The sequence below is a fragment of the Bradyrhizobium sp. 14AA genome (assembly GCF_054185205.1).
Genome location: NZ_JAVAYM010000006.1, coordinates 225065 through 281660 on the forward strand (window position 1 = coordinate 225065; position 56596 = coordinate 281660).

At 65.1% G+C, this 56596-nt stretch carries 50 protein-coding genes (2 of these 50 cut by a window edge); 32 read left to right on the forward strand and 18 right to left on the reverse strand.

Going from position 1 to position 56596, the window contains the following annotated elements; all coding sequences use genetic code 11:
- The 9 genes from RAD15_RS14295 to RAD15_RS14335 form a co-directional block, all read left to right on the forward strand.
- Positions 1–538, forward strand: the 3' portion of a protein-coding gene (locus RAD15_RS14295) for a protein TolA (protein WP_458178408.1). Its footprint begins 419 nt before the window's first position; only the last 538 of its 957 coding nucleotides appear in the window; the start codon falls outside the window, past its left edge; the stop codon is at positions 536–538.
- 41 nt (positions 539–579) lie between these two features.
- A complete protein-coding gene (tolB, locus tag RAD15_RS14300; protein ID WP_458178583.1) occupies positions 580–1929 on the forward strand; it encodes a Tol-Pal system beta propeller repeat protein TolB in 1350 nt (449 codons plus the stop codon).
- A 236-nt stretch (positions 1930–2165) separates the two neighbouring features.
- Positions 2166–4496: a putative bifunctional diguanylate cyclase/phosphodiesterase gene (locus RAD15_RS14305; RefSeq protein WP_458178410.1), complete on the forward strand. Its 2331-nt coding sequence runs from the start codon at positions 2166–2168 to the stop codon at positions 4494–4496.
- 178 nt (positions 4497–4674) lie between these two features.
- Positions 4675–5415, forward strand: a complete 741-nt coding sequence (locus tag RAD15_RS14310; protein ID WP_458178412.1) for an N-acyl amino acid synthase FeeM domain-containing protein — start codon at positions 4675–4677, stop codon at positions 5413–5415.
- Between the two features lie 297 nt (positions 5416–5712).
- On the forward strand, positions 5713–6201 hold the full coding sequence (gene pal, locus RAD15_RS14315; RefSeq protein ID WP_007596304.1) for a peptidoglycan-associated lipoprotein Pal: 489 nt from the start codon (positions 5713–5715) through the stop codon (positions 6199–6201).
- A gap of 190 nt (positions 6202–6391) precedes the next feature.
- Positions 6392–7441, forward strand: coding sequence for a tol-pal system protein YbgF (gene ybgF, locus RAD15_RS14320; RefSeq protein ID WP_458178414.1), 1050 nt, complete (start codon positions 6392–6394; stop codon positions 7439–7441).
- Between the two features lie 73 nt (positions 7442–7514).
- Positions 7515–8573, forward strand: coding sequence for a tRNA lysidine(34) synthetase TilS (tilS, locus tag RAD15_RS14325; protein WP_458178416.1), 1059 nt, complete (start codon positions 7515–7517; stop codon positions 8571–8573).
- Positions 8574–8883: 310 nt separating this feature from the next.
- Positions 8884–10809 carry an ATP-dependent zinc metalloprotease FtsH gene (gene ftsH, locus RAD15_RS14330; protein ID WP_458178418.1) on the forward strand — a complete coding sequence of 642 codons (1926 nt, stop codon included), beginning with the start codon at positions 8884–8886 and terminating at the stop codon, positions 10807–10809.
- Positions 10810–10821: 12 nt separating this feature from the next.
- Positions 10822–11241 (forward strand): DUF3052 domain-containing protein, encoded by a 420-nt coding sequence (locus RAD15_RS14335; RefSeq protein ID WP_458178420.1) that lies wholly within the window; start codon positions 10822–10824, stop codon positions 11239–11241.
- A gap of 229 nt (positions 11242–11470) precedes the next feature.
- On the opposite strand, the gene RAD15_RS14340 is transcribed toward RAD15_RS14335, so the two are convergent.
- Positions 11471–12328 (reverse strand): alpha/beta fold hydrolase, encoded by an 858-nt coding sequence (locus RAD15_RS14340; protein WP_458178422.1) that lies wholly within the window; start codon positions 12326–12328, stop codon positions 11471–11473.
- A 183-nt stretch (positions 12329–12511) separates the two neighbouring features.
- Here RAD15_RS14340 and RAD15_RS14345 point away from each other — a divergent pair, with 183 nt between their 5' ends.
- On the forward strand, positions 12512–13714 hold the full coding sequence (locus tag RAD15_RS14345) for an ABC transporter substrate-binding protein (RefSeq protein ID WP_458178424.1): 1203 nt from the start codon (positions 12512–12514) through the stop codon (positions 13712–13714).
- On the opposite strand, the gene RAD15_RS14350 is transcribed toward RAD15_RS14345, so the two are convergent.
- The 3 genes from RAD15_RS14350 to RAD15_RS14360 all read right to left on the reverse strand — a co-directional run bounded on the left by RAD15_RS14350 (position 13665) and on the right by RAD15_RS14360 (position 16887).
- On the reverse strand, positions 13665–14576 hold the full coding sequence (locus RAD15_RS14350; protein ID WP_458178426.1) for a DMT family transporter: 912 nt from the start codon (positions 14574–14576) through the stop codon (positions 13665–13667). The genes RAD15_RS14345 and RAD15_RS14350 overlap by 50 nt on opposite strands.
- A gap of 71 nt (positions 14577–14647) precedes the next feature.
- Positions 14648–15262 carry a TetR/AcrR family transcriptional regulator gene (locus RAD15_RS14355; protein ID WP_458178585.1) on the reverse strand — a complete coding sequence of 205 codons (615 nt, stop codon included), beginning with the start codon at positions 15260–15262 and terminating at the stop codon, positions 14648–14650.
- Between the two features lie 140 nt (positions 15263–15402).
- A complete protein-coding gene (locus tag RAD15_RS14360; protein ID WP_458178428.1) occupies positions 15403–16887 on the reverse strand; it encodes a hypothetical protein in 1485 nt (494 codons plus the stop codon).
- Between the two features lie 273 nt (positions 16888–17160).
- Between RAD15_RS14360 and RAD15_RS14365 the strand changes: the two genes are divergently transcribed.
- Complete coding sequence (locus RAD15_RS14365) at positions 17161–17325, forward strand: Flp family type IVb pilin (RefSeq protein ID WP_027545569.1); 165 nt, start codon at positions 17161–17163, stop codon at positions 17323–17325.
- A 258-nt stretch (positions 17326–17583) separates the two neighbouring features.
- Here the strand turns inward: RAD15_RS14365 and RAD15_RS14370 are convergent, their stop codons facing one another.
- Positions 17584–19077, reverse strand: a complete 1494-nt coding sequence (locus RAD15_RS14370) for a hypothetical protein (protein WP_458178431.1) — start codon at positions 19075–19077, stop codon at positions 17584–17586.
- Between the two features lie 291 nt (positions 19078–19368).
- Between RAD15_RS14370 and RAD15_RS14375 the strand changes: the two genes are divergently transcribed.
- Positions 19369–20049, forward strand: coding sequence for a helix-turn-helix domain-containing protein (locus RAD15_RS14375; protein ID WP_458178433.1), 681 nt, complete (start codon positions 19369–19371; stop codon positions 20047–20049).
- A 151-nt stretch (positions 20050–20200) separates the two neighbouring features.
- Here RAD15_RS14375 and pyk read toward each other — a convergent pair whose 3' ends face one another.
- Positions 20201–21637 carry a pyruvate kinase gene (gene pyk / locus RAD15_RS14380; protein WP_458178435.1) on the reverse strand — a complete coding sequence of 479 codons (1437 nt, stop codon included), beginning with the start codon at positions 21635–21637 and terminating at the stop codon, positions 20201–20203.
- A complete protein-coding gene (locus tag RAD15_RS14385) occupies positions 21634–22215 on the reverse strand; it encodes a DUF1036 domain-containing protein (RefSeq protein WP_458178437.1) in 582 nt (193 codons plus the stop codon). The genes pyk and RAD15_RS14385 overlap by 4 nt, the downstream gene beginning before the upstream one ends.
- A gap of 179 nt (positions 22216–22394) precedes the next feature.
- Here RAD15_RS14385 and RAD15_RS14390 point away from each other — a divergent pair, with 179 nt between their 5' ends.
- From RAD15_RS14390 to RAD15_RS14405, 4 genes are all read left to right on the forward strand, one after another.
- Positions 22395–22700: a DUF1244 domain-containing protein gene (locus tag RAD15_RS14390; protein ID WP_458178439.1), complete on the forward strand. Its 306-nt coding sequence runs from the start codon at positions 22395–22397 to the stop codon at positions 22698–22700.
- Between the two features lie 197 nt (positions 22701–22897).
- Positions 22898–23170 (forward strand): DUF2312 domain-containing protein, encoded by a 273-nt coding sequence (locus RAD15_RS14395; protein ID WP_097659825.1) that lies wholly within the window; start codon positions 22898–22900, stop codon positions 23168–23170.
- Between the two features lie 114 nt (positions 23171–23284).
- On the forward strand, positions 23285–25039 hold the full coding sequence (locus tag RAD15_RS14400) for an adenylate/guanylate cyclase domain-containing protein (RefSeq protein WP_458178441.1): 1755 nt from the start codon (positions 23285–23287) through the stop codon (positions 25037–25039).
- A gap of 46 nt (positions 25040–25085) precedes the next feature.
- Positions 25086–25511: a DUF1801 domain-containing protein gene (locus tag RAD15_RS14405; protein ID WP_458178587.1), complete on the forward strand. Its 426-nt coding sequence runs from the start codon at positions 25086–25088 to the stop codon at positions 25509–25511.
- A gap of 131 nt (positions 25512–25642) precedes the next feature.
- Here the strand turns inward: RAD15_RS14405 and RAD15_RS14410 are convergent, their stop codons facing one another.
- The 3 genes from RAD15_RS14410 to RAD15_RS14420 all read right to left on the reverse strand — a co-directional run bounded on the left by RAD15_RS14410 (position 25643) and on the right by RAD15_RS14420 (position 31582).
- Positions 25643–27259 (reverse strand): DUF882 domain-containing protein, encoded by a 1617-nt coding sequence (locus RAD15_RS14410; protein WP_458178443.1) that lies wholly within the window; start codon positions 27257–27259, stop codon positions 25643–25645.
- Positions 27260–27542: 283 nt separating this feature from the next.
- Positions 27543–29738 (reverse strand): L,D-transpeptidase family protein, encoded by a 2196-nt coding sequence (locus RAD15_RS14415; RefSeq protein WP_458178445.1) that lies wholly within the window; start codon positions 29736–29738, stop codon positions 27543–27545.
- 347 nt (positions 29739–30085) lie between these two features.
- Positions 30086–31582: a sigma-54-dependent transcriptional regulator gene (locus RAD15_RS14420; RefSeq protein WP_458178447.1), complete on the reverse strand. Its 1497-nt coding sequence runs from the start codon at positions 31580–31582 to the stop codon at positions 30086–30088.
- 127 nt (positions 31583–31709) lie between these two features.
- Between RAD15_RS14420 and RAD15_RS14425 the strand changes: the two genes are divergently transcribed.
- The 11 genes from RAD15_RS14425 (at position 31710) to RAD15_RS14475 (ending at position 45121) form a co-directional block, all read left to right on the forward strand.
- Positions 31710–33677 (forward strand): M3 family oligoendopeptidase, encoded by a 1968-nt coding sequence (locus RAD15_RS14425; protein ID WP_458178449.1) that lies wholly within the window; start codon positions 31710–31712, stop codon positions 33675–33677.
- 192 nt (positions 33678–33869) lie between these two features.
- Complete coding sequence (locus tag RAD15_RS14430) at positions 33870–36839, forward strand: cell division protein (protein ID WP_458178451.1); 2970 nt, start codon at positions 33870–33872, stop codon at positions 36837–36839.
- A 141-nt stretch (positions 36840–36980) separates the two neighbouring features.
- Positions 36981–37133, forward strand: a complete 153-nt coding sequence (locus RAD15_RS14435) for an aa3-type cytochrome c oxidase subunit IV (RefSeq protein WP_018317799.1) — start codon at positions 36981–36983, stop codon at positions 37131–37133.
- A 143-nt stretch (positions 37134–37276) separates the two neighbouring features.
- On the forward strand, positions 37277–38404 hold the full coding sequence (locus RAD15_RS14440) for a Re/Si-specific NAD(P)(+) transhydrogenase subunit alpha (RefSeq protein WP_458178453.1): 1128 nt from the start codon (positions 37277–37279) through the stop codon (positions 38402–38404).
- An 11-nt stretch (positions 38405–38415) separates the two neighbouring features.
- Positions 38416–38733 carry a proton-translocating transhydrogenase family protein gene (locus tag RAD15_RS14445; RefSeq protein WP_018317801.1) on the forward strand — a complete coding sequence of 106 codons (318 nt, stop codon included), beginning with the start codon at positions 38416–38418 and terminating at the stop codon, positions 38731–38733.
- Between the two features lie 39 nt (positions 38734–38772).
- Positions 38773–40170 (forward strand): NAD(P)(+) transhydrogenase (Re/Si-specific) subunit beta, encoded by a 1398-nt coding sequence (locus RAD15_RS14450; RefSeq protein WP_211389879.1) that lies wholly within the window; start codon positions 38773–38775, stop codon positions 40168–40170.
- 210 nt (positions 40171–40380) lie between these two features.
- Positions 40381–41181, forward strand: a complete 801-nt coding sequence (locus tag RAD15_RS14455; protein ID WP_458178456.1) for an alpha/beta hydrolase — start codon at positions 40381–40383, stop codon at positions 41179–41181.
- The gene (locus RAD15_RS14460) at positions 41135–42613 is read left to right on the forward strand and encodes a sodium:proton antiporter (RefSeq protein WP_458178458.1); all 1479 of its coding nucleotides are present in this window, start codon (positions 41135–41137) and stop codon (positions 42611–42613) included. The genes RAD15_RS14455 and RAD15_RS14460 overlap by 47 nt, the downstream gene beginning before the upstream one ends.
- Before the next feature lie 50 nt (positions 42614–42663).
- Positions 42664–43761 carry a calcium:proton antiporter gene (locus RAD15_RS14465; protein ID WP_458178460.1) on the forward strand — a complete coding sequence of 366 codons (1098 nt, stop codon included), beginning with the start codon at positions 42664–42666 and terminating at the stop codon, positions 43759–43761.
- A gap of 28 nt (positions 43762–43789) precedes the next feature.
- On the forward strand, positions 43790–44074 hold the full coding sequence (locus RAD15_RS14470; protein ID WP_458178462.1) for a cupin domain-containing protein: 285 nt from the start codon (positions 43790–43792) through the stop codon (positions 44072–44074).
- A 93-nt stretch (positions 44075–44167) separates the two neighbouring features.
- Positions 44168–45121, forward strand: a complete 954-nt coding sequence (locus RAD15_RS14475) for a hypothetical protein (protein WP_458178464.1) — start codon at positions 44168–44170, stop codon at positions 45119–45121.
- 19 nt (positions 45122–45140) lie between these two features.
- Here RAD15_RS14475 and RAD15_RS14480 read toward each other — a convergent pair whose 3' ends face one another.
- Positions 45141–45791, reverse strand: a complete 651-nt coding sequence (locus RAD15_RS14480; protein ID WP_458178466.1) for a tetratricopeptide repeat protein — start codon at positions 45789–45791, stop codon at positions 45141–45143.
- A gap of 225 nt (positions 45792–46016) precedes the next feature.
- Positions 46017–46316 (reverse strand): 30S ribosomal protein S21, encoded by a 300-nt coding sequence (gene rpsU / locus RAD15_RS14485; RefSeq protein WP_028140289.1) that lies wholly within the window; start codon positions 46314–46316, stop codon positions 46017–46019.
- A 262-nt stretch (positions 46317–46578) separates the two neighbouring features.
- Here rpsU and aqpZ point away from each other — a divergent pair, with 262 nt between their 5' ends.
- Positions 46579–47301, forward strand: a complete 723-nt coding sequence (aqpZ, locus tag RAD15_RS14490; RefSeq protein ID WP_458178468.1) for an aquaporin Z — start codon at positions 46579–46581, stop codon at positions 47299–47301.
- A gap of 45 nt (positions 47302–47346) precedes the next feature.
- Here the strand turns inward: aqpZ and RAD15_RS14495 are convergent, their stop codons facing one another.
- Together RAD15_RS14495 and purE are read right to left on the reverse strand one after the other, a co-directional pair.
- Positions 47347–48453 (reverse strand): 5-(carboxyamino)imidazole ribonucleotide synthase, encoded by a 1107-nt coding sequence (locus RAD15_RS14495; RefSeq protein ID WP_458178470.1) that lies wholly within the window; start codon positions 48451–48453, stop codon positions 47347–47349.
- On the reverse strand, positions 48450–48938 hold the full coding sequence (gene purE / locus RAD15_RS14500) for a 5-(carboxyamino)imidazole ribonucleotide mutase (protein WP_458178472.1): 489 nt from the start codon (positions 48936–48938) through the stop codon (positions 48450–48452). Before purE ends, RAD15_RS14495 begins: the two co-directional genes overlap by 4 nt.
- A 141-nt stretch (positions 48939–49079) precedes the next feature.
- Between purE and RAD15_RS14505 the strand changes: the two genes are divergently transcribed.
- Complete coding sequence (locus RAD15_RS14505; protein WP_458178474.1) at positions 49080–49793, forward strand: GGDEF domain-containing protein; 714 nt, start codon at positions 49080–49082, stop codon at positions 49791–49793.
- A gap of 62 nt (positions 49794–49855) precedes the next feature.
- Here the strand turns inward: RAD15_RS14505 and RAD15_RS14510 are convergent, their stop codons facing one another.
- From RAD15_RS14510 to RAD15_RS14520, 3 genes are all read right to left on the reverse strand, one after another.
- Positions 49856–50107 carry a hypothetical protein gene (locus RAD15_RS14510; protein WP_426613607.1) on the reverse strand — a complete coding sequence of 84 codons (252 nt, stop codon included), beginning with the start codon at positions 50105–50107 and terminating at the stop codon, positions 49856–49858.
- A gap of 21 nt (positions 50108–50128) precedes the next feature.
- Positions 50129–50350, reverse strand: a complete 222-nt coding sequence (locus RAD15_RS14515; RefSeq protein ID WP_458178476.1) for a hypothetical protein — start codon at positions 50348–50350, stop codon at positions 50129–50131.
- A gap of 134 nt (positions 50351–50484) precedes the next feature.
- Positions 50485–50691 (reverse strand): YdcH family protein, encoded by a 207-nt coding sequence (locus RAD15_RS14520; RefSeq protein ID WP_008546179.1) that lies wholly within the window; start codon positions 50689–50691, stop codon positions 50485–50487.
- Positions 50692–51022: 331 nt separating this feature from the next.
- Between RAD15_RS14520 and RAD15_RS14525 the strand changes: the two genes are divergently transcribed.
- Positions 51023–51202, forward strand: coding sequence for a YdcH family protein (locus RAD15_RS14525; RefSeq protein WP_458178478.1), 180 nt, complete (start codon positions 51023–51025; stop codon positions 51200–51202).
- A 174-nt stretch (positions 51203–51376) separates the two neighbouring features.
- On the opposite strand, the gene RAD15_RS14530 is transcribed toward RAD15_RS14525, so the two are convergent.
- Complete coding sequence (locus RAD15_RS14530; protein ID WP_458178480.1) at positions 51377–52480, reverse strand: NAD(P)/FAD-dependent oxidoreductase; 1104 nt, start codon at positions 52478–52480, stop codon at positions 51377–51379.
- A gap of 202 nt (positions 52481–52682) precedes the next feature.
- Here RAD15_RS14530 and RAD15_RS14535 point away from each other — a divergent pair, with 202 nt between their 5' ends.
- Entirely contained in the window at positions 52683–55370 is a 2688-nt protein-coding gene (locus RAD15_RS14535; protein ID WP_458178482.1) for a sensor domain-containing protein, read from the forward strand.
- Between the two features lie 36 nt (positions 55371–55406).
- Positions 55407–56596 carry the 5' portion of a glycerol-3-phosphate dehydrogenase gene (locus RAD15_RS14540; protein WP_458178484.1) on the forward strand. It continues 271 nt past the right edge of the window, so the window shows 1190 of its 1461 coding nt (coding positions 1–1190); its start codon is at positions 55407–55409; its stop codon lies off the right edge, out of view.

Here is a 56596-nt window from a genome sequence, read left to right on the forward strand (position 1 = left end):
GATCGCCGAGCTCCAGAAGAAGTTGGACACCAAGAAGCCGCCGCCGAAGCCCGTGGAGCAGAAGGTCGCCGCAGTGCAGCCACAGCAGCAGCCGAAACCCAAGGAGCGCAGCTTCGATCCCGCGCAGATCCAGCGCGACCTCGACAAGCGCGCAGCAACCCGGCACGAGCAGACCGGCTCGGCGCTGAATGCGTCGGCCTCGCTGGGAGCGGCGACCGGGACTGCCGCAAACAACGTTGCGACCTGGCGCGGTGCGTTCCAGGGCGCCGTCAAGCGCTGCTTCACGCCCACCTATAACGGGCAGGACGCAGACCAGTACGAAGCCGACATCGACATTCCCATGAAGATCGACGGATCCCTCGCATCCGAGCCCATCGTCGTCGCGGTGAGGGGGCCGTCGCGCTCGATCGCCCAGGCGGTGGCCGAGAGCGCCAAGCGCGCCATCGTGCAGTGCCAGGTCTATTCGTTCATGCCGAAGCCGCAGTACGAGAGCTGGAAGCTCATTCCGATGACTTTCGGCCTGAAAGATATGTTGTGACATCCGAACAAAAGAATTTTGCAATGAATGACGTCCGATCGATGAACCGCCGCCGCTTCATGACCCTGACCGGATCGACGCTCGCGATGCTCGGCAGCGGGCGTGCTTTTGGCCAGGCCCAGCAGGGGCGCCTTCGCATCGATCCAACCGAATTCCAGCCGATCCCGATCGCGATCACCGGTTTCGTGCCGGGCTCGCCATCCGACGGCGACGTCGGCAACGGTGTCACGCAGGTCATCACCAACAATCTCAAGCGCTCGGGTCTGTTCGCGCCGATCGACCAGGCCGCGTTCATCGAGCGCATCAGCAACATCGATGTCGCGCCGCAATTCCAGAACTGGAAGACCCTCAATGCGCAGGCCCTCGTCACCGGCCGCATGACGCGGCAGCCGGACGGAAGGCTCAAGGCCGAATTCCGCCTGTGGGACGTCGTCTCCGGACAGCAGCTCGCCGGACAGCAATATTTCACCTCGCCGGAATATTGGCGCCGCATCGCCCACATCATCTCCGACCAGATCTACGAGCGGATGACCGGTGAGAAGGGCTATTTCGACAGCCGCGTCGTGTTCGTCGACGAGAGCGGGCCGAAGGAGCGCCGCGTCAAGCGGCTCGCGATGATGGACCAGGACGGCGCCAATGTGCGCTATCTGACCCGCGGCTCCGACCTCGTGCTGACGCCACGCTTCTCGCCGAGCTCGCAAGAGATCACCTACATGGAGTTCGGCCAGGGCGATCCGAAGGTCTATCTCTTCAACATCGAGACCGGCCAGCGCGAGATCGTCGGCAACTTCCCCGGCATGACCTTTGCGCCGCGCTTCTCGCCGGACGGCCAGCGCGTCATCATGAGCCTGCAGCAGGGCGGCAACTCCAACCTGTTCGCGATGGACCTGCGCTCGCGCTCGACCACGCGCCTCACCGACACGCCGGCGATCGACACCTCGCCGTCCTATTCGCCCGACGGCACCCGCATCTGCTTCGAATCCGATCGCGGCGGCCGGTCGCAGATCTACGTGATGGCCGCGAGCGGGGGAGCGGCGCAGCGCATCTCCTTCTCCAAGGACGACACCAACGCCAGCTATTCGACGCCGGTGTGGTCGCCGAAGGGCGACTACATCGCGTTTACGAGGCAGGGCGGCGGGCAGTTCTCGATCGGCGTCATGAAGCCGGACGGCAGCGGCGAGCGGCTGCTCACCTCCGGCTTCCACAATGAAGGTCCGACCTTCTCGCCGAACGGCCGCGTGCTGATGTTCTTCCGCGATCCCGGCGGCAGTGGCGGACCGTCGCTGTACAGCGTCGACATCTCCGGCCGCAACGAGCTCAAGGTGCCGACGCCGGGCTTCGCCTCCGACCCGGCATGGTCGCCGCTATTGTCCTCGACTGCGGGCCAATAAATCGCGCGTTCAGAGCTGCGATGTTTCCGAAAAAAAGCGCCGATTTTTTCGGGTTCGCTGCGCAAAGCAAGCTTTCCTTCACCTTGTGCCCGGCAAGCCTTGCCTAGTTGCTTGATATTTCAGCGGAAATGGGTTCGCTATTGCCGAAAAACAACCCGACTTTAACGATGTTCCCTCAGAAAGGCTTCATCAGGGCTGGGTAAAAGTACGCGATAAACAGGACGCGTAATTAGCCAATGCAGCTGGCCGACCAGAAGCAGAGTGATCGAGACGAGCTGGAGCCGATACTCTACGCCGCTCTCATCAATTCTATGGTGCAGAATTTCTGGGCGATCTTCCTCGGCTCGGCCTCCGCAGCCGTGGCCGCGGTCATGACTGCGCTGAAGACCGGCGACGTCCTGCTTTGGCCCATCGCGTTTCTGATCATCGCCGTCGGCACCGCGCGCGCGTTTCAGATGCGGCCCTACGAAAGCAGGGTGCCGGGTCTGACGTTCAAGGAGGCCAAGCATCTGGAGCCACGCTACTGGCTCGGTGCGCTGGTCTATGCCGCCATCATCGGCCTGTGGTGCTTCGTCGTCATCTTCAACAATGACGACGCGGTCGCGAACATGCTCTGCGTTTCCGTCACGGTCGGCTACACCGCCGGCGGCGCCGCCCGCAATTACGGCCAGCCGAGGGTGGTGCAGTGGCACGTCGCGCTCGCCTGCGGTCCGATGTCGCTCGCTCTGCTGCTGCACGGCGGCTTCTACTATATCGGGCTCGCCATCCTGCTTGGACTGTTCTTCATCGCCCTGAAGAACATCAACCTCAGCCTGCACGCGATCTTCGTCAAGGCGCTGACCTCGAGCTTCCGCGAATCCGCGCTGGCGAGCCAGTTCGACACGGCGCTCAACAACATGCCGCATGGCCTGTGCATGTTCCGCTCCGACGGGCGCCTCGCGGTGATGAACCATCGCTTCGGCGACCTGATGGCGCTGCCCGACGACCTGGTCAAACGCGGCGCTTCCGCCGCCGACATCGTATCGGCCTGCATCGCCGCGGGCTCCATCTCGGCGGAGAGCGGCGACGAGATCCTGTCCGAGATCGCGAAGGCGAGAATCTGCGAGATCGTCACCGCCGATCCGGACCCCGTGCGCGCCCGCGCGCTGGCCTGGACGTTCCAGCCGATGACCGGCGGCGGCACGGTGCTGCTGCTGGAAGACATCACCGAACGCACCAACGCGGAAGCCCGCATCAGCCATCTTGCCCGTTACGACGAGCTCACGGCGCTGCCCAACCGCGTCAGCTTCCGCGACGAGATCGAACGGCTGCTCGCGATCTCGCAGAATTCGGAGCGCCTCTCCGCGCTGCTGTTCATCGACCTCGACCAGTTCAAGCAGGTCAACGACACGCTCGGCCATCCCTGCGGCGACCAGCTGCTGTGCGCGGTCGCCAACCGCCTGCGCGAGATGCTGCGGCCCGAGGATTTCGTCGCCCGCTTCGGCGGCGACGAGTTCGTCGTGTTCCAGCAGAACCTCAACGCGCCCGAAGACGCCGCGAGCCTTGCCCGCCGCATCGTCGAGCGGCTGAGCGAGCGCTACCGCATCGACAATCATCTGGTCGAGATCGGCGCCAGCGTCGGCATCGCGCTGACTTCGCCGGACGGCACCAGCGCCGATACGCTGCTCAAGAACGCCGACATGGCGCTGTACCGTGCCAAGGCCGACGGCCGCGGCACCTTCTGCTTCTTCCGCGACGAGATGGCGGCGACCGTCGAGGCCCGCCGCATTCTCGAGCTCGACCTGCGCAAGGCGCTGGCCAACGAGGAGTTCGAGCTGTTCTACCAGCCGCTGGTCAACCTGAAGTCGGGCAAGATCACCACCTGCGAGGCGCTGCTGCGCTGGAACCATCCGGTGCGCGGCACGGTCTCGCCGGTCGACATCATCCCGGTTGCCGAAGACATGGGCCTGATCGTCGATCTCGGCCGCTGGATCCTGCGCCGCGCCTGCATGGAGTGCATGAAGTGGCCGGACGGCGTCAGCGTCGCCGTCAACTTCTCGCCGCAGCAATTCCACCAGCGCGACGTCCTCAGCGAAATCCGCTATGCGCTGGAGGTCTCGGGCCTGCCGGCGCATCGGCTCGAGATCGAGATCACCGAGTCCTCGCTGCTGCGTAACACCCAGCTCACCCACGACATCCTGTCGCAACTGCATGCGCTCGGCGTGCGCATCTCGCTCGACGATTTCGGCACCGGCTATTCGAGCCTCAGCTACCTCCATAATTTCCCGATGCAGAAGGTGAAGATCGACCGCTCCTTCCTCGAGGGCATCGACACCGATCGGCCGCTGACGCTGCTGCGTGGCGTGGCGCGACTGTCCGCCGACCTCGGCATGGCGGTCGTGGTCGAGGGCATCGAGACCAACGAGCAGCTCGAGCTGATCAGCGCCGACGGCACCGTCTCCGAGGCGCAAGGCTATCTGTTCAGCCGTCCGGTGCCCGCCGTGCGGATGCGCCAGCTCCTCAACGCCTCGCACGGACGGCGCGGCGAGAGCCTGCTCCAGGTCGTCGCCTCGCGCTCCTTCGGCTGAGTCCGCATCCCCGAATTTCCCGTTGTTTCAGTCGGTTGCAGGGCACCGTAGTGCTACGGTAGGTTAACCCTAACCCTTCGATTGCTTTGCTTCGTTGTTAAGAAGCTGTTAATAATTCATCACGCGTGGAAGTTGTCCTGCGCGCATATCGTGAGCGGTGGTGGGTAAGGGAGTTTGGATGCAGTCCTCAGCCAGAGCGATCATTTCGGCTGTTGGACGGGGTGCCGAGCTCCTGACCGACGTCGACTATCATCTTGCCGAAACGGCCGCGGAGAAGGAGGAGATCTACAACCTCCGCTACCGCGCCTATCTGCGCGAGGGCGCCGTCAAGGAATCTCCGGAGGCACGCGTCACCGACCGGTATGACGAATTGCCGAATGCGTGGACCTTCGGCGTCTATCTCCACGGCGAGCTCTGCAGCTCGGTGCGCATCAGCGTGCTGACCTCCGAATGGCGCGAGTCGACGTCGGCCGATGTCTTCCCCGAAATCCTGCTGCCGCGGCTCGATCGCGGCGAGGTCATGATCGACCCGACCCGCTTCGTCGCCGATCCCGACCAGGTCAAGCGGGTTCCGGAATTGCCGTATCTGACGACGCGCCTCGCCTACATGGCCTGCGAGCATTTCAATGCCGATCTCGGCCTGGCGATCGTGCGTCCGGAGCACCAGGCGTTCTACCGGCGGGTGTTCCTGCACCAGACCATCGCCGAGCCTCGCCTGGTTCCGGGGCTGACCAAGCCGTTCGGGCTGATGGCGGCGGACTTCCCGACCTTCCGCAAGAAGGTGTTCGAGCGCTATCCGATCATGCGGTCCACCGCCTTCGAGCGGCGGATGCTGTTCGGGCGCGGCGGCCAGCGCGAGGTCCCGCAGCGGCCCGTTACGCAGCGGCCGGTGCTCGTGGCGGATGCCGTTCACGCCTGATTCCTGCACGCCTGATTCCTGAACCGGGCCGTTGCGCGGCCTCAGCGGGCGCGCGCTCGCCTCACATCGCCCCCGGGCCCAAAATTCCAGCAGGATCCAGCGTATTTGCCGGCCGGCGCGGCTTGCCTTCACCCTCGCGCCACATTTACAACCCATTAACCATGACGGTTGCTTTTCGCTGGTTGGGGGCATTTGACCGGCTGTAGCAAGGTTCCGTCAAGGTTGACGGAACGTTCGCTTAACCAACCCCCTGTAGACCGGACAGCAGTGGACTAACGTGAGCGTGGAGGCTCCGGAATGAAACATCCTATGCGTATCCTCCAGGGATTGAAGCTGGCCGCGGTGCTTGCCGTCGCGCTGTCGATGGGCGCCTGCGCCAACAAGAATGCTGCGACGGATGCGATGGCCAACGCGGCAACGCCTGGCAGCCAGCAGGACTTCGTCGTCAACGTGGGCGACCGCGTGTTCTTCGAAAGCGACCAGACCGATCTGACCCCGCAGGCGATCGTGACCCTGGAGAAGCAGGCGCAGTGGCTCCAGAGCTATCCGCGCTACTCGTTCACGGTCGAAGGTCATGCCGACGAGCGCGGCACCCGCGAATACAACATCGCGCTCGGCGCTCGCAGAGCCCAGTCGGTGCGCTCGTTCCTCGCCTCGCGCGGCATCGATCCGAACCGCATGCGCACCATCTCCTACGGCAAGGAGCGCCCGGTGGCCGTCTGTAACGACATCTCGTGCTGGTCGCAGAACCGCCGCGCCGTCACCGTGCTGAACGCGAGCTCCTGACGCGGTCAGGCGCCGTTCATCTTCAGAATCCGATTATGCCGGCGCCCCCTTCGGGCGCCGGTTTCGTTTCAGCAATCCGTGACTGAAAACCCCTTGGTAGCAGTCACCGTTTTGGCGTACTCCCTTCCTCATTGTGTGCCCGCGGCGAATGGTCCGCCGCGCGCCACGTCGCTTTTGTCGTCAGGGCAAGATGTCATCGAAATTCAAGGCAATTACCGGCACCGTGGCGATCGCCGCGCTGCTGTCTTTGTGCTCGCCTGCCTTCGCGCAGCAGTCGGACGATGATCCGGAAATGCGGATCGAGCGGCTGGAGAACCAGCTGCGCCAGCTCACCGGCCAGAACGAGGAGCTGCAATACCGCAACCGCCAGCTCGAAGAGCGCCTCCGCGCGCTCGAGGGCGGCGCGCAAGGAGCGCCAGGGCAGGGGCAGCCCAACGTCGCGGCGATGCCGCCGGCCCAGGCCGCGCCGGCCTACCGCCAGCAGCAGCCGCAACAGCAGCAGGTCCAGCCGAATTACGAGCAGCCGCAGATCGCCTCTCCCGCGCCGATCGTTCAGGAGCAGCCGGCAGCGGGCGCGCCCGGCTCGCGCCGTCGTGGCGATGCGTTTGACCCGAACCAGAATCCGAATGCGCCGGGATCGCCGCGCGCGCTCGGTGGCGGCCAGCAGCCGATGCCGGCAGGTGCGGGCAATGCGCCCGGCGGCCGCGCAGCCGGCGAGCCGCTCGATCTCGCCAACACCAGCCCTCGCTATCAGCCGCAGGCCGCGCCCCCGGCGGCGCAGCCCGGCTATCCGCCGGCCCAGCAGGGCTACCCGGCGCCATCAGGCGGCACCGGCCTGACCACGCTGCCGCCCTCGGCGACGCCGCGCGACGAGTTCGACCTCGGCATCGGCTACATGCAGCGCAAGGACTACGCGCTGGCCGAGCAGACCATGAAGAACTTTGCGCAGAAATATCCGAGCGACCCGCTGCTCGGCGACGCCCAATACTGGCTCGGCGAGAGCTATTTCCAGCGCCAGCAATACCGCGACTCCGCGGAAGCCTTCCTCGCCGTCACCACCAAATACGACAAGTCGGCCAAGGCGCCGGATGCGCTGCTGCGGCTCGGCCAGTCGCTGGCCGCGCTGAAGGAGAAGGAGGCCGCCTGCGCCGCCTTCGGCGAGATCGGCCGCAAATATCCGCGCGCCTCCGCCGGCGTCAAAGCCGCCGTCGACCGCGAGCAGAAGCGGGTGAAGTGCTGATCCGCAGCATTCATCCCTGACAAGGCTGATGGTGCTGAGCTAAAAACGATGCGCGGCATTGCTGGGCAGCGTCATGTCAGACGACGACAATTCTCCGATTTCGGCGCGCGCGGCGAAGCAGCTCTTCGCCGGGCTGAAAAGCGCGCCGGCGCTGGTGCTCGCGGTCTCCGGCGGACCCGACTCGGTCGCGCTGATGTGGCTTGCGGCGCGCTGGCAGCGCGGCCTCGCACGCGGCCCGCGTCTCACCGTCGTCACCGTCGATCACGGCCTGCGTCCGGAAGCGGCGCGCGAGGCGCGCGCGGTCAAGCGGCTGGCGACCGAGCTTGGCCTGCCGCACCGGACCCTGCGCTGGCGCGGTGCCAAGCCGAAGACGGGACTGCCTGCCGCGGCGCGCGAAGCCCGCTACCGGCTGCTCGCGGAGGCCGCGCGCAAGGCCGGCGCAAGCCATGTGTTGACCGCCCATACCCGCGACGACCAGGCCGAGACCCTCCTGATGCGCCTGCTCCGTGGCAGCGGACTTGCCGGGCTGTCGGCGATGGGCCGCCTCACGATGCGCGACGGCATCGTGCTGGCGCGTCCGCTGCTCGATGTCCCGAAGTCGCAGCTGATCGCGACCTTGAAGCGGGCGAAGATCGGCTTTGCCGACGATCCCACCAACCGCGATACCGCCTTCACCCGGCCGCGACTGCGCGCGCTGCTGCCGCGGCTCGCGGCCGAGGGCGGCGATGCCCGCACGCTGGTGCGGCTCGCAGGCAGGCTGGCGCGCGCCAATGCCGCGGTCGAGGTGCTGGCGGACGGCGCCGAGCGCTTCCTCCGTTTGCGGGATCGCGGCGATGCGCCGCAGGCGGGCGTTCGAAGCTTCGAAGCCGCGGCGTTCGCCGGCCTGCCGGAGGAGATCCGGCTGCGGCTCCTGCTGCGGGCCGTCAACGCGCTCGGGCATGAAGGGCCTGCGGAACTCGGCAAGGTCGAGACCCTGATGGCCGTGCTCGATCAGGCCCTCGCCGCAGGGCCGGGCGCAGCCGCAAATGGCCGGCCGGTGCTGAGGCAGACCCTTGCGGGAGCCTTGATCAGCCTTGCCGGCGGGCGTATCCACATTGCGCCGGCGCCGGCTCGCCGGCGCAAGGGCGGATAGGTCCGGATCAGTCCGAGAGGCCCGGACGAGGGCGGATCATGACACCGGCCATTTTGGCCCCCGCGCCGTCAGGACACCTTAACCAGGCAGGAAAAACCCCGGTCAGGTCGCCATTATTTCAGCGGGAATCGCTCTAAGATGGGCTAAATAGTCCCATCTCGTTCCCTTGGCAGCGGGCGAGGCGGCACCTAAATTGTATGCGTCTAACCGAGAGGATTCCTTGGGGATTTTCTCTAGCTTGCCCAAGTAACGCCCGAAGGTAACTCCTGAAGGACCAGGCCGCGATCCGCGCGACCACGAAGGAAGATCGATGAACGCCAATCTGCGCAATTTCGCCCTCTGGGTCATCATTGTCTTGCTGCTGTTGGCGTTGTTCACGCTCTTCCAGAATCCCGGTCAGCGCGCCTCCTCGCAGGACATCGCCTTTTCCCAGCTCCTGAGCGAAGTTGACCGCGGCAATGTGCGCGACGTCGTGATCCAGGGGCCGGATATCCACGGCACCTTCACCAACGGCTCCAGCTTCCAGACCTATGCGCCGAGCGACCCGACGCTGGTGAAGCGCCTCTATGACAGCAAGGTCCAGATCACCGCGAAGCCGCCGGGCGACAACGTGCCGTGGTTCGTCTCGCTGCTGGTCTCCTGGCTGCCCTTCATCGCGCTGATCGGCGTCTGGATCTTCCTGTCGCGGCAGATGCAGGGCGGCGCCGGCAAGGCGATGGGTTTTGGCAAGTCGCGTGCGAAAATGCTCACGGAAGCGCATGGCCGCGTCACCTTCGAGGACGTCGCCGGCGTGGACGAAGCCAAGCAGGACCTCCAGGAGATCGTCGAATTCCTCCGCGACCCCGGCAAATTCCAGCGCCTCGGCGGTCGCATTCCGCGCGGCGTGCTGCTGGTCGGCCCTCCCGGCACCGGTAAGACCCTGATCGCGCGTGCGGTCGCGGGCGAAGCCAACGTGCCGTTCTTCACCATTTCCGGTTCTGACTTCGTCGAGATGTTCGTCGGCGTCGGCGCCAGCCGCGTCCGCGACATGTTCGAGCAGGCCAAGAAGAACGCGCCCTGCATCATCTTCATCGACGAAATCGATGCCGTCGGTCGTCACCGCGGCGCCGGTCTCGGCGGCGGCAATGACGAGCGCGAGCAGACGCTGAACCAGCTGCTGGTCGAGATGGACGGCTTCGAGGCGAACGAGGGCGTGATCCTGATCGCCGCGACCAACCGTCCCGACGTGCTCGATCCCGCGCTGCTGCGTCCCGGCCGCTTCGACCGCCAGGTCGTGGTGCCCAATCCGGACGTCGTCGGCCGCGAGCAGATCCTCAAGGTGCATGTCCGCAAAGTTCCGCTGGCCCCCGATATCAACCTCAAGACCATCGCGCGCGGCACCCCCGGCTTCTCCGGCGCCGACCTGATGAACCTCGTCAACGAGGCCGCTTTGACCGCCGCCCGCCGCAACAAGCGCATGGTGACGCAGGCCGAGTTCGAGGAAGCCAAGGACAAGGTGATGATGGGCGCCGAGCGCAAGTCGCTCGTCATGACCGAGGAAGAGAAGCTCTTGACGGCCTATCACGAGGGCGGCCACGCCATCGTCGGCCTCAACGTCGTCGCGACCGACCCGATCCACAAGGCGACCATCATTCCGCGCGGCCGTGCGCTGGGCATGGTCATGCAGCTCCCAGAGCGCGACAAGCTGTCGATGTCTCTGGAGCAGATGACCTCGCGGCTTGCCATCATGATGGGCGGCCGCGTCGCCGAAGAGCTGATCTTCGGCCGCGAGAAGGTGACCTCGGGTGCGTCCTCCGACATCGAGCAGGCGACGCGTCTGGCGCGCATGATGGTGACGCGCTGGGGCCTGTCCGAAGCGCTTGGTACCGTCTCCTACGGCGAGAACCAGGACGAGGTTTTCCTGGGCATGTCGGTGTCGCGCACCCAGAACGCGTCGGAAGCGACGGTTCAGAAGATCGACACCGAGATCCGGCGTTTCGTGGAAGAGGGCTACAACGAAGCGACGCGCATTCTCACCGAGAAGCGCGCCGATCTCGAAGCGCTGGCCAAGGGCCTGCTCGAGTTCGAGACGCTGAGCGGCGACGAGATCGTCGATCTGCTCAAGGGCAAGAAGCCGAACCGCGAGTCCGTGCTCGAGCCGGCGACGCCGCGCGCCTCCGCCGTGCCCCCGGCCGGCAAGTCGCCGCGCCCACGGCCCGATGCCGATCCCGGCCTGGAGCCGCAGCCCCAGGCGTAAAGCGTCAGTGCGATGGCTGGTTATTCCGGCAAACCGTTAGTGCAAAAGCTCGGCATCAAGCCGGGCTTTTGTATTTTTGTGGATGGCCTCTCCACGGCCTATGGCGACATCATCGGTGAACTGCCGGCCGACGTGACAATCGCAAAGACCGCGAAGGCGCCGCTCGACATGGTGCATGTCTTCGCGACCGAAGCGAAAGGCTTCGCCGCCAGGCTGCGCGGCTATCGCAAGGCGATCGCGCCGGACGGGATGATCTGGGCCTCCTGGCCGAAGAAGGCGTCAGGCGTCGTGACTGATGTGACCGAGACGCTGGTGCGCGAGACCGCGCTCGCGAACGGCCTCGTCGATATCAAGGTCTGTGCCGTCGACGACGTCTGGTCCGGCCTGAAGCTCGTGATCCCCGTGAAGGACCGCGTGAAGCTCGCGCAATAGCACCGGCCCCGTAGAGGGACGCGCGCCATAGCCGCACATTCCGTCAATGCGAGCGCAACGAGGCAATCCAGGCGTTACCGCGGAGGGATCCTGATGACTTCGCTGCGCTCGCAATGACTTGTCGCCGCTGCGTAGGGTGGGCAAAGGCGCGTAGCGCCGTGCCCACCATTTCGCGGCCGTCGTGCCAGAACTGGTGGGCACGCTGTCGCTCCGCCCACACTACGATATCTCACTTCGGCGTTGCATCCTTCCGCCCGAGGAACCGCAGCACATCGTCGTTGAACTGCTCGGGATCCTGCAGGAACGAGAAGTGACTGACCTGCGGCTGGATCAACAGGCCGGCGCCCGGAATGTTCGCCGCCATGAACTCGGTGTTGTCGCGCTTGATCGCCTCGTCGTGGTCTCCGTCCACGATCCAGGTCGGGACCTTGATCGCCGCGAGGTCCGAGGCGGTCCATTTCGGCTGGCTCTCCCACATCCTGGTGATCTCGGCGACGAAGCTCTTGTACTCCGTCGGGGTCGGCGAGAGGCGCTTGTACTCTTCGCCGGCGCGCGCGATGTAGGCGTTGAAGACGTCGTTCGAGGCGATGTCGGCAACGCCCGACGGATCCGAGTTCGCGGCGAAGGCGAACAGCTTGCTCACCCGCTCCGGATGCTTCATGGCGATGTCGAGGCCGATGATCGCGCCGTCGCTCCAGCCGACGATCGCCGCCTTCCTGATCTTGAGATGGTCGAGCAGGGCGACCACGTCCGAGGCCATCAGATCGTAGCCATAGGGCTCCTGGTTGCGGCTGCTGCGCCCATGCCCGCGGCTTTCCATCACGATGACCTGATAGTGCCGTTGCAATGCGCGGACCTGATGGCCCCAATAATTGGCGTTGGCGAGACCGCCATGGAGCAACAGCACCGGCTCACCCCGGCCGTACACGGCGTACCAGACCTTGATGCCGTTGACGGGCGCAAGGCCGCTCTGCGTGGCCCTGGGCAATGTCGGCGTCGGCGGCAGGTTCAGCCATTGCGGCGCCGCATGCGCGGTGCTGATCGTGAGCGCGGCGAGAAGCGCTACGAAAAGATTGCGAAACACCATGATCTATACTCCTGTTCAAGCATCAGGCATTACCGCACGGTAACACGGATGCGTCAGCTCCTAAGGCGCTACAGATGTAGCGATCGCCGACACCGATAATGGTTGGAGTCGATGCCGATGTCATGGCATGCTCCCCCTCACAAAGGTGCGGCCCGACCGCACCGATAAAGGGGAGGGAGGCCAATGCGTCTTGCGACGGCATTGGGCGCGCTTGGCGCCGTTTCAATCCTGTTCCAGCCCGCCGCTTTTGCGGCCGAGATGCGCGGCGTCACCGCCACCGAGATCAAAATCGGCCAGACCATGCCCTACAGCGGCCCGGTCTCCGCCTTCGGCGCGCTCGGCAAGGGCGAGGTCGGCTATTTCAAAATGCTGAACGAGAAGGGCGGCATCAACGGCCGCAAGGTCAATCTGATCTCGCTCGACGACAGCTACGCGCCGCCGAAATCGGTCGAGCAGACCCGCCGCCTGGTCGAGAGCGACGAGGTCGCGCTGATCTTCTCCTCGATCGGCACCGCCCACAACACCGCGATCGCCAAATATCTCCAGTCCAAGAACGTGCCGCAGCTCTTCATCGGCTCCGGCGCCTCGAAATTCGCCGACATCGCGCAATATCCGCAGGCGACAATGGGCGTGCAGGCGCCGTTTCGCTACGAGGCGCGGCTCTATGCACGCTACGCGCTGGCGAAGAATTCGAACGCTAAATTCGCGGTGATCTCGCAGAACGATGATTACGGCCGCGATTATCTGGCCGGCCTCAAGGACGTACTCGGCGAGAAATACGAGTCAGTCGTCACCAACGCGACCTACGAGATCCAGGACCCGACCATCGATTCCCAGATCGTGAAGCTGAAGGCCTCCGGCGCCGACGTCTTCGTGATCGCAGCTACGCCGAAATTTGCCGCGCAAGCGATCCGCAAATCCTTCGAGATCAAATGGAGGCCCATGACCTTTCTCTCCAACGTCGCGGTGTGGACCTCGACCGTGATGGAGCCGGCGGGTCTCGAAGCCGGCACCGGCATTCTCTCGACCGCCTACGTGAAGGACCCCGACGATCCCGCCTGGAAGGACGATCCAGGTGTGAAGGGCTGGCGCGAGTTCATGACCAGATACGTGCCCGAGGCCGACCAGCACGACACCAACTACGTCAATGCCTACAACAGCGCAATGGCGCTGGAGGCGGTGCTGAAGGCCTGCGGCGATGATCTCTCGACCGAGAACATTTTGAAGCAGGCCTATGCGATCCGCGATCTCGAATTGCCGATGCTCCTCCCCGGCATCAAGGTGAACACCAGCCCGTCCGATCACGTTCCAGTGGATCAGATGCAGTTCATGCGCTTCAGCGGCAAGAGCTGGGAGCGTTTTGGCGAGTTGCAGACGGGGAATTGAAGGCATTGCTTCGCGCGCCCGGCCTGACCTGCGTCAGCGCCACGCCCGATATCGCCAGCAGCCCGCCGGCGATCAGCTTCGGCGTCATGTGCTCGCCGAGGAACAGCACGCTCGACATCAGGGCGAACACCGGAAGCAGCAGGCCGAACGGAGCGACGCGGCCCATGGAGCAGCGACCGATCAGCCAGAACCAGAGGCCGAACCCCAAAATGCCGCCGATGAAGATCGTGTAGGCGAGGGCCAGCCAGCCGATCTCATTCGCCGTGACGAGGCTCGCCATCTGTCCATGCTCGAGCAGCAGCGACATCACCAGGACCTGCGGTACCGTGAGCAGCGACGACCACCCCATCAGCATCAGGGGATCGAACGGGCCATGGCGTTTGGTCAGGACGTTGGACACCGCAAAGGCGAAGGCGGCTCCGACCACCAGCAGCAGCGGAAGCGCGTTTGCCGAGAGGCCAGGTCCCGCTGCCAGCACGACCACGCCACCAAAGGCAAGCAGCACGCCGGCCGATGTCGTGAGAGACGGCCTCTCGGCGAGCAGCGGCCAAGCCAACAAGACGGTGAAGGGCGTGGCGAGTTGATATGCGACGGCCGACAGGCTTCCCGAGCCGAGCCTGAGGCCGACATAGAACAGCCCGAAGTTCAGGCCGCCAAGGAAGATCGAAATGGCTGCGACAGGGCCGACCTGTTGACGCGTCGGCCTGTTGACGAACGGAACGAGCAGCAGCGCGATGGCCAGGAAGCGCAGTGCGAGGAAGAAGAGGGGCGGAAACTCCGTGACGCCCACTTTGATGACCACGAACTGGTAACCCCAGAGCAGTGGAACGGCCACCGCGCAGACGATCTGGATGGCGGACATGGCATTCTTCCTTTCAAGACCGATCAGTCCAAATATCGACCCGCCGATTGCGGAAGTCGTCCGTGAGGTGTCTACCTGATGAAGCGGTCGAGAAGGGCGTCGGCGGTCGCCTGCGACGTGGTCCGTGCCGGCGCCGTCTTGCCGACCACGCGCAGCCCTTCGACGAAACAGACGAGAATTTTCGCGGCACTCGGAGGCTCGACACGATCGGCCAACTTGCCCGCCGCCTTCGCACGGGACAATGCATCTGCCACCCGGGCCTCCATGGCCTTGAAGAAGCCCGTGACGCGGCGAGCGACTTCGGCATCCCGGCCGGCCAGCTCCATGGCCGTGGCCACCAGCAGGCATCCGCGCCTGCCATTGGCGCCGCTCGTGCGGTCGACGTAACCCGCAAGATAGGCCCGCAGGCCCTCGACCGGATCCCTGCCGGGGGCCATTTCGACATCCATCCGCGTCACGGCATCCGCAATGTAGCGATCAAGCGCACGCAGGAAGAGCGCGTGCTTGTCGCCGAAAGCGGCGTAGAGGCTGCCACGGGAGAGCCGGGTCGCGCGGAGCAGGTCCGGGAGCGCAGTGGCGTGATAGCCGCGCGACCAGAACACCCCCATCGCGCGTTCGACCGCGGCTTCGACGTCGAAGCTTCGGGGGCGGCCACGCGGCAACTGCACTGCGGTTTGGCGGCTCATGGCTAATATATAGACCAATCGGTCTTTAAATCGCAAGGATCAAATCGCAGCGGATCGAATTGCAAGTGATCGCCTCGGCCAAACGGTGAAATAAACGGAGGGCCTGCTCCGTTACGCCCATTTCCGTGGGAGTCGCGTCCTCACCTCGACGGCGCCGCAGCCGAGCCTGCCGCGTCGTCCCGCACGTGGACCACGGCGATGTCATCCGCATAGATGCGCTTCCAGCCCTTGAGCTGATCGAGGATCTGCGGGCCCGGCGCGTCGGCGGGCAGGAGCGTTGCGTCGATCTTGTAGTCATCCAACAGGCGCGGAAGCAGCGCGGGCTTCTTGCCCTCCGTGGCCTTGAAGAAGTCCATGACGAAATTTTCGCCGTAGAGCTCGGCGCGGCCGTCGACATAGACGGGAATGTCGCGCGAGATCAGATAGCCGCCGAACTGATAGGCGTTGAAGATCCGCCGGGCCTTGTGTTGCTCGAGCAGGTCGACCGCCGCAACCGGCGTCTGGACCGTCGTGAAGGTGAAGCGGTGCTGTCCCGTATAGAGCAAGGTCAAGGTCAAGCTTGCCGCCACGATCATCAGCGCGCCTGTTGCGGTGACATAGCGGGCCGGCTGGCGGTCGGTGTCGGTGGCGTCCGGCCGTGCGCGCATCTGGCCGAGCGGTTTCGCCAGCACCAGCGGCACCAGGAAGGCAAAGGCCTCGACGCTCCTGACATGGGTCAGCGCGCTCCAGGTCAGGAACAGGATCAGGAAGATCCGGGGCGCCGAGAGCACGAGGCCGCGGTAGTAGCCGAACGCGATCAGGCCGAGCAGCGCACCTTCGAACGAGGAGAAAGTGGCGAAATTCGCCGGCATCCATTCGAAGATCAGCGACAGCAACTCGCCGAGGCTGAGAATCTTGGTCGCGCCCAGCAGCGTCCCCCAGCCGTAAGGCGTGAGGCAGCTCGCGATCAATGCGCCGATGCCGAACAGCACCCAGCACATGAACAGCTGAAGCCGTCGTCCCTTCTCGGCGTGCTCGACCGCCTCGAGCGAGATCGGACCGATCAGCGCGAGGCCGAGCACGAAGCCGCCATGCAGGTTGGCCCAGAGCACCATCAGCGGCAGCCAGTACCAGGACGGCGCGCTCCTGCGGTCGGCAGCCTCCATCAGCAGGCCGACCCACGCCACCATGACGGGCAGCGCCAGAATGTGCGGACGCGCCAGGACATGATGCAGCGACAGCAGCAGGGCCAGCATCGCAAACAGCACTGCGTGCGGCGCCTCGATCTGCGCATCGAGCAGATGGACGAGGATGGCGACCGTGAGCGCGACGGCCATCGCGGTGAGGATGACGGGACCTGCCCATTCCCATTGCGAATAGGAGAAGGCGAACAGCACCTGCGACAGCCACGACGTCGAAATCCACGGCGCGCCCGTCCGTGTGAAGGAATAGAAATCCGTTGTGGGAAGGGCGCCGTGATCGAGGATCCATCGCCCGATCTTGATCTGCCAGAACGAGTCGGAGTCCTGCAGCAGCGTGTCGCCGACATAGAGGAAGAACAGATAGGCGCCCGCTCCGACGCATAGCGGCACCAAAGCTCGCGCGCGGCTCGGCGTTGCGATGTCGTTGGCAAGGGAAAGGGACATCCGCCTCGTCGTCCTGTCGGTCATGTTGGCTGGTCGAGCCATTGGACCATGGCGGTCATAACTTCGGGTAAACCGGCAGATCCGGACAATTTAACGGATTGTTTTGGATTTCGGTTTACCATCGGCGAATACACGCAAACCGCTCCGTGTTTGCGCAGTCGAATTAACTGCGGCGCAATTCTTTGCCCCTACGTTCGGTTCCATGGTCGGGCGGCGCTGGGAAGCCGAAAAGACCAGATCAGTTGTAGCCTCGTGTACCATTTGGAGCACTCTATGAAGAACCTCGTTGCGCGCTTTGTGAAGGATGAATCCGGCGCCACCGCCATCGAATACGGCCTGATCGCCGCCGGCATCGCGCTGGCGATCATTACCGTCGTCAACAACCTCGGCACCACGCTGAACACCAAGTTCACCTCGATCTCGACCAGCCTCAAGTAAGGTCGGACGAACCGAGAGTTTAAAGAGCCTCGTCTCGGACGAGGCTCTTTTCTTTTGTGCAAGGCGCTTTCAGCCGACGATCGCCTCATGAATGAGGTCGCAGCCTCGCTGCGAGAAATCTGACCTTCGTGATGGCAGGCCCGCCCAGGCAGGTGTCTCGAACGATCCCCGGCGGTCTTGACCATGTCTCACCACACAGACGCAGCAAGGCACTCGCCGCCCTGCTCGGGCCGCGAGTGCTAACGCCTCATTCGTGGCTTACTGTGACGCGGAGGGAAGCCTCGCCGGTGCGTCGTCGCGGACGTGAACCACGGCGATGTCATCCTTGTAGATCCGCTTCCAGCCCGGCAAATGGTCCATGATCCTCGACGCCGGGACCGTGGTGTTCAACAGCGTCGCGTCGATCCGGTAGGTATCAAGCAGACGCAGCAGGGTTTCCACGTTCTTGCCCTCGACGGCGTCGAAATAGTCGAGCACGAACTGCTCGCCATACAGCTCGGCGCGGCCATCGATGAAGGTCTTGACGTTGCGGCTGATCAGATAGCCGCCGATCGGAGCGGTGCTGAAGATCCGCTGCGCGTGCCGCTGTTCGAGCAGGTCGACCGCGGCCGCCGGGGACTGGTTGCCGATGAAGGCGTACCGGTACGGCGTGGCATAGGACCGCGTGATGCTCCAGCCGGCCGCGACGATCGCGAGCGCCGCGATTGCGGTCAGTGCAAAGGAAGACCGCCCTTCGACGCCCCTGAGTGCCACGGCTCTCGTCATCCCAAAATGTTCGGCGAACGGTTTTGCCAGCACGAGCGGCGTCAACAGCGCAAAGGCCTCGATGTTTCTGACGTGGTTGAGTGCCGCCCAGACGAGGCCAAGCAACAGAAGAATGCGGGTCCAGGTCAGCACCACGCCGCTGTAATAGCCGAAGGCGATCAATCCGAGCAGGCTGGCGCCGAAGAAATCGAGCGAGCTGAAGTCGGCGGGCATCCACTCCCAGATCATCGAGAGCAGCTTGCCGAGGCTGAGGATCTTCGTCGATGCGAGCGGCGTGTTCCAGCCATAGGGCGTGCAGCAGCTTGCGGCAAGCGCGGCAAGCCCGAACAACGCCCAACGCGCCGCGAGCGCAAATCGATCCTTGCGATCGGCGGAGGCGATCGCATCGAGGCCAACGGCTCCGATCAGCGCCAGGCCCATGACGAAGCCGCCGTGAAGATTGGCCCACAGCGCCATCAAGGGCAGCAGCAGCCAGGAGGGCGCGGCGCGCCGGTCGGCGGCCGCCAGCAGCCCGCCGACGAAGGCCACCATGACAGGCAGGGCCAGCATGTGCGGACGCGCGAGAACATGGCCCATCGACATGAAGAGCAGCGGCGTGACGAGCACAAAGGCGCGCGCAGGCTCCAGATAGGGCTCGATCAGGTAAACGAAGATCGCCGCGGCCGCTCCGACCGCGAGCGACGTCAGGATAACCGGTCCCGCCCAGTTCGACGGTTCGTAGACCAGCGCGAACAGGACTTGCGACAGCCAGGAGCTCGAGATCCAGGGTTCGCCGGCCCGCGTGAATGAATAGATGTCGGTGGTGGGCATCGCGTGGTGTTCGAGAATCCACTGCCCGATCTTGATCTGCCACAGCGTGTCGGAGTCCCGCAGCATGATGTCGCCGACGCCGAGGAAGAACAGGTAGACGCCGGCGCCGATGCAGAGTGGCAAGATCCAGCGCGCAACGCCGCGGGCGGGAACGCTGCTTGTAATGGAAACTGACATTGAGCTCTCGGGGTTGGATCGACCACGCGCAACGGCGCGTCCGCACCTCAGCATGACCGCTTTTAAGTTGGGGTAAACCGGACCGGTTTGCCGTGGCCGCGCGGCGCAAGGATGCGTTTACTTCCTGCTCGCGTGCAGCCCGGAGTTGCGAGGCGTTTGTATGCTCATTTGCAGCTTGTCATTCGTCCTGAATAGTTGTTCAGTCCTTGCGGGGCGATTTGCAGTGATTTGAGTGACGAAGCGTTCGGCCGCAGGGCGTGCGGCTGGCGTGTGTGGGACAGGAAGCGCGCCATGGTTTATCGGCGGACGCATCAAGTGGTTAAGCGCCTTGCGGCCAGGCGCAGTGCGATACTCGCGGCGGCGCGGGAGGCTGCGGCGGAAGGCGGGATGGCGGCGGTGCAGATCGCGCCGGTCGCGGTCCGGGCCAATGTGGCCGCCGGCACGGTCTACCGTTACTTCCCCTCCAAGGCCGAGCTGATCTCCGAATTGATTGCGGAGGTATCCCGCGACGAGCTCTCGGCGATCCGCCGGGCGGCCGATGCCGCGCCGGGGCCGTCCTCGGCGCTGGCGGCCGCCGTCACCACCGTCGCGGTCCATACCCTGTCGCAGCGCAGGCTCGCCTGGGGCATCCTGGCCGAGCCTGTCGATGTCGACGTGAGCGCCTCGCGCCTCGCCAGCCGGCGCGAGATCGCCGGCGAGATCGCCTCGCGGATCGACGCCGCCGTGCGCGCCGGTCATTTGCCGGCGCAGGATACCGCGCTCGCCGCCACCGCGCTGCTCGGCGCGCTGCACGAGGCCCTGGTCGGGCCGCTCGCGCCTGACAATCTCGATGATACCGTCAAGATGCGCGACGCGGTGCAGACCGTGACGCTGTTGGCGTTGCGCGCCGTCGGTGTCATGGACGCCCGCGCCCGCGGTCTCGTGGTGCAGCAGACGCTGCTGCCGACGGCGAAGGCGCTGGTCGGGGCGTAAAAATCGTCGCGCGATGGAGGCGGAGGCCTCACGGCGATCAGGTCATTGCCGGAACACGCCTTTTCGAAAAACCGCAGCAAATTCGCCGGACGGCCCGGCTACTGTGCATGGGGTTGTTTTCGACTTTTTTGTTTGGCGCGTTCCGGCGGAGCTAGATATTCGCCTCGCCCTCGGGGCCGACCGAGGCGATCCGCACCATGTTGGTGGTGCCGGGGATGCCGAGCGGCACGCCGGCGACGATGATCACGCGCTGGCCGGCGCGGACGAAGCCGTCCCGGAACGCGATCTGCCCGGCGCGGCCGACCATGTCGTCCTGGTCGCGCGCATCTTCCGCCACCACGCAATGCACCCCCCAGACGACGGCGAGCCGGCGGCCTGCCGTGACGTTGGGCGTGATCGCCACGATCGGCGGCTTCGGCCGCTCGCGCGCCACCCGCACCGCGGTCGAGCCCGATGAGGTCCAGCAGATCAAGGCGGGCAGGTCGAGCGTCTCGGCGATCTGCCGCGCGGCGTCCGCGATGGCATCGCCGGCGGTGGATTCAGGTGCCGGCCGCTGGGCCAGGATCACCGAGCGATAGGTCGGGTCACGCTCGACCTCCTCGCCGATGCGGTTCATGGTCGAGACCGCCTCGACCGGGAATTTGCCGGCCGCCGATTCCGCCGACAGCATGATGGCGTCGGCGCCTTCATAGACGGCGGTGGCGACGTCGGAGACCTCGGCGCGGGTCGGCACCGGCGACTGGATCATGGATTCCAGCATCTGGGTCGCGATCACCACCGGCTTGCCGGCGCGGCGCGCCATCCGCGTCATCTGCTTCTGCAGGCTCGGCACGCGCTCCAGCGGCAGTTCGACGCCGAGGTCGCCGCGCGCCACCATCAGCGCGTCGGAGGCCTCGATGATGTCGGCGAGGCGATCGATCGCCTGCGGCTTCTCGATCTTGGCCATCACGGCGGCGCGGCCGCGGATCATCTTCTTGGCCTCGAGCACGTCGTCGGCGCGCTGCACGAAGGACAGCGCGATCCAGTCGACGCCGGTGACGAGCGCAGCCTCGAGGTCGGCGCGGTCCTTCGGCGTCATCGCCGAGACCGGCAGATCGGTGTCGGGCAGGCTGACGCCCTTGCGGTCGGACATTCGGCCGCCGACCACGACGCGGGTCACCGCGTGCTCTTTCGAGGTTTCTTCGGCGATCAGGCGCACCTTGCCGTCGTCGAGCAGCAGCGAATGGCCCGGCCTGAGCGCAGCCAGGATCTCCGGATGCGGGAGATTGACGCGGGTGGCATCGCCCGGCGTCTTGTCGGAATCCAGCGTAAAGATCTGGCCGTTCTGGAGCTGCACCGCGCCTTCCGCGAACGCGCCGAGCCGGAGCTTCGGGCCCTGGAGGTCGACCAGGATGCCGATCGGCCGGCCGTAGCTCGACTCGACGTTGCGGATCGTCGCCACCAGCTCCCGCATCTTGTCATGCGGGGTGTGGCTCATGTTGATGCGGAACAGGTCGGCGCCGGCCTCGAACAGGCGGCGGATCATCGCGAGGTCTGAAGAGGCGGGTCCCAGGGTCGCGAGAATCTTGATACGGCGAAGACGCCTCATGGCTTATTTCCAGACGGGGGTGGCAGGCCGGGCGAGCCCGGGGGCGTAGCACCGGGCGGGCCATTGGGCAAACCCGGAACGCCGCCCGGGCCAACCGGGCCGGGCAGGCCAGGCACGCGCTGCTGCGCCGGCTGTTCGTTGGCATCGGTGAGCTGCACCGTCCAGGCGCGCTGCTCGCCGGTGTCGACCTCGAAATAGCCGGTCCGGTCGTAGCCACGCGCCAGGCAATCCTCGGTGCCGCGGATGGTGAATTCCTTGTCGCGCGAACACATGAAGGCCTGGCCCGACCATTCGCCGCCGCGGTCATAGTCGATGGCGTAGATGTAATAATAGCGGGCGACCAGCGTGCCCCGCAGCAGGGTCTCGCAGGAGCGGGACGAGATGTTCCACCAGCCCTCGGTGGTCCAGCCCTCGGCGTCCTTGTAGCCCAGCGCGATGCCGACCCGGCTCGAGGTGTTGTTGCACAGGCGGAAATCGGCGGAGGCCGGGCTGGCCCAGAGGCACAGCAGGCCAACCACCAGCACCGGGACCAACCGGGCGAGCAGGCGAAGGGGGGAGCGGGGAGATTCGGCGATCATTGTCGCGGAACGTATACCAGATGATTGACGATTTGGCGTAGGGCCGGGGAACCGCCCCGAGGGCTGGGTTCAGCCCGTTTGCGCCGCGATGTGGCAAAATCTGTGACAGGACCCCACCTGATCCCGTAAGGGTGACCGCCATCGGGGGCAGGGCCAATTCAGGCCTAAGGGATCCAGCCATGGCAATCGACGACAAAACCAGAACGGAGCTCGAGGCGGCCGCTTTCCGCCGCCTGGTCGATCATTTGCGCGGCAGGACGGATGTCCAGAACATCGACCTGATGAATCTGGCGGGCTTTTGCCGCAACTGCCTGTCGAACTGGCTCAAGGACGCCGCCGACGCCCAAGGCGTCGCGTTGAGCAAGGACGAGAGTCGCGAGGCCGTCTACGGCATGCCCTACGAGACCTGGAAGTCCAAGTACCAGGGCACGGCCACGCCTGAGCAGATCGAGGCGATGAAGAAGGTCCATCCCCACGGGCATTAATCGGCGCCGGCGGGCATCGCCTGAGTCGCATCACACAACAGCTTTCTTCTGCCCCCCGCAGGAAGGTGTGGGCGCGCTGTGGACGAGCGCGATGCTGCCTTGAACGCGGTGGGCGGCGACCCTAAGGGTCTACCCAGCACGCGCGGTGAGGGATGCCGGCGTCACCTCGTTTTGCCAGTTCCATTTGGAGTACCAAGATGGCCACCACCGCCGCCGTCCGCGACGACGAGCCCGCGACGAAATTTGCCAAGGACCAGCTCAAATCCATCATCGAGCGCATCGAGCGGCTGGAGGAAGAGAAGAAGGCGATCTCCGACGACATCCGCGACGTCTATGCCGAGAGCAAGGGCAACGGCTACGACGTCAAGGCTCTGCGCACCATCGTGCGCCTGCGCAAGCAGGACCCCAACGAGCGCGCCGAGGCCGAGACCATTCTCGAGACCTACATGCAGGCGCTGGGGATGCTCTGAAGGCGACAGGACCCGCCTCACCCGTAAGAGTACCTCGCCGGGCCGCAATTTGCGGGGCCCGCGCTTGGGCAAAATCCGCTCATCTGCTAAAGTGCTCGGTGAAGGGACCGAGCAATGGATGTGCCTGGACCAGAGCGCAGGCTCGCCGCGGTCCTCGCCGCTGACATGGTCGGCTTTAGTCGGCTCATGGAGGTCGACGAGGGCGGCACGCTCGCGCGCCTCAAGACCCACCGGATCGAGCTCATCGATCCGGCGATTGCCAAAAATCACGGCCGCATCATCAAGACGACGGGCGACGGCATGCTCGTCGAATTCCACAGCGTCGTCGACGCAGTGCTGTGCGCCACTGAAATTCAGAGCCGGATGGGGCGCCGCAACGCCGATGTCCCGCCGCCGCGATGGATACAATTCCGCATCGGTATCAATCTGGGCGACGTGATCGTCGATCAGAACGACATTTTCGGCGACGGCGTCAACGTCGCGGCACGGTTGGAGACACTGGCCGAGCCTGGAGGCATCTGCATCTCAAGCGCGGTGCGCGACCAGCTGGGCCAGCGCCTCGAAGGAGTTGCCTTCGAAGATATCGGCGAGCAGAACGTCAAGAACATCGCGCGTTCCATCCGCGTCTACCGGATTCGATTGGAGGATGCGCCCGCCGGCGCGACGGGCGCTGCAAAGGCGACTGGCAAGTCGAAGAAGCCGTCAATCGCCGTGCTGCCGTTCGCCAATATGAGCGGCGATCCGGAACAGGAGTTCTTTGCGGACGGTTTGACCGAAGACATCATTACGGAGCTTTCACGCTTCCACGACCTGCTGGTGATCTCGCGCAACTCGACCTTCGTGTACAAGGGAAAGTCGGTCAAGGTGCAGGATGTCGGCCGCGAATTCGGTGTCGATTACGTCATCGAGGGAAGCGTGAGAAAGGCCGGGGACCGTGTCCGCGTCACCGTGCAGCTGATCGATGCGGAGACCGATCGGCATATTTGGGCCGAGCGCTACGACGGCGAGCTCAAGGACATCTTCGCTATCCAGGACGAGATGACCCGGGCGATTGTCGCCACGCTGCCCGGCCGTGTCGAGGCCGCCACGCACGATCGGGCCAACCGCAAGCCGACGGACAACATGGCGGCTTATGAATGCGTGCTGGCCGCAAAGACCCTGCACCATCGCTCCAATCGCGAAGACAATGCGCGTGCGCGACTTCTGCTCGAGCGGGCACTCGAACTCGACGCGAACTATGCTCACGCGCATGCGTGGAAGGCCTGCGTCCTGGGCCAGAGCTGGGTCTACAGCTGGTGCGCGGATCGCGACGCCACCTTCGAACAGGTGGCGTCAGAGCTGGAGACCGCGCTGGTCCTCGACGACAATGACAGCGACGTCCACCGCATCCTCGCGGCACTCAATCTGAACCGCGACGACCATGACAAGGCCACCTACCATCAGGAGCGTGCGCTCGCGCTCAACCCGAACTATGACCTCGTGGTGGTGCAGCAGGGCGAATTGCTGACCTGGCTGGGAAGGCCGGAGGAGGGCATCGACTGGATCAAGAAGGCGATGCGGCTCAACCCGTATCACCCGGAACGGTTCTGGAGCCATCTCGGGCGGGCCTATTACTGTGCCGAGAAATACGCCGAAGCCGCCGAAGCCTTCTCGAGGATCTCACGCCCCGATCACACCCATCACGCGTTCCTTGCGGGGATCTTTGCGCAAATGGGCAACGCGGTGGCTGCCGGCGCGCACGCGGCCGAAGTTCTCAAGCGTGAACCGGCATTTTCGGTGGCCAGTCATCTTTCGACCCAGCACTATAAGCGGGACGTCGATCGTCAGCGCTATGAGGCAGGCCTTCTCCGGGCGGGCCTGCCGGCTTGATCTGGCGCACAGCGGAGACCGATTGGCGATCATCGAGTGCGAGACCGTGACTGAGCCGCTGTTGCCGCCCGAGGTGGGCCGGGCCTTCGATACCTTTCCCGCGCCGATGCGCAAGCGGCTGCTTCAGGTGCGCGATCTGATCTTTGCGACAGCTGCCGCGCATGACGAGGTCGGCCGGCTCAGCGAAACGCTCAAATGGGGTGAGCCCGCTTATCTGACGGATGAGACGGGCAGCGGCTCAACGATCCGGCTCGGACGCGTCAAGGATTCTGCGCACGCCGCCATTCTGTTCAACTGCAAGACGACGTTGGTCGACACCTTTCGCGAGCGCTTTCCCGATCGGTTCGAGTATCGGCAGACGAGGGCGTTGCTGCTACCAGTGGCAGGCAAACTGCCGAAGCGGGAGCTCACGGTCTGCCTGTCGCTGGCGCTGACGTATCATCTGGATCGGCGGGGCAGGAAAGCGCGATAAAGGCCGCAGACCTGTAGCCCGGATGAGCGAAGCGATATCCGGGACGTTGCAGCGCGCGCCGCTTTCCCGGATGTCGCTTCGCTCATCCGGGCTACGAGACTGACGTCTTGGAAATGGCGGGGCTATCCGCCTCAGCGCAGCGCTGCCGTCCGCACGACGAAGGACGTCGTCTCGAGCTTCGCGGTGGCGCTGCCCGAGAAACTGTCGCAGGTCAGGCCCTGCATCGGATCGTCGGTGAAGCCCATGGCGACCACGGCTTTCGGCTTGACGAAGTAGGCACGCATTGCGGCCGTGTCGAGCTCGCCCATCAGCGTGACCGACATCGCGCGGCTGGCGCTCGGCGACAGCATCACGATCTTGAGCCAGATGCTTTCGCCCTTGGCGGCCGAGAGACGGGTTGCGGTTGCGACCATGCCGTCGACGCTCTTGCCGACCACCGTGTTGATCTCGGTCGCCTGGGCAACGCTGCGGGAGGCGGGACGGGCGGAACGCGGGATCGGCGCGGAGGCGGCAACGACGTTGGTGCGATCGACCGGGGAGGCGGCCGGTGCGTAAGCCAGGGCCTGAAGAGTTGCGTTGGAGACGCTCGCGGTCGGTTGCGGATCGGTGGCGGCGGCGAGGGCCTGGCGCGCCTTCAGCGCTGCGATTTGGGCCGGCGTTGCCTGCTGCGGCGTCGCCGGGGCGTCCCAGAAGCCGCGGGCATTGATGATGTCGGCGGGAGTCTCGGGCTTGCCATCAACAGATTTGCCGGCCGCCGGCTTGTCAGCCACGGGCGCGGGCTTCGGCTTGGGCGGCGCGACGATCTGGGCGTCGGCGGAGGCGAGCTGGAGGGTAGCAGCGACCTGCGGCTTGGCGCGCGGCGTCGGCACCGGATCAGCCGGCTTGGCTGCGGCTGCGACCACGGTCGGCGCTGCCGCCGGCTTCGCGGCCGGGGCGGGCGCGCCCTCGTCATCCTCGTCGCTGCTGCTGGCAGCCGGGGCTGACTTGCCCTTGAACAGGGCGGCAAAGAAGTTCGGCTTGCTGCCGGAATCGTCACCGTTGCCGCGGCGCTCGATGTCGGCCCTGGCGAGCTCATAACCCTTCAGCGGCGTGCCGTCGGTCGGAACATGAACGGTGCGGCCGTCGGGGAACACGCGGGCCAGCTGGTCATGCGTCATGCGCGGCCAGTGCCGGATGCTGCCGGTGTCCAGATGCACGAAGGGCGAGCCGCTGGTCGGATAGAAGCCGACGCCGCCGCGCTGCAGGCGCAGGCCTGCGAAGCGGATCTGCTCCAGCGGCACGTTCGGAATGTAGAAGTCCATCGCATGTCCCAGCATGTGCTGGCTGAAGCGCGCCACGCCCGAGGAGCGGCGGCGGAGCATGGCGTTGGTGGCGGGGGAGCGGTAGGAGGAGATGATCTGGATCGGCTGCTTGCCGTCGACGTCGCGATAGACTTCCCAGAGGATGTCGAAGAGGTGACGGTCCATGACCGTCTCGTCCTGGGTGCGCCAGTCGCGCAGGAAGTGGTTGAGCGACTTCAGCGCCGCCTCGTCGTAGCGGCCGTCGCGCTTGAAGGTGACGGTGAGGTCTTCGCCGGAATGGGTGTGGTGGAAGGAGAGGGTCTTGGTCTCGTTCAGCGCGGCGGCGTTATGAACCGAACCGGCGGCAGCAAGCAGCAATACGGAAGCAAGGCCGATCCGGGAACCGGCCTTCACTCCCGCATGGGACAACGACAGCACAGCGAATTGGCGTGCGAGACCGATCAGCACGTATGAGCCCACCCAGTCGACGAGCGTTCAAATGGACTCTCCCGCCAACCCCGTTAGCGCGCGAAAGAGGGTGAACGCTTTCTTAAAGCGAGAAGGTTAATTTGAGGTTGACCTTCCCGCCCCCAAACCAAGTCAGAATACAAACCTAACCGGTTGAGTGTGGCAAAAAAACGCCCGCTGCCCGAGGTCAGGTGGAGAATGGTTAACGTTAAACGCCCCCATCCCAAGGATGGAGGCGTTGATATCATTGTATAATTTCAGGAAAATAGGGGCCGCAGCGACCTCAGCGGGTAAACACCCGCTGCGGCGGTCGACGGCCGACAGGGGCCGGCGGCGGGGTCGGGGCTCCGAACAGACGCTCGAAGAAGTTCGGACCGGAGGAGCCGAAGCCGCCGCCATTGTTGGCCACCGCCACGCCCGAGGGCAGCGTCGTCGCCGGGCGCGAATAGCTCGGCTGCGAATGCGCCACCACGTTCTCGAGGTCCTTGCCGCGGCCGTTCTTCAGGATGTTGATCATAGTCGCGTCGCGGCCATAGACATCCTTGCGGAATTGCAGCTTGCCGCCATCATCCACGAACGCGGTCTGATACGTGATGTTGACCGGGATCGGGGTCGGGAATTTCAGGTCGATCTCGCTCTTGCCGTACATGCTGCGCACGCGCTCCGGCGTGTACTTCTCGTTCGGCATCGCGATGTTGAGCAGGACGGACGCGTACTGATCCGGGTTCTGCACGCGCATGCAGCCATGGCTGAAGGCGCGATCGTCCCGGGCGAACAGGTTCTTGTCCGGCGTGTCGTGCTGATAGACCAGGAACTTGTTCGGGAAATTGAAGCGGATGCGGCCGAGCGCGTTGGCTTCACCCGGCGGCTGCGAGATGTGCACGGAGCCGTCGCGGTTCTGTTCGAGCTTGAGGCCCATGCGCTGGAGCACGGTCGGGTCCTGCTGAAGCGCCGGCAGGTATTCGTTGTAGACGATCGACGGCGGCACGTTCCAGGTCGGATTGACCGTAATGTACTTCATCGTCTCGGTGAGCAGCGGGGTCGCATGCGTGCCCGGCTTGCCGGTGACGACGCGGGTGGTCCAGACCTGCTGGCCGCGCTGCATCACCTTCAGCGTGTAGTCGGGAATGTTGAGGATGACATAGGCATCACCCAGCGAGGGCACGCCGAGGTCGCGCGGCAGCCAGCGCCAGCGCTCCATGTTGACCAGCACCACGTCGATCTGCTTGTCGCGCTTCGGCGTGTTGATCGCCTTGACCGTCTTGTCGTCGAGGATGCCGGTCGCCTTGAGCTCGGCGCTGTTCTGGAATTTGCGCACGGCTTCGGCGACGGTCGCGTCATAGCGGGTGTCGCTGGCGTTCTCGGTGATGCCGAGCTTGGCGCGCAGCTGCGGCACGCGCGAATCTTCAACGACCATTTCAGCCTGCTTCTTGCCGGCCGGGGTGTACTTCAGAGCCGGGCCGTCGGCGATCTCGACCACCGGGCCGCTGCCCTGGCCGCGGAGCTCCGCGAGCTTCGCCTTCAGCTCCTTGTAGAGCTTCTGCGGCGGGTTGTAGCTGTCGAGCGCGGCGGAGGCGTCGGTCGCGGTCGTGACCTTGGCGAGCACCTCGCCCGGGTCGACCGGATGTTCGGGATAGAGGATGTCGCCGCTGACCTGCGACCAGTGCATGCGGCCGCTCTGCGCCTGGCGCGCATAGTCGAACATGCTGGCGGTGAGCTTCAGCTCGGCATCGGCCAGCGCGTCGGGGTTGGTGGCGGCGGCGAAATCCGGCACCGGATAATCGGTGGGATTGAGGCCGTCGGAGGCGGCATCCTTCAGCCGCGCGATGACGCCCTTGGCCGCAGTGGTCAGGCTGCCGCCTTGCGTCCAGACCGGCGCGAAGTCGCGTGCGCCGTAAAACTTCTCGATCGCCGCGCGCTCGTTCTTGCGGTCGAAATGGCGCGAGGTCTTGGCGCCGATGAGGTCCTTGAGCTTGTCCGCAACCGGCTGGTCGGCGGCGGGAACGTTGCTGGCGGCCTTCACGGGCTCGGCGGCAGGAGCCGCTGCAGCGGCGGGTGCCGCGGGCGCAGCCGGCGTTGCCGTCGCAGTGTCGGCTTTGGCAGGCTCGGCTTTGGCGGGCTCGGTCTTCGCGGTCTCACTGTTCGGCGCCTCGGGCGCGGGCGTGGTCGCGACGTCGGAAGGCTTGGTCTCGACCTTGTCGGGGGCCGGTGCGACTTCGGCCTTCACGGGCTCCTTGGCAGCTTCCCTCGGCGCGTCCTGAACCGTGGCGGTGGTGTCGAGCTTGATGTCGGATGCGGTCGGAGGCGGGACGTTGGCGGGCTCGGGGCGCGGGATCGCGGCTTCGATCGCGAGCTCGGCAGCGCTGCTGCGCGCCTGATCCTGCGCCAGCGCCGAGCTGGCCGATACCGTGAGGAAGGTCGCCGCGACCGTCATCAAGACACGGTCAAAGCCTGCACGGTGGTTCAAACAGTCACGCATTGTGTCGCACCCCTCGGGTGAACTGTCCCTCGTGGAACAGCTTCGTTATCGTCTAGTGAGTTTTCGGCTAAACCGCGCCGGCCTCTCGAAAGTTGCACGCCTGCACGCAACGATTCATACGCAGACGATATACAGGCCCCGGTTTTGCAGCCAGCGCTAACCAGGACAACTCACGCCAAACTGACTTCAAGGGAGCCTCTTGGCAACGGATTGTGCGCTTGCCCTAAGCGCTTTTCCCTGTGTCTGTCACTTCCAAGTCACGGTTCAAGCGGCAGTCGAAATCTCTCGTCATGCGAACGGCTTAGAGCGGTCTCGCGCCGACGCGCGAACCTCCGTTCGCATGAGGCTCAGTGCGTCTCCTCACCGCTTTTCCCGCCATGGCCGGGAACCCCGGCTTCGTCGAGTTTGCGATAGAGGGTGGACCGGCCGATTTTGAGGCGGCGGGCGACCTCCGACATCTGTCCGCGATAGTGCGAGATCGCGAAGCGGATGATCTCGTTCTCCATCTCCTCCAGTGGGCGGATATCGCCGGTCGGGGTCAGCATGGAGAGAGTTCCCGCCGCCGGGAGCGGGACGATCGGTATTTCATTACCCGATACCAGCGAGGGCGCCGCGATCGACTCGAGCATCAGCGGTGCGGTCGGAATGTCCGTCGTGGGGTGCGGCTGCGAAGCGAGGATGGGAAAGTCGCCAAGACCGAGCTGGTCGCCGTCGCTCATCACCACCGCGCGGTAAACCGCATTTTCGAGCTGACGGATGTTGCCGGGCCAGTCGAGCTGGGCGAGATGGGCCACGGCCTCGCCGCTGATGCCGGCGATGGGGCGGTTTTCCTCGGCGGCAAAGCGCGCCAGAAAGTGCCGCAGCAGATGCGGGATGTCCTCGCGCCGGGCGCGCAGCGAGGGGATCGTCAGCGGCAGCACGTGAAGGCGGTAGAACAGGTCCTCGCGGAAATGGCCCTGCTTCACCCGTTCCAGCAGCCGGCGATTGGTCGCCGAGATGATGCGGACGTCGACCTTGACGGGCTTGCGTCCGCCGACCGCCTCGACCGCGCCTTCCTGCAGCGCGCGGAGCAGCTTGACCTGCGCGGTCAACGGCAGCTCGCTGACTTCGTCCAGGAACAGCGTGCCGCCATGGGCCTCGACGAACTTGCCCGTGTGCCGGTCGGTGGCGCCGGTGAAGGCGCCCTTCTCATGGCCGAACAGAATGGACTCGACGAGATTGTCAGGGATCGCGCCGCAATTGACCGCGACGAACGGCTTGGCCTTGCGCTCGCCGCTGCCATGGATGGCGCGCGCGAACATCTCCTTGCCGACGCCGGACTCGCCCTCGATCAGCACGGGGATCGACGAGCCCGCCGCCTTCTGCGCGGCGCGCATCACGCCCTCCATCGCCTCGGCGCGCGTGATGATGTCGGAGAAGGTCAGCCGGCCCTCGCGGCTGTGACGGATGCGCTGCAATTCGCCCTTGAGCGCAGACGCATTGAGTGCGTTGCGCAAGGAGACCTGGAGCCGCTCCAGGCCGACCGGCTTGACCACGAAATCAGCCGCGCCGGCGCGCATCGCCGAGATCACGTTGTCGATGCCGCCATGGGCGGTCTGCACGATGACGGGGACGCTGAGGCCGGCTTCGCGGATTTTCGTCAGCACGCCCATGCCGTCGAGGCCGGGCATCACCAGATCGAGGATGACGCCGTCGATGGCCGGCGCGTCGGGGGCGGTGAGGGCGGCGATCGCGGCGTCGCCGGACTCGACGACGATCGTGTCATAGCCGCATTTCTGCACCATGTTCTCGACCAGCCGGCGGGCTACAGCGTCGTCGTCGGCGATCAAAATACTGGCAGCCATGGTGTTCCCCGCACGCTACTACTATCTGTCTCGAATCGGGGCACTCTGGCCGAAGCCGATTAACACACTCTTAAACCTTGATGCCCCCGCCCGCCGCCGCGCTTGTTGAACACAGGTTTCCCACACAATGAATTCGCGCTCCAAGTCTGCCTTGACGAAGTCTGCTCTCCGCAAGCCAGCCACCAAGACATCCGCTGCCAAGAAATCTGCCGCCAAGAAATCCGTTGCCAAGGCAAAGCCCTCCAAGCCTTTACTCGCCAAGCCTTCACTCTCCAAGTCTTCACTTGCCAAGCCTTCGTCCGCAAAACCTGCGAGCAAGACCGGCAAGCTTCCGGAGTGGAACCTCGCCGATCTCTATTCCGGGATCGATGCGCCGGAAGTGGCGCGCGATCTCGACAAGATGGATGCCGACTGCGTCGCGTTCGAGACCGACTACAAGGGCAAGCTCGCAACAGGGACAGCAAAGGAAGATGGCGGAAAATGGCTCGCGGGAGCCGTGCGCCGCTATGAGACGATCGACGATCTCGCCGGCCGTCTCGGCTCCTATGCCGGTCTCGTCCATGCCGGCGACAGCGTGGACCCTGCGATTTCAAAGTTTTACGGCGATGTCTCCGAGCGGCTGACGGCCGCGTCCACGCATCTTCTGTTCTTCGCGCTCGAGCTCAACCGCGTCGATGACGATATTTTGAACCGCGCGATGCAGGCCGCCGAGCTCGCGCATTATCGTCCGTGGATCGAGGATCTGCGCAAGGAGAAGCCGTACCAGCTCGACGACAAACTCGAGCAGCTTTTCCTGGAGAAGGCGCAGACCGGCTATTCCGCCTTCAACCGGCTGTTCGACCAGACTATTTCGGGCCTGCGCTTCAAGGTCGGTGCCAAGGAATTGGCCATCGAGCCGACGCTCAACCTGTTGCAGGACCGCGACGGCGCCAAGCGCAAGAGCGCGGCCGAGGCGCTGGCGAAGACCTTCAAGGCCAATGAGCGCACCTTTGCGCTCATCACCAACACGCTCGCCAAGGACAAGGACATCTCCGACCGCTGGCGCGGTTTTCGGGACGTCGCGGATTCCCGCCACCTGAACAACCGCGTCGAGCGCGAGGTGGTGGATGCGCTGGTCGCCTCCGTGCGCGCGGCCTATCCGAAGCTGTCGCATCGCTATTACGCGCTGAAGGCGAAGTGGTTCGGCAAGAAGCGGCTCGCTTATTGGGACCGCAACGCGCCGCTGCCTTTTGCTGCGACCGATGTCATCGGCTGGCCTGACGCGCGGAACATGGTGCTGACGGCCTATCGCGGCTTCTCGCCTGAAATGGCCGACATCGCCGAGCGTTTCTTCACCGATCGCTGGATCGATGCGCCGGTGCGGCCGGGCAAGGCGCCGGGCGCGTTCTCGCATCCGACCACGCCGTCGGCGCACCCCTACGTGCTGATGAACTACCAGGGCAAGCCGCGCGACGTGATGACGCTCGCCCACGAGCTCGGCCATGGCGTGCACCAGGTGCTGGCGGCGAAGAACGGCGCGCTGATGGCGCCGACGCCCCTGACGCTGGCGGAGACCGCGAGCGTGTTCGGCGAGATGCTCACCTTCAAGCGGCTCCTGGCCCAGACCAGAAATGCGAAACAGCGCCAGGCGCTGCTCGCCGGCAAGGTCGAGGACATGATCAACACCGTGGTGCGGCAGATCGCGTTCTATTCGTTTGAGCGCGCGGTCCACACCGAGCGCAAGAACGGCGAGCTCACCGCGACGCGGCTCGGCGAGATCTGGCTCTCGGTGCAGGGCGAGAGCCTGGGGCCCGCGATCGAGATCAAGGCGGGCTACGAGAACTACTGGATGTACATCCCGCACTTCATCCATTCGCCGTTCTACGTCTACGCCTATGCCTTCGGCGATTGCCTCGTGAACTCGCTCTATGCGGTCTACGAGAACGCGGCCGAGGGCTTTGCCGAGCGCTACCTCGACATGCTCGCCGCCGGCGGCACCAAGCACTATTCCGAACTGCTGCGGCCGTTCGGGCTCGATGCCAAGGATCCCAAATTCTGGGACGGCGGGCTCTCGGTCATCGCCGGCATGATCGACGAGCTGGAGGCGATGGGCTGAGGCAACGACCTCGGCCCAAGGCTGCTTTCGAAGATGCCGCGCCGGCGTGAGTTCCGGCGCCTCGCCATGCAGCGGGTCGCGCGCGCCTACGCTGTGGGATTGAACGTTTGCATCCCCGGCGAGACTAATTCCCATAAGGCTATTGTTTACAATCATTGATTGCCGGTGCTCCGCCGCCCTGGGGAGGCGCACATGCTCGATCAGGTCCAGCCCACGCAGCCCGTCGAAGCCCGGGCGCCTCGGTCCGACGAGGAGATGCCCTGGTGCGAGAAGCATCACCAGATCGTTCGCGACGAGATCGAGGCGATCAACACACGTCGCGAAGCGACGCGTCAGATCTGCACCGATGGTCTGCAATCCTGCCAGATGCTCGACGCCACCGGGCTCGCATTGTCAGGCGGCGGCATCCGCTCCTCGGCGCTTTGCCTCGGCGTCCTTCAGGCCCTGAACCACCACAATCTGGTTCGGCGGATCGACTATCTCTCGACGGTCTCGGGCGGCGGCTATATCGGCACCTCGCTCAGCGCGACCATGACGGTCACCGGGCGTTTCGTGTTCGGGGAAAGACCCTCGGGCGGCACCGCGACCGCGAACGAGATCAGTGATACGCCCGCGGTCGGGCATATCAGGAATTACTCCAACTACCTGATCCCCGCCGGCTTCCGCGATCTCCTGACCGGCATTGCGATCGTGGTGCGCGGACTGATCGCCAATATCGGGCTGACACTGCCCGCCGTGCTGCTGCTCGCAGCGGTCACGATCTGGTCGACGCCGCTGCGCAGCTGCCTGACCGTCGCAAATTTCTTCGGAATCGACATCGCCGACGGTGCTTCGCCGCAATGTGAACTGCATCATTTCGGCTGGATTGCGGACCGCTTCGGCTTCACGGCGATCGGCGCGATCGTCGCGCTGGGGCTGCTTGCCTGCGGCGGAATAGCCTATCTCGTCTCCCGCGCCGAGCGGGGCACGGGTCCGACCGTCTTCTTCACCTATGCCGCGGCAATCGCGTTCCTGCTCGGCATCGCCTGCGACTTCGCGCGCGTCCTGCAGATCAGGAATTTCGCGCTGACGCTGGCAACGGCGATCATCGGTGTCGGCCTGTTCTTCGGCTGGGCGCTCAAGCAGTCGTTTGCGAGTCCCGAGAAGCGTCAGGAGTTTCGCTCGCATTGGCCGACCGCCGGCGCGACCTTCCTGGTGTTGCTCACCGCGATTGCGTTCGTCGAGTTCCAGCCGTTCATGCTGTCGCAGATGTTCGATGTCGTCGACAGCCACGCGATCGGCGGGCCGGTCGGCGGTGTCGCAGTCACCTGGATCAAGTCGCTCGCCGCGATTGCCGCACCGATCGCCGTATTCGTCACGGCCTTCAGACAGCAATTCGCCGAATTCCTGAAGGGCAACAGCGTATCCTCGCAATGGGGCTCGCTCTTGCTCAAGATCGTTGCCAAGGTCGCGTTGTGGATCGCCGGCCTGGCGCTGCCGCTGATCATCTGGGTCGCCTATCTCTATTTGTCCTATTGGGGCATCGCCAACGATCCGCTCGAGAAGTGTCAGGCGCCCCTGACCGTCCTTGCGCAGCGGAGCTGCCTGGCCGCCAACAAGTCGACCGTGCCGGCGTCCGGCAATCTGGCGGGCAAGATCCAGTTCGATGCGGGCGCGGGCACCTTCTCGGCCGAGATCACGCCACAGCCCGCCGCAACGACGGCGACGACGGATTGGTTGACGCCGGTCTCCCACGTTCCGGCCTGGCTCAGATTCGCCGCCAGCAACGTCGCAAGACAATTCGACTGGTCCGATCAAGGCTCCGGCTACGCGCACAGCCTGCCGGTGGTGATCCTCTATACGCTCGTCGGCCTGCTGCTGTTTGCGATCTCCTGGTCTCTGACGCCCAATGCGAATTCGCTTCACCGCCTGTACCGCGATCGGCTGAGCAAGGCTTTTCTGTTCGACCCCGGCCGTGCGGCGGACGGCGACATCGCGCGCGCCGAGGCGAGCCTCGACCAGGGGCGGGATTTCAAGCCGCTCGACCGCATGAAGCTGAGCGAGCTCTATGCGGTCGCGAATGACGATGCCGTGGTGGGCTATCGGCGGACCGGGCCGAAGCTGGGAGCGCCCTATCATCTCATCAACACGGCGCTCAACATCCAGGGGTCGGACTTTGCCAACCGGCGCGGTCGCAATGCGGACTTCTTCGTCTTCTCGCCGCTCTATGTCGGCAGCGAGGCAACGCGCTACGCCAAAACGGAGGCGGTGGAGCGTCTGGAGCAAAGCCTCGACCTCGCCACCGCCATGGCGATCTCGGGGGCGGCGGCGTCGTCGAACATGGGCTCGAGCTCGATCAAGGCGCTGACGCCGACGCTCGCGCTGTTGAACGTGCGGCTCGGCTACTGGCTGAGCAACCCGCGCTATGTCGAGGCCGCCGTCCGGCCGCAGCGCCGCTCCACGCCCTTGTTCCTGTGGTCGGAGATATCGGGCCGTCTCTACGAGAACAGTGACGGCGTCTATCTCACCGACGGCGGTCACATCGAAAATCTCGGCGTCTATGAGCTGCTGCGCCGGCGCTGCAAGGTGATCGTCGTGGTCGACGCGGAAGCCGACGCGCCGATGAATTTCTCCTCGCTGATGAAGCTCCAGCGCTATGCCCGCATCGACCTCGGGGTCCGGATCGATCTGCCCTGGACGCCGATCCGCGACCGCACGCGCGCCATCATGGCCGAGAATGCCGACAGGACGTCCGCACGGGCAACCCGCGACGCGCCGGACGAGGCTGCCAGGGACCACGTTCACGTGGCGATCGGCGTCATCGACTATGGCGGCGATGACAAGGGCTATCTCGTCTATATCAAGTCCTCGCTCTCCAGCGACGAGAACGATTACATCCGCGACTATGCGCGGCGTCACGACACCTTCCCCCACGAGACCACCGGCGACCAGTTCTTCTCGGAGGAGCAGTTCGAGGTCTATCGTGCGCTGGGCTTCCACATGACCCATGGTTTCCTGGCCGGCGACCATCCCGTGGCGGTCGGTCCCGGCACGGCGCCGCGCACGGCCCGCTTCACCGAGGCCGGCGAGGAGGCGATCGACGCGGTCCGCGAGGCGCTCGGTCTTGCGGTGCCCGAACGACGGGCCGCGAGCCCCGCCGTCACGATGATCGATCAGGGCTGAGCTGCGCGGGAGCCCCGATTCCCGGCAATCGGAATTCCAAATGACCTGATTTGCGGCAAAACCGCGCCCGCCTGCCGTTGCCCTGCCGGAAAGTTTGCGGTATCCCAGCCAAAGAATTCGACTTTCGACTGGGGACAATCCATGGCTGACCATAGCGAAGTGGCGTACAGCACCGCCGACGGCAACGACTACGTTGCCCACGAGCAGACCTATGAGGGCTTCATCAAGCTGGTGAAGTACGGCACGGCCTCGGTCGCGCTCATCGTGATTCTGATGGCGATCTTCCTGACCTGACCTGATCGATCGGCAGCTGCACACGTCAGTGGCAGCAGTTGCTCAGAATATTTGCATCCAAGCCGGTTCTAAAACCGGTATCGAACGCTGCGGGAGTAACGCTTAGTTTTGCGCGCGCGCTGTCCCGCGCCGCCGGAGGGCCTATGAAGATCGCCGTTGCCAAGGAAATCGATCCGTCGGAGCCGCGCGTCGCCGCTTCGCCTGATACGGTGAAGAAGTTCAAGGCGCTGGGCGCCGAGATCGCCGTCGAGCCGGGCGCCGGCCTCAAATCGGGCCTGCCGGATTCCGAATTTACCGCTGTGGGCGCCACGGTCAGCGCCGACGCGCTGAAGGACGCCGACATCATCATCAAGGTGAAGCGTCCCGAGGCCTCCGAGCTTGCGCAGTACAAGCGCGGCGCGCTCGTCATCGCCATCATGGATCCCTATGGCAACGAAGCCGCGCTGAAGACGATCGCCGATGCCGGCGTTTCCGCCTTCGCGATGGAACTGATGCCGCGCATCACCCGCGCTCAGGTGATGGACGTGCTGTCGTCGCAGGCGAACCTTGCCGGCTACCGCGCCGTGATCGAGGGCGCCGAGGCCTTCGGCCGCGCCTTCCCGATGATGATGACCGCCGCCGGCACCGTGCCCGCGGCCAAGGTGTTCGTGATGGGCGTCGGCGTCGCCGGCCTCCAGGCGATCGCGACCGCGCGCCGTCTCGGCGCCATCGTCACCGCCACCGACGTACGCCCCGCGACGAAAGAGCAGGTCGAATCGCTCGGCGCAAAATTCCTCGCGGTCGAGGACGAGGAGTTCAAGAACGCGCAGACCGCGGGCGGCTACGCCAAGGAAATGTCCAAGGAGTACCAGGCCAAGCAGGCCGCGCTCACCGCCGAGCACATCAAGAAGCAGGACATCGTGATCACCACCGCGCTGATCCCGGGCCGGCCGGCGCCGAAGCTCGTCTCGGGCGAGATGGTCAGGTCGATGAAGCCCGGCTCGGTGCTGGTCGATCTCGCCGTCGAGCGCGGCGGCAATGTCGAGGGTGCGAAGCCGGGCGAGGTCGTCGACCTCGATGGCATCAAGATCGTCGGCTACACCAACGTCGCCGGCCGCGTCGCGGCCTCGGCCTCCAGCCTCTATGCCCGCAATCTGTTCTCCTTCATCGAGACCATGGTCGACAAGACGGAGAAGAAGCTCGCCGTGAACTGGGACGACGAGCTCGTCAAGGCCACCGCCCTGACCAAGGACGGCGCCGTGATCCACCCGAACTTTCAGCCGAAGGCCTAAGGAGACCCGTCATGGAACACGCTGCACAGGTCGTCGACCCCTTCATCTTCCGGCTGTCGATCTTCGTCCTCGCCGTCTTCGTCGGCTATTTCGTGGTGTGGTCGGTGACGCCGGCACTGCACACGCCGCTGATGAGCGTGACCAACGCGATCTCCTCGGTGATCGTGGTCGGCGCGCTGCTGGCCGGCGGCGTTGCGAATGTCTCGAGCGGCTCGGGCTGGGCGCGCGCCTTCGGCTTCGTCGCGCTGATCTTCGCCTGCGTGAACATATTTGGCGGCTTCCTTGTCACCCAGCGCATGCTGGCGATGTACAAGAAGAAGTCGAAGTAAGCGGCCACCTCGGGCTGATGGGATCAATGGGGACCTGAGATGAGCGCCAACCTCTCTGCATTTTTGTATCTCGTGGCGGGAGTGCTGTTCATCCTGTCGCTGCGCGGGCTGTCGAGCCCGGCTTCGTCGCGCCAGGGCAATCTGTTCGGCATGATCGGCATGGCGATCGCCGTCGCCACCACGCTGGCCAACCATCCGCCGGCAGACGGTCTCGCCTGGGTGCTCGTCATCGTCGGCATCGCCATCGGTGCCGCGATCGGTGCCGTGATCGCCCGCCGCGTGCCGATGACCTCGATGCCGGAACTGGTCGCCGCCTTCCACTCGCTGGTCGGCATGGCCGCGGTGCTGGTCGCCGCCGGTGCATTCTACGCGCCCGAAGCCTTCGACATCGGCACGCCCGGCAACATCCATCCGCAGAGCCTGGTCGAGATGTCGCTCGGCGTCGCCATCGGCGCGCTGACCTTCACCGGCTCGGTGATCGCATTCCTGAAGCTGTCCGCGCGGATGAGCGGTGCGCCGATCATCCTGCCCGCCCGTCACATCATCAACATCGCGATTGCGGTGGCGCTGGTGTTCTTCATCGTCCGCCTGGTCCTGACCGGCGGCGCGCTCGACTTCTGGCTGATCGTCATCCTCGCGCTGGCGCTCGGCGTGCTCATGATCATCCCGATCGGCGGCGCCGACATGCCGGTCGTGATCTCGATGCTGAACTCCTACTCCGGCTGGGCCGCGGCCGGCATCGGCTTCACGCTCGGCAATTCCGCGCTGATCATCACCGGCGCGCTGGTCGGCTCGTCGGGTGCGATCCTGTCCTACATCATGTGCCACGCGATGAACCGGTCCTTCATCTCGGTCATCCTCGGCGGCTTCGGCGGTGAGACCGCGGCAGCCGGCGGTGGTACGGGCGAGCAGAAGCCTGCGAAGCTCGGCTCGGCCGACGACGCCGCCTTCATCATGAAGAACGCGCAGAAGGTCATCATCGTGCCAGGCTATGGCATGGCGGTGGCGCAGGCCCAGCACGCGCTGCGCGAAATGGGCGACATCCTGAAGAAGGAAGGCGTCGAGGTGAAATACGCCATTCACCCGGTTGCGGGCCGCATGCCCGGCCACATGAACGTGCTGCTGGCCGAAGCCAACGTGCCCTATGACGAGGTGTTCGAGCTCGAGGACATCAACTCGGAGTTCGCACAGGCCGACATCGCCTTCGTGATCGGCGCCAACGACGTCACCAACCCGGCGGCCGAAGAGGACAAGACCTCGCCGATCTACGGGATGCCGGTGCTCCAGGTCTGGAAGGCCGGCACCGTGATGTTCATCAAGCGCTCGCTCGCCTCCGGCTATGCCGGCATCGACAATCCGCTGTTCTACCGCGACAACACCATGATGCTGCTCGGCGACGCCAAGAAGGTCACCGAGAACATCGTCAAGGCGATGTAAGACCAGCGAGCGGACCGTGGCCATCAACAGGGAATGGCACCGGTCCCAACGCATGCCGCCCAAGGCGACGCGCGAACAACGCGTCGCCTGGCACGCCGCTCACAAGCAAGTGTGCATTGCCGCGACGTTCCGGCGAGCCTCCGGCCCGACGTCATCAAATTGCTGCGGAGCCGTCGCAAGCCCTAGTCTGGATCGGGGGCAGGCCACGCAATGATCACCATCGCCAAATGGACCGTCGTCCTGCTCGTGGCCGTCTATTGCGCCGGTCTCGTCGTGCTGTACGTGAGGCAGCGCGAGATGCTGTTTCCGATCCCGCCGGTCGGCCGCACCGCGCCTGATGCCGCCGGCCTCCCCGAGGCGGAAGAGCACGTCCTGACCACGTCTGACGGCGAAAAAGTCATCGTCTGGCACGTGCCAGCCAAGCCCGGTCGCCCCGTCGTCCTCTATTTCCCCGGCAACGGTGATTTTCTCGCCGGTCCTGTCGGCCGCTTCAAGGCGATGACGGCAGACGGCACCGGCCTCGTCGCGCTGTCCTATCGCGGTTACGCAGGTTCGACGGGCGCGCCGAGCGAGGAGGGACTACTGCGCGATGCCGCGGCTGCCTATGCCTTCACCACCGCCCGCTATGCGGCGGAACGGATCGTCGCCTGGGGCTTTTCGCTCGGGACCGGCGTGGCGGTCGCAATCGCCTCCGAACATGCCGTCGGCAAGTTGATCCTGGAGGCGCCGTACACCTCGACGGTCGATGTCGCGGCCTCGGCGTTCCGCTTCGTTCCGGTCCGTCTCCTGATGCGCGACCGGTTTCGCTCCGACGAGCGGATCGCGCGCGTCACGGTGCCGCTCCTGGTGATGCATGGCACCAATGACCTTGCCATTCCGACCGTGTTCGGAGAGCGTCTGTTCGCGCTCGGGCATGAACCGAAGCAGTTCGTTCGCTTTGCGGGCGGCGGACACGACAATCTCGATGCCTTCGGTGCGATCGAAACGGCGAGGCGCTTCATTGCTTCCTAGACGGCTCGCTCTTCGGCGCGGAAGCGTGCTCGTCGCCGCAATCCTGGCGCTGTTGCCGCAGCAGGCGTGGGCGGCGACCGGGCTCGACGGCGCTGCGATGCGCTGGCCCCATGCGCTACCCTTTGCCGGCCTGTTGCTGTCGATCGCGCTCGGGCCGCTGCTGTTTCCAAAATTCTGGCATCACCATTACGGCAAGGTCGCCGCGGCCTGGTCGCTGCTGGCGCTCGGCTCGCTGGTCTGGCTCGCGGGAGACGAGGCGATGCTGGCCGCGCTCGTCCATGCCATGCTCGCCGAATATCTCGGCTTCATCGTGCTGCTGTTCTCGCTCTATGTCGTGGCCGGCGGCATTCTCATCAGCGGCGACATCAAGGCCACGCCGGCGGCGAATGCCGGCATCCTCGCGCTCGGCACGCTGATGGCGAGCGTCGTCGGCACCACGGGGGCCGCGATGATCCTGATCCGCCCTTTGATCCGCGCCAACCGGCCGCGGCGCCACAACGCCCATGTCGTGATCTTCTTCATCATCCTGGTCGCCAATGTCGGCGGCGCGCTAAGCCCGCTCGGCGATCCGCCGCTGTTCGTCGGCTTCCTGCACGGCGTCGACTTCTTCTGGACCACGCGGACCATCTGGCTGCAGACCGCGATCGTCGCCGGGCTGCTGCTCGCGATCTTCGTCGCCATCGACCTCTGGCGCTTCCGCAGCGAGCCCAAGCCGAGCGACGCAGGCCCCGCGGAGCCGATCCGCATCCGCGGCCTCGTCAATCTCACGCTGATCGCGGCCATCGTCGCGAGCCTGCTGGCTTCGGCGATGTGGAAGCCCGGCATTGCCTTCGACATTCTCGGAACCAGGCTGGAGCTGGAAGACGTCGCCCGCAATCTGGCGCTGCTGGCCATCGCAGCCCTGTCGGTGTGGCTGACGCCGGACGAGCACAGGCAGGCCAACGGCTTCACCTGGGAGCCGATCCGCGAAGTCGCCAAACTGTTCGCGGGCATCTTCGTCGCCATCATCCCGGTCATCGCCATGCTCGATGCCGGCCATCATGGCGCGTTCGCCTGGCTGTTGTCGGCGGTGACGGCGCCGGACGGCACGCCGCGCGAGGTCGCCTATTTCTGGTTCACCGGCCTGATGTCGGCGTTCCTCGACAATGCACCGACCTATCTGCTGTTCTTCGAGCTCGCCGGCGGCGACCCGCAGGTGCTGATGCACGCCCTCTCCGGTACGCTCGCCTCGATCTCGATGGGAGCGGTCTACATGGGCGCGCTCACCTACATCGGCAACGCGCCGAACTTCATGGTGAGCAGCATCGCCAGCGAGAACGGCATCGAGATGCCGAGCTTCTTCGGCTATCTCCTGCGTGCCGGCGCGGTGCTGATCCCGCTGTTCCTGCTGCTGACATTCCTGCCGGTCGCCCCAATTCTGCACTGGCATTGAATCTGCCGGCTGATTTGCTACTGCTCGCTTCCAGTAACTGGAGCCGATAGATGAGCGCGCATAATCCGATGCCCCGGTCGGCCTTGATCTTTCCGGCGCTGGCCGTGCTGTTGTTCGCGGCCGTCAGCGCGACCGGCTACGTGTTCACGCTGTCGCTGAGCGGGCTCGCCTTCGCGGTCGTCCTTCTGGTCATCCTGTTCGGCACGGTGTTCGCCGCGGTCCATCATGCCGAAGTGATCGCCGAACGGGTCGGCGAACCCTACGGCACGCTGGTGCTGACGCTCTCGGTCACCATCATCGAGGTGGCGCTGATCACCACGATCATGCTGGGCGACAAGCCTGCTCCGGAACTTGCGCGCGACACCGTGTTCGCCGTGGTCATGATCGTCTGCAACGGCCTCGTCGGGCTCTGCATCTTCATCGGCGGCCTGCGCTATCGCGAGCAGGGCTTTCAGCTCTCCGGCGCCAACGTCTATCTCAGCGTCCTGTTCGCGCTCGCGACCATCACGCTGATCATGCCGAACTACACGACCACCACGCCGGGCCCGGTCTATTCAGCGGCACAGCTCGGCTTCGTCGATGTGGTCACCCTCGCGCTTTACGGGGTGTTTCTCTACACCCAGACCGTCCTGCACAAGGATTACTTCGTCCATGAACGGGCGGAGGGCGGGGGCGACGAGGCGCATCTGTCGGGCCGGACGTTCGTGCTCAGCATTGTGCTGCTGCTGATTGCGCTGCTGGCGGTCGTGCTGCTCGCCAAGAAATTCTCGCTCGTGGTCGACGCCGTCGCGGTCAGGATCGGTGCGCCGCCGGCCTTTGCCGGCCTGCTGGTCGCGCTGCTGATCCTGATGCCGGAAGGTGTCGCGGCCGTCTCGGCGGCGCGCAAGAACGACCTCCAGAAGAGCATCAACCTCGCGCTGGGCTCGTCCCTGGCGACGATCGGGCTGACCATCCCGGCCGTCGGCGTCGCCACCTACGCGCTCGACAAGGAGCTCGAGCTCGGCCTCAACGGCCAGGGGAGCGTCCTTTTGCTCCTGACCTTCTTCCTGAGCATGCTGACCTTCGGCACGGGCAGGACCAACGTCCTGTTCGGGCTGGTCCATATGGTGGTATTTGCGGTCTACGTGTTCATGGTTTTCGTGCCCTGAAGCGCGACGTCCCCAGGAGAGGTTCCAGATGCTTGCCGCCAAGTCCGAGGTTCAAGTCGACAACGAGCAGGTCCGGGTGACCGAATGGCGGCTTGCCCCGGGCAGCGCCACCGGGCATCACACCCACGGCATGGACTACGTGATCGTTCCCGTTGTCGCGGGGCAAATGACCATCGTGGCGCCAGGGGGCGAGCGGTCCAGGGCGCAGCTTTCGGCCGGAAAATCCTACTTTCGCAAAGCCGGCGTACAACATGACGTACTTAACGAAACCTCAACCGAGATCGTGTTCCTTGAAATCGAGCTGAAACCGTAGATTGGCGGTCCTGTTTGCCATCGATCCGTCGCAGTTGATCCCTCACAATGCCCGAAAGTTCCCGCATCAGATCGCGCGGGGAGTGGCCGAGAAATGTTGAAATACCTCGCTAAAATCTCGATGGATATTTTCCCCTCGGTGCTCGCGACGATCATCGGGGCGTACATCGTTAACCACTACATCAACGCCAAGCCGGCGGTTGATGCCCCCACGGCCGTCACAGCGCCTGCCGAGGCCGGCAAGAACGGCAAGCCGGCCGACGTGGCCAACCTCCCGGCGCCCGGCGTCAAGGCCAAGGGAGTCTCCGAGAAGAGCGTGACGGACAAGTCGGCTGCCGATCAGCCGGCCGCCGAGCCCAAGACGTCCGAGTCCAAGACAACCGAACCCAAAACGACCGAGCCCAAGGCGGCGGACGTGGCTCCGGCCGAGACCGCCCCGCGCGGCAAGTCGTCCGCGCGCGAGAAGGCGGTCGCCAAGTCGACCCCGGCCGCCACTGCTCCCGCTCCTGCCGCTCCGGTGGTGGAGGCCAATTCGACGCCGGCCGCTGCCGCTCCGGCCGCAGCCCCCGATGCCAACGATCTCGTGCGGGCCGCGATCGAGCGCCTGCGCAAGTCGCCGGAGGGCAAGTCGGCCGAGACCAAGTCGGCCGAGCCCAAATCCGCTGAAACCAAGCCGGTTGAGAGAGCTCCGGAGCCTGCGGTGCGCGAAGCCGTCCGCACCCCGGAGGCCCCCCGTGTCGTGACTGTGGAGCCGTCCGCGGTCCGTCCGCTGCCGCCGCCGATCACGGTGTCCACGCCCTCGCCCGAGGCGTACGGCAATGGCGGTTCGTCGCCGTCCTACACGGCCTCGGTCGGCAACGACGACCCGAATCGAATCACGCCGCCGGCTGACATTCCCGTGCCGGTGATCGCGCCGCCGCTCGACCTGCGTGCCGATGCCGGCGCAACCATGCCGCGGCCGAAGAAGACCAACGTTGCGGACGAGATGCTGTCGGGCATGAAGTCGATGTTCCACTCCGTCCTGCCGAAGAGCTCCACCCCCGATTAAGGCAGTATCTGCCGCGCTGTCAGCCGCCGACGCGGGCGAGGCCGCTGCGGGCGGCGTCGTCGCGTGGGCGAAGCGAGACGGCTTTGGTGTAGGACGCCGCAGCCTTGGCGCGATCGCCCAGCCGCTCATAAGTCTGCCCGCGCGTGGTCCAGACCTGGGCGTTGTGCGGATCGGCCTCGGAGGCTTCATCGAGGTCGGCTGCGGCCTCCTTGGCCTTGCCGAGCGCGAGATAGCTGACGGCGCGGCCGAGCAGCGGCTCGACCTTCTGCGGGTTAAGCCCGCTCGCGGCGCTGAAATCGGCGATCGCGAAATCGTGCTGGTTATTGCTCTGGTAGATCAGGGCGCGGCCATACAGCGCCTGCGCATTGTAGGGATCGAGTTCGACCGCGCGATTGAACTCGCCGAGCGCTGCGGCCGTCTCGCCCGACCTGGCCAGCGCCTGGGCCTTTGCCGTGTGGACCTGGGCTTCGGTGACGTTGCCGGCGCTGACCGCGTTCTCGGTGGTCGCGGCTGCCTTGGGCGCCTCCTGCGGCTTGTCCTTCTCCGGCATCAGCGATCCGAGGTCGAAGGAGCAGCCGCACAGCGCAATCCCCATCAAAGCCAGCGCGAACGGTTGCCGCCAGATATGGCGCAGCCGCGCCAAGCCGCGTTCGGGGAAAGGGGAGGCCATCTACGGTTCGCTCGCGCTAGAGCATGATCCGGAAAAGTGTGCAGCGGTTTTCCGAGAAGATCATGCTCAAACAACAATCTAAAGCGCGACGACGATCTGTTCCAATCGCATCGCGCTTCAGGCCGCATGGTAGTGCCCCGTCCCAGAAAGGCACCGCTCACAAAACAATAACGCGGGCCAGGGGCCCGCGTCATCGAAAACTGAAGTCTTGCTGAATCCGGTAAATCAGCGCGGTCCGCGCGGACCAGCACCTGCACCCGGGCCACGACCGCCGCGATCACCGCCGGGGCCGGCGCCGAACACCGGCTTCGGCTTCATCGGCAGCAGGCCTTCGCGCTGCAGCTTCTTGCGGGCCAGCTTGCGCGCGCGGCGCACGGCTTCGGCCTTTTCGCGGGCCTTCTTCTCGGAGGGCTTTTCGTAATGACCGCGGAGCTTCATCTCGCGGAAAATCCCCTCGCGCTGCATCTTCTTCTTCAGCGCCTTGAGGGCTTGATCGACATTGTTATCGCGAACGAGAACCTGCACGCGGCATCCTCTTCAGTGGATCGGATTTGAATTCTGGTAAGACAAAGGGGATGGCGAAAACGCGCAAGCCCTTAACCTTGAGCGCGCGGATGTATCAGACAAAACCCGCCATGTCCACCGGCCAAGCGGATTTTCGGGCCAAGTTCAGCCATTAAATGAGGCGAAAATACCTCTGGGCGGCCCCGATTTGGGCGATTCGACGCCAAGGGTGGGGCCGTTTCCGGAGCTTTGTTCCGGAATCTTTGAAAGCAGGGGACGACACATGGATATCAAGAAATACGCCGCCGAAGCCATCGGCACCTTCTGGCTCACATTCGCAGGCTGCGGCAGCGCCGTGATCGCAGCCGGCTTTCCGCAGGTCGGAATCGGCCTGGTCGGTGTTTCCCTCGCGTTCGGGCTCAGCGTGGTCACCATGGCCTATGCGATCGGCCATATCTCCGGCTGCCATCTCAATCCGGCCGTCACGGTCGGCCTGGCTGCCGGCGGGCGTTTTCCGGCCGGACAGATCCTGCCCTATGTGATTGCCCAGGTCGCCGGCGCGATCGTGGCTGCATGGCTCCTCTATGTCATCGCGAGCGGCGCTCCCGGCTTCGACGTCAGCAAGGGCTTCGCATCCAACGGCTATGATGCGCATTCGCCCGGCCAGTACAGCATGATCGTGTGCTTCCTCACCGAGGTGGTGATGACCATGATGTTCCTGTTCATCATCATGGGCGCCACCCATGGCCGCGCGCCGGCGGGCTTCGCTCCGCTTGCGATCGGGCTCGCGCTGGTGATGATCCATCTCGTCAGCATTCCCGTCACCAACACCTCGGTGAACCCTGCGCGCAGCACGGGCCCCGCGCTGTTCGTCGGCGGCTGGGCGATGGCGCAACTCTGGCTGTTCTGGGTCGCGCCGCTGATCGGCGGCGCACTGGGCGGGGTGATCTATCGCTGGCTCAGCGAGGAGCCCACAGGCGTCGTCGGGGGCGCCAAGACGGCGTAGAGCGATTTCGAGCGACGCGGGATCGCAGCGATTGCTGCGGTCCCGTTACTTGCCCGTGGTGGGAAGCACTTCGGTGACATGGCCCATCTTGCGGCCGGGGCGCGGCGTGCCCTTGCCGTAGATGTGCACGGTCGCACCCGGCACGCCCAGCCACTTCTCGTAATCGTTGATCTCGTCGCCGATCAGATTGGTCATGGTGACGACCTCGCCGTGGCGCACGGGCTTGCCGAGCGGCCAGCCGGCAATGGCGCGGATGTGCTGCTCGAACTGCGAGACGGAGGCGCCGTCCAGCGTCCAGTGCCCGGAATTGTGCACGCGTGGGGCGATCTCGTTGACCAGCACCTTCGGTCCGGTCCCGTTGGCGAGCACGAACATCTCGACCGCGAGCACGCCGACATAGTCGAGCGCGGTCGCGATCTTGCCAGCGATGCTGCGGGCTTCCTCGGCGAGCGCGTCCGGGATCCGGGCTGGCGCGCGGGATATCTTCAGAATGTGGTCGCGGTGCTCGTTCTCGGTGACGTCGAAACACTCGACCTGGCCCGTGGCCGAGCGCGCGGCGATCACGGAAATCTCGCGCTCGTACGGCACGAAGGCTTCGAGGATCGCGGATTTGGTGGCGAGGCTGGTCCACACCTTGGCGATGTCGTCGCCCTCGCGAACGATGGCCTGGCCCTTGCCGTCGTAACCGAAGCGGCGGGTTTTCAACACGGCGGGAAGACCGATCCGGACGATCGCCTCGCGCAGCGAGGAGACGGAGGTGACGTCGGCATAGGCTGCGGTGCCGATGCCGAGCTTCGTCACAAAATCCTTCTCGGCGAGCCGGTCCTGGGTAGTCTCGAGGATCTTGCGGTTGGGCAGCACCGGGCGGCGCGCATCCAGCACCATCGCGGCCGCTGCCGGCACGTTCTCGAATTCGTAGGTGATGACGTCGACGTCGCTCGCGAACAGCTCGAGCGCTTCGACGTCGGCATATTCGGCGCAGGTTGCGTTCAGCACGACGTCGAAAGCGGGCGAGTCCGGATCGGGCGAGAACACCTGGCAGCGCAGGCCGAGCCGCGCCGCCGCCATCGCCAGCATCCGCCCCAATTGTCCGCCGCCGAGGATTCCGATGGTGTCACCGGGCTTCAGCTTCACCTTCCTGGTGTCGGTCACGCCTGGCCCTCCGGGCGCTCGGCAACCGCTTCGGTCTGCGCCTTGCGCCAGGCGGCAAGGCGATCGGACAGGGCCGGGTCGGACAAGGCCAGCACGGCAGCCGCAAGCAGCGCGGCGTTGATCGCCCCGGCCTTGCCGATGGCGAGAGTGCCGACAGGGATGCCGGCAGGCATCTGGACGATGGAATAGAGCGAATCGACGCCCTTGAGCGTCTTCGATTCGACGGGAACACCGAAGACGGGGAGTTCCGTCAGAGCCGCCGCCATGCCGGGCAGATGGGCTGCGCCGCCGGCTCCGGCGATGATGACCTTGTAACCCGTGGCCTTGGCGCCCTTGGCGAAGGCAAACAGGCGGTCGGGGGTGCGGTGGGCCGAGACGATGCGGGTGTCGGCGGCAACGCCGAGTGCGGCAAGGGTATCGGCGGCATGCCGCATCGTGTCCCAGTCCGACTGGCTTCCCATGATGATGGCGATCGGCGCGGTCATGACGTCAATTGTGCCCGGAAAACAGAAAGATAGGCCAGATTAACGGTTCCGGCCGGCGGCTCGCAAGGCGGTGGCAAGGAGAAGGGAATGCACTATCCTGTCTTGGTGAATCCCCGCAAGCCTTCATTGAGCAGGATGCCCATGAAGAAACCAAAAAGGGCGGGCGCTGCGAAGGCCAAAAAGGGCCGAAAGACCAGTGCCGGCCGATCCAAAGCCGCTCCCAAGCGCTTGGCCAAGCGTCCGGCCATGCCGGCGCTTCGCGTCGCGTCGGCTGCCGACGACACCAAGGCAACCCTCCGCGGCTTGCGGACCAAGCTGAAGCAGGCCGAGCGGCGGGTCGCGGAACTGGAGGCGGCCGCCGACACCGATTTCCTGCTCGAGATTCCGAACCGGCGCGGTTTCGAGCGCGAGCTGGCGCGCGCCATTGCCTACATGAAGCGCTACCGCGCCACCGGCGCGCTGATCGTGCTCGACGTCGACCGGCTGAAGCCGATCAACGATACCTTCGGCCATGCCGCCGGCGACGAGGTGCTCAAGGCGATTGCCGGCACGCTGACGCGGCAGGTTCGCGCCTCTGACGTCGTCGGCCGGCTCGGCGGCGATGAGTTCGCGCTGCTGCTCTGGAATCTCAGCGAGACCGACGCCAAGGCGAAGGCATCGGCCTTCGAGCAGGCGATCGACGAATTGTCTTTTGTCTTTCGCGGCCAGCATGTGAGCGCGGGCGCTTCCGCCGGCGTCGCGCTGCTGGGGGCGCAGTCCGACGCAGGCCGCGCCCTGGAGGAGGCGGATGCCGCCATGTATGTGCGCAAGGCCCACCGGCGGCACGAGCCGCAGATCAGGCTGGTCGGCAGCTAGAGCATGATCCGGAAAAGTGTGCAGCGGTTTTCCGAAAAGATCATGCTCAAACAACAACCCCCTTACAGCGTGGCCAGATCTTCCGGCACGTTGCCGAATTTACGCAGCAGCGTGGCGTCGCCGAATTCGCCGGTCATGGGATCGCCGCTGCGGCTGAATGCGACCGCGCCGATGTGGCCGGCACCGTGCGACAAGATCTCGGCGCGCCGCAACGCGGCCGTCGAGCTCTGGCATTCCTCGGCGGCGCCCGCGACCGGCGATCCGTCGGCATCGATCAGAAAGGGCATTGCAACGTAATAGGTCACATCCGACATGGCGTTGCTCCAATGTTGAAACTAAGCGGCGCTGCTGCTCTTGCCCCGCATCTTGCTGCGCGGTGTCTCCGGAATGCAGCCGGCGGAGATCGCGGCCTGCAACTCTTCCAGCTCGGCTTCCAGATATTCGTTGGCCATGATCAGCGCCTTGATGGTGCTGCGCAGATTGCCGTCGCACATCGCGATCGCCTGATCGCAGGCCTGTTCATAATGACTGTTGTCGAGAAGGGCGGTTGCCGACATCTGCGTTGTCCTCGTGCCTTGCGCTTGGGCGTTTCCTGGGGGCGTTGGGGTGTCTAAATGTTCCTATTTTGTTCTTTTCGAGTCAAGCGGATTCGCTTGGGCTTCAGGCCGCCGCGAAAAGCCGCGCTCGCGGATCAGGCGATGATGTCGGGCGTGATCTGGTCTTCGATGAACGCGATGCGGTCGCGCAACAACAGCTTGCGTTTCTTCAACCGCTGTAACCGCAACAGGTCGGGGGCGGGCGATTGATGCAGTGCATCGATCGCCGCATCGAGATCTCGGTGTTCCTGCTGCAACCGGGTGAGCTCGGCTTCGAGCTCACGCTCGTCTTCATTGGTCATGTCTGCGGTGGCCGAAAACCGATAGGCGTGAAATTAAGGCTGTGGATGCCCTGTGGAAATTATCGTCCTTGCGCAGCGTGATCGCAAGCGATCTGCGACCGCCGTCCGCCGATCTCCCGCAAGATATTTTCTTGCGAGCCGCTGCGGTGATGCGCAAGTGCATTGATATCATGGATTCTTCCTGCGCGGTTCCATTACTCACGCTTCATTACATATGAATTTTCAAAAATGACGCTGCGACGACGGATACCCATCGACAGAACGAATCGGTGATGTAGACTTCGTCGTCCGGATCGAATCCTGAGGTTCACCCCTACCGAGGAGGTTTCGAATGACAATTCAGGCACATCTGGTTGAATTGGAGCGGAAGCACAAACTTCTCGAAAACGAATTGCACGAAGCTCTCGTGCACCTTTCAACAGACGACCTGCAAATTGTTGAGTTGAAGCGCCGGAAGTTGATGGTCAAGGACCAGATCGAGCGTCTGAAGCACGGCAACACGCTCCACTAGTAACCCCCGTAACAGCGTAGAGTTGATCGCACCCTTTCAGCAGGGATGAGAGCCTTTGCGCTCATTCCCTGCTGCAAGGCGCGAAGCCGTGCGAAGATATTTGCGCGGCGCCTGGATGCTTGTTTGGACGCGTTTTCTTGACGCGAACCGGTATCCACTTCGCTCGAAAACGCTCTAGATTTCTGCGAGCTCGGCGACGTGGTCCGCGATCGCGAGCGAGGACGTCAGTCCCGGCGATTCGATGCCGAACAGGTTGATCAAACCTGCGACGCCATGATCGCGCGGGCCCTGCATCAAGAAATCCTGCGTGGCGACGGCCGGCGGCACGATCTTCGGGCGGATGCCCGAATAGCTCGGCATCAACGCGCCGTCAGGCAGCGTCGGCCAGTATTTGCGGATCGCGGGGTAGAATCGCTCTGCGCGTGACGGGTCGACCTCGTAATCGATCGTCTCGATCCACTCGACGTCGGGGCCGAAACGCGCCTGTCCCGCCATGTCCAGCGTCAAATGCACGCCTAACCCACCGGGTTCGGGCACCGGATAGATCAGGCGCGAGAACGGCGCCCTGGCATTGCAGCTGAAGTAGTTTCCCTTGGCGAGATAGGCCGGCGGAATGCGGTCCAGCGGCATGCCGTCGATATTGCGCGCCACTGTCGTTGCCGAGAGACCCGCGGCGTTGACGAGCAGGCTGCATTGCAGCGTCATCGGCGCTTCACCGCCGGCCTCGATCTCGATGATTCCGGCGGTTGCCTTGGCGCGGATCAGCGGGGTGTGAAATGCGAAGGCCGCACCGGCTTCCTCGGCTTCACCACGCAGCGAGAGCATGTAGGCGTGGCTGTCGATGATGCCGGTCGACGGCGACAGCAGCGCGGCGTCGCAGGCGAGCGCCGGCTCCAGCGCGCGTGCCGCCTCGCCCGCGAGCAGCTGCATGTCGAGCACGCCATTCGCCTCGGCATGCGCCTTGATCGATTGCAGCTTCTCGGTCTCTTTCGGGTTGGTCGCGACGATCAGCTTGCCGCAATTCCTGTGCGGGATGCCGCGCTCGGCACAATAGCGGTAGAGCGCGTGCTTGCCGTCGACGCACATGCGCGCCATCCAGCTGCCGGCGCGGTAGTAGATGCCGGCATGGATCACCTCGCTGTTGCGCGAGGAAGTGATGGTGCCGATCGCCTCGGCCTCCTCGAGCACGATGACCTCACGCCCGGCCCGGGCGAGCTTTCGAGCCACCGCGAGCCCGACCACGCCGGCTCCGATGACGACACAGTCGACCCTATCCATGGTTGTGCAGGAGGTCCGCTGGAAGCACCGGTGGCGTCAGGCCTGGAAGCGACGGCGCGGGGCCATTTTCCGTTAAGGAAGCATTTATCATGTCAGGGCAATTGCCGTATTTCACGTCAGATTTTTCTGTTGCGCGTACAGGCGTTTACCCGATCCAAACCCGTGAAGCCAGACAATCCGACGTTGAAATCGCGGGTGGCTGATGGCTGAGAAGAACTGGCACGTGGGCAGCACGCTACCGATTGCTGTGCAGGCCGTCGTGTGCCTGGCCGGCGCGGTCGCGCCTGCGCGTGCCGTTGCGCTGTCGGATAGCCTCGCCCCTCCGAGCTATCTCGACAAGATCGATCCCAACGTGGTCTGGGAAGCCCTGATCGCGGGCGTCGTCGTCTGCGCGTTCCTCGTCGCGATCGCCCTGTGGATTCATTCCTCGCTGCGCCGGACCAGGCGTTTGCAATTGCGGCGCAATGCCTTCGTCTCCTCCGCCATGAACAATCTCAACCAGGGCGTGGTGATGACGGATGCGCAGCGGCGCATCATCTTCTGCAACGACCGCTATCTCGATATCTACGGCCTGATGCGGTCGGAACTCTGGGCCAATATGGACGGCTATGAGCTTCTTGGGCTCAGGCGCAAGCACGGGGTGCTCGGCGGCATCTCCGACGACGAATTCTACGAGAAGGCGGCAAGCCACAACGGCCTGATCACCGAGCTGCCCGACGGGCGAGCCATCCTGGTGAAGTTTTTCGTGCTGCCGAACGGCGGCTCGGTGGCGACGCATCTGGACGTCAGCGAGCAGCGCAAGCTGTCGCGACAGCTCGCTTCCACCAAGCAATTCCTGGAATCGGTGCTGGACCATGTGCCGGCCTGCGTGGCCGCAAAGAACATCGAGGATGGCTGCTACATCTTCGCCAACAGCGCCTATGAGCGGTTCTGGGGGTTCTCGCGGGACCATGCCGTCGGCAAGAACGCGCGCGAGCTGTTTGCGCCGGTCTCGGCAGCCAGTATCGAGGCGACCGACCGGGCGGCGCTCAACTCCCCGGACGGCCAGTTCCGTAACGAGTTCGAGGTCGACCGCGGCGGCGAGCGGCGCATGGTCGCCTCGATCCGGATCGTGGTCCGCAACGAGAGCAACAAGCCCGAGTTTCTGCTGCTGGTGTTCGAGGACATCACTGACCGGCGCTCGCTGTCGCAGGAGCTGGAGAGCACCAAGAAGTTCCTCGAGCTCGTGGTCGACAACATCCCGGTGGCGCTGATCGTCGAGCAGGTCAAGGACGGCCGCTATCTGCTCGCCAACCGCAGCGCGGAGACGATCCTCAACCGCAGGCGCGAGGAAGCCACGGGCCTGACCGCGTCGGACATCTTCAATGCCAAGGAAGCCAAGCTGATCATCGCGCGCGACGAGGCCGCGATCAAGAAGCGCGGGATGATCACCGAGGAGCACCCGATCTCCACCAAGGACGGCCTGCGGCTGTTCCTGACCCGCCGCGCCACCGTGCTCAATGATGCCGGCGAACCGCAATATCTGATCAAGACCCACGAGGACGTCACCGACCGCCGGCAGACCGAGTCGCGCATGGCGCACATGGCCTATCACGACGGCCTGACCGATCTGCCGAACCGCGCCGCCTTCCTGCAGGCGCTGACCCAGATGATCGAGGCCTGCGAAGGCACCAGCGAGGAGTTCGCGGTACTCTGCGTCGACCTCGACGGCCTCAAGGAGGTCAACGACGTCTTCGGTCATGCGCTCGGCGACAAGCTCCTGGTCGAGGTGGCCCAGCGGCTCCAGGACTCCGCGCGCGGCGGCGTGGTGGCGCGCCTGTCCGGCGACGAGTTCGGCCTCATCATCGACGGCAAGCAGCCGGAAGCGGGCCTCGCACTGGCGCAGCAGATTGGCGAAGCCGTCGCGCAGGAGTTCCAGATCGACGGCCGGCCGGTCCGCGCCGGCGTCACCACCGGCATGTCGATCTTCCCGCACAATGGGGCTGATGGCGCCTCGCTGCTGGCCAATGCCGGCGCGGCGCTGTTCCGCGCCAAGCAGAAGTCGCGCGGCACCATCAGCCTCTACCAGCCGGAGATGGACCAGCAGATCCGCGATCGCCGCGTGCTGCACCAGGACCTCTCGATGGCGATCAAGAACGGCGAACTCTCGCTCGCCTTCCAGCCGCAGGGGGCCGCGGGCCACAGCGTCGCCGAGAGCGAGATCATCGGCTTCGAGGCGCTGGCGCGCTGGCAGCATCCGGTGCGCGGCCAGGTCTCGCCGGCCGAATTCATCCCGATCGCCGAGGAGAGCGGCCTGATCGTCGAGATGGGCGAGTGGATCCTGCGGCAGGCCTGCCGCGAGGCGGCGTCCTGGCCGAAGCCGCTCCAGGTCGCGGTCAATCTGTCGCCGGCGCAGTTCATGCACGGCGACGTGGTCGGGCTGGTCCATTCGATCCTGATCGAGACGGGCCTCGCACCCGGCCGGCTCGAGCTCGAGATCACTGAGGGCGTGCTGATCGAGGATTTCGACCGGGGCGTTGCGCTCTTGCGCCGGCTGAAGGCGCTCGGCGTGCGCATCTCGATGGACGATTTCGGCAGCGGCTATTCCTCGCTGAGCTATCTCCAGGCGTTCCCCTTCGACAAGATCAAGATCGACCGCGCCTTCATCATCAATCTCGGCCGCAATCCGCAATCGGCGGCGATCGTGCGCGCCGTGATCGATCTCGGCCACGGTCTGGAAATGTCGATCGTCGCCGAGGGCGTCGAGACGGTCGAGCAGCTCACCTTCCTCGCCAAGGAGGGCTGCGACGGCGTGCAGGGCTATCTGCTCGGCAAGCCGCTGCCGATCGGAAAATATGCCGGCCTCGTCGGCCGCACCGAAGTCATGGAGTTGGCGCTCAAGACCGGCTAGTGGTGATGGGGCGCTTCGCTCCCATTCGACGGCTTCATGGCGGATTACGACCTTGCGATCATCGGCGGCGGCCTGAACGGTGTCAGCCTCGCGCGTGATGCAGCCGGCCGCGGCCTGCGGGTCATCCTGATCGAGCAGGGCGATCTCGGCGGAGCGGCGTCGTCGGCAACGCCGCGGCTGATCCACGGCGATCTCTCGGTGCTGGAGCGCCGTGGCTTTTGGCGGGTGCGCCGCGCGCTCGCCGAGCGCCGGACCTGGCTTGCCATCGCGCCGCATCTGGTCCGGCCGATGGGCTTCGTGATCCCCGCGCATTCCGACGAACGTCCGCCATGGCTGTTGCGCGCCGGCCTGTATGTCTATGACAGCCTGACGAACCGGAGCGGCCTGCCTGGTTCGACCACTCTCGACATCACACACCATCCGGTCGGCAACGCGCTGAAGCGACCGTTCGGTCTGGCCTTCGAATATGCGGACTGCGTCGTCGATGATTCCCGCCTCGTGGTGCTCACGGCGCTGGATGCTGCCGAACGCGGCGCCGCGATCCACACCGGGGCACGCTGTGTGCGCGCTGACAGAACCGACACTTGGCGGCTCGCGCTGGTCGATCGCGGCCATCGCCGCACGGTCACGTCACGGGCGCTCGCCAACGCCACGGGCGGCTGGACGTCGATGGTCGCCGAGACCGTGCTGCGGCAGCCGCCGCCCGCGCTGGTAGCCATGCAGATGAGCCAGATCATCGTGCCGCGACTGTTCGAGTCCGGCAACGTCTATGTCTTCCAGAACAACGACGGACGGCTGATCTTCGCATCCCCCTTCGAGCGCGACTTCACGCTGATCGGCACGGTCACGCATGATTTCACCGGCGATCCCGCGATCGTGGCGATGCCTGGGGCCGACGTCAGTTATCTCTGCGACGCAGCCAGCCGCTATTTCCGCGAGCGCGTCGTCCCGACCGACGTGGTCCGAACGGTCTCAGGCGTCAACTTGACGCCAGCGTCCGCGCGGCGGCGCGACGGCACGACGCTGTTCGATGCGCGCCAACGCAAGGCGCCGCTGATCACGATGTTCGGCGGCGACGTCACCACCTCGCGCCTGCGCGCGGAGCGGGCGGTGACCAGGCTGACGCCGTTCTATCCGATGTCGCCGCCCTGGACCGCCGGCGCGACGCTGCCCGGCGGAGATTTTGCCTGGGATCGTTTCGACACCGAGATCGACCTCGCGCGCGA

Excerpts from the sequence above, each read along its gene's own strand:
- RAD15_RS14455 (WP_458178456.1), top strand. The coding sequence starts at position 40,381 with ATGATCACCATCGCCAAATGGACCGTCGTCCTGCTCGTGGCCGTCTAT.
- RAD15_RS14310 (WP_458178412.1), top strand. The coding sequence starts at position 4,675 with ATGCAGTCCTCAGCCAGAGCGATCATTTCGGCTGTTGGACGGGGTGCC.
- RAD15_RS14345 (WP_458178424.1), top strand. The coding sequence starts at position 12,512 with ATGCGTCTTGCGACGGCATTGGGCGCGCTTGGCGCCGTTTCAATCCTG.
- RAD15_RS14375 (WP_458178433.1), top strand. The coding sequence starts at position 19,369 with ATGGTTTATCGGCGGACGCATCAAGTGGTTAAGCGCCTTGCGGCCAGG.
- RAD15_RS14445 (WP_018317801.1), top strand. The coding sequence starts at position 38,416 with ATGGAACACGCTGCACAGGTCGTCGACCCCTTCATCTTCCGGCTGTCG.
- tilS (WP_458178416.1), top strand. The coding sequence starts at position 7,515 with ATGTCAGACGACGACAATTCTCCGATTTCGGCGCGCGCGGCGAAGCAG.
- RAD15_RS14335 (WP_458178420.1), top strand. The coding sequence starts at position 10,822 with ATGGCTGGTTATTCCGGCAAACCGTTAGTGCAAAAGCTCGGCATCAAG.
- RAD15_RS14435 (WP_018317799.1), top strand. The coding sequence starts at position 36,981 with ATGGCTGACCATAGCGAAGTGGCGTACAGCACCGCCGACGGCAACGAC.
- RAD15_RS14350 (WP_458178426.1), bottom strand. The coding sequence starts at position 14,576 with ATGTCCGCCATCCAGATCGTCTGCGCGGTGGCCGTTCCACTGCTCTGG.
- pal (WP_007596304.1), top strand. The coding sequence starts at position 5,713 with ATGAAACATCCTATGCGTATCCTCCAGGGATTGAAGCTGGCCGCGGTG.
- tolB (WP_458178583.1), top strand. The coding sequence starts at position 580 with ATGAACCGCCGCCGCTTCATGACCCTGACCGGATCGACGCTCGCGATG.
- RAD15_RS14390 (WP_458178439.1), top strand. The coding sequence starts at position 22,395 with ATGGCAATCGACGACAAAACCAGAACGGAGCTCGAGGCGGCCGCTTTC.
- ftsH (WP_458178418.1), top strand. The coding sequence starts at position 8,884 with ATGAACGCCAATCTGCGCAATTTCGCCCTCTGGGTCATCATTGTCTTG.
- RAD15_RS14415 (WP_458178445.1), bottom strand. The coding sequence starts at position 29,738 with ATGCGTGACTGTTTGAACCACCGTGCAGGCTTTGACCGTGTCTTGATG.
- aqpZ (WP_458178468.1), top strand. The coding sequence starts at position 46,579 with ATGGATATCAAGAAATACGCCGCCGAAGCCATCGGCACCTTCTGGCTC.
- RAD15_RS14475 (WP_458178464.1), top strand. The coding sequence starts at position 44,168 with ATGTTGAAATACCTCGCTAAAATCTCGATGGATATTTTCCCCTCGGTG.
- RAD15_RS14305 (WP_458178410.1), top strand. The coding sequence starts at position 2,166 with ATGCAGCTGGCCGACCAGAAGCAGAGTGATCGAGACGAGCTGGAGCCG.
- RAD15_RS14440 (WP_458178453.1), top strand. The coding sequence starts at position 37,277 with ATGAAGATCGCCGTTGCCAAGGAAATCGATCCGTCGGAGCCGCGCGTC.
- RAD15_RS14450 (WP_211389879.1), top strand. The coding sequence starts at position 38,773 with ATGAGCGCCAACCTCTCTGCATTTTTGTATCTCGTGGCGGGAGTGCTG.
- RAD15_RS14525 (WP_458178478.1), top strand. The coding sequence starts at position 51,023 with ATGACAATTCAGGCACATCTGGTTGAATTGGAGCGGAAGCACAAACTT.
- RAD15_RS14470 (WP_458178462.1), top strand. The coding sequence starts at position 43,790 with ATGCTTGCCGCCAAGTCCGAGGTTCAAGTCGACAACGAGCAGGTCCGG.
- RAD15_RS14515 (WP_458178476.1), bottom strand. The coding sequence starts at position 50,350 with ATGTCGGCAACCGCCCTTCTCGACAACAGTCATTATGAACAGGCCTGC.
- ybgF (WP_458178414.1), top strand. The coding sequence starts at position 6,392 with ATGTCATCGAAATTCAAGGCAATTACCGGCACCGTGGCGATCGCCGCG.
- RAD15_RS14365 (WP_027545569.1), top strand. The coding sequence starts at position 17,161 with ATGAAGAACCTCGTTGCGCGCTTTGTGAAGGATGAATCCGGCGCCACC.
- RAD15_RS14395 (WP_097659825.1), top strand. The coding sequence starts at position 22,898 with ATGGCCACCACCGCCGCCGTCCGCGACGACGAGCCCGCGACGAAATTT.
- RAD15_RS14360 (WP_458178428.1), bottom strand. The coding sequence starts at position 16,887 with ATGTCCCTTTCCCTTGCCAACGACATCGCAACGCCGAGCCGCGCGCGA.
- RAD15_RS14535 (WP_458178482.1), top strand. The coding sequence starts at position 52,683 with ATGGCTGAGAAGAACTGGCACGTGGGCAGCACGCTACCGATTGCTGTG.
- RAD15_RS14465 (WP_458178460.1), top strand. The coding sequence starts at position 42,664 with ATGAGCGCGCATAATCCGATGCCCCGGTCGGCCTTGATCTTTCCGGCG.
- RAD15_RS14480 (WP_458178466.1), bottom strand. The coding sequence starts at position 45,791 with ATGGCCTCCCCTTTCCCCGAACGCGGCTTGGCGCGGCTGCGCCATATC.
- RAD15_RS14520 (WP_008546179.1), bottom strand. The coding sequence starts at position 50,691 with ATGACCAATGAAGACGAGCGTGAGCTCGAAGCCGAGCTCACCCGGTTG.
- RAD15_RS14420 (WP_458178447.1), bottom strand. The coding sequence starts at position 31,582 with ATGGCTGCCAGTATTTTGATCGCCGACGACGACGCTGTAGCCCGCCGG.
- RAD15_RS14355 (WP_458178585.1), bottom strand. The coding sequence starts at position 15,262 with ATGAGCCGCCAAACCGCAGTGCAGTTGCCGCGTGGCCGCCCCCGAAGC.
- RAD15_RS14370 (WP_458178431.1), bottom strand. The coding sequence starts at position 19,077 with ATGTCAGTTTCCATTACAAGCAGCGTTCCCGCCCGCGGCGTTGCGCGC.
- RAD15_RS14425 (WP_458178449.1), top strand. The coding sequence starts at position 31,710 with ATGAATTCGCGCTCCAAGTCTGCCTTGACGAAGTCTGCTCTCCGCAAG.
- RAD15_RS14400 (WP_458178441.1), top strand. The coding sequence starts at position 23,285 with ATGGATGTGCCTGGACCAGAGCGCAGGCTCGCCGCGGTCCTCGCCGCT.
- RAD15_RS14340 (WP_458178422.1), bottom strand. The coding sequence starts at position 12,328 with ATGGTGTTTCGCAATCTTTTCGTAGCGCTTCTCGCCGCGCTCACGATC.
- RAD15_RS14385 (WP_458178437.1), bottom strand. The coding sequence starts at position 22,215 with ATGATCGCCGAATCTCCCCGCTCCCCCCTTCGCCTGCTCGCCCGGTTG.
- RAD15_RS14460 (WP_458178458.1), top strand. The coding sequence starts at position 41,135 with ATGCCTTCGGTGCGATCGAAACGGCGAGGCGCTTCATTGCTTCCTAGA.
- RAD15_RS14505 (WP_458178474.1), top strand. The coding sequence starts at position 49,080 with ATGAAGAAACCAAAAAGGGCGGGCGCTGCGAAGGCCAAAAAGGGCCGA.
- purE (WP_458178472.1), bottom strand. The coding sequence starts at position 48,938 with ATGACCGCGCCGATCGCCATCATCATGGGAAGCCAGTCGGACTGGGAC.
- pyk (WP_458178435.1), bottom strand. The coding sequence starts at position 21,637 with ATGAGGCGTCTTCGCCGTATCAAGATTCTCGCGACCCTGGGACCCGCC.
- RAD15_RS14510 (WP_426613607.1), bottom strand. The coding sequence starts at position 50,107 with ATGTCGGATGTGACCTATTACGTTGCAATGCCCTTTCTGATCGATGCC.
- RAD15_RS14430 (WP_458178451.1), top strand. The coding sequence starts at position 33,870 with ATGCTCGATCAGGTCCAGCCCACGCAGCCCGTCGAAGCCCGGGCGCCT.
- RAD15_RS14530 (WP_458178480.1), bottom strand. The coding sequence starts at position 52,480 with ATGGATAGGGTCGACTGTGTCGTCATCGGAGCCGGCGTGGTCGGGCTC.